Here is a 55,980-nt window from a genome sequence, read left to right as displayed (position 1 = left end):
CGACCCGGCCTGCAGTGGCGGTGAGGCCGGGGAATCGGGCTGCGTCGAGTGCCACGTGCCGGGCTGCCGCGGCTGCGAGCAGCGCCTTGGACGGAACGCAACCGGTGTTCACGCAGGTGCCGCCGATGGTGCCCCGCTCGATCATCGCCACGCGCTTGCCGAGGTTGGTGGCGCGGATGGCCGCGGCAAACGCGCCGCCACCGGATCCGATCACTGCCAAGTCGTACGTGGTGTCCATGGCCTTCATGTGGGCCTCCCTCTCGTCGCGACTATCATTGACCTTCCAGTGCAGTGGAAGGTCAAGGGGAGGATGGTCTGCATGCGGATCGGTGAGGTGGCCCAGGCGACCGGAACCACGACGAAGACCCTGAGGTTCTACGAGCAGGCTGGGCTACTGCCTGGCACGGAACGCACCACCGCCGGGTACCGCGACTATGGCGAAGAGGTGCTCGGTCGCCTCGACTTCATCCGCCGGGGCCAGGCGGCGGGGCTGACCCTTGCCCAGATCGGACAGGTGCTCCAGATCCGCGACGGCGGCCGGGCCCCGTGTTGGCACGTCAACGACCTGCTGGCGACCCGCCTCGAGGACATCGATCGGCAGATCGCCCAGCTGCAGGAGTTGCGCGCGACGGTCGTCCGTCTGCTCGACGACGCCGGCGCTGCAGACCCCGCCACCTGTTCGCCCGGGCAAGTCTGCCGGTACCTGTGAGCCCTTGATGCTGACTCCCAGTCGCGACCCGGCGTCTGATCAGTGGGTCTGTGTCCTCGCTCATGCGGGGATCATCTCTCGGTGTGTCTGGAGTTCGGGTGCTGCGATCTGGGGCAGGGCGACGGCGCGTCCGGCGCGGATACCGTTGCCGATCACGAGTACTTCAGCGACTTCGTGGACGAGCACCACGGCCGCCAGCCCCAGCACTCCGAACAGCCCCAACGGGATCAGGAAGCTGATCAGTGCGAGCGAGAGGATCACGTTTTGAAGCATGATCCGGCGGGTCCGGCGCGCGTGGTCGAGGGCATGCGGCACGAGCCGCAGGTCGTCGCCCATGAGGGCGATGTCAGCGGTCTCGATGGCCACGTCGGTGCCCATCGCCCCCATCGCCACGCCGAGGTCGGCGGTGGCAAGTGCGGGGGCGTCGTTGACGCCGTCGCCGACCATCGCAGTGGACCGCCCGCGCCTGCGGAGTTGGTCGATGATCGCCGACTTGTCCTCGGGGCGCAGGTTTGCATATACCTCGCTGATCCCGGCCTCCCGGGCGATCGCGCGGGCGGTGGCGTCATTGTCCCCGGTGAGCATGACGATTCTGTATCCGGCGGCCTGGAGGTGCGCGATGGCCTCGGGCGCTTCGGGGCGGAGTTCGTCCCGGACGGCGACCACGCCTACTGGGGCGCCATCCACTTCCACGATGACGGCGGTGGCACCCGCTCCCTGCATCCGAGTCACCTCGGGGGCGAGTGGGCCGGCATCGATCCAGCCAGGACGCCCGAGTCGCAGTGTGCGCCCGTCGAGGCTGCCCGCAAGTCCCGATCCCACCTCGGCGGTCACGCCGTCGGCCGGGCGCACGTCGTCGACCTCGGCAAGGATCGCCCTGGCCAGGGGATGTTCGCTGCGGGCCTCCAGCGAGGCAGCCAGGCCGATCACCTCGGCGGCGGAGTATCCGTCGGCGGAGAACACCTCGACCACGGCCGGGCGGTTGCGGGTGAGGGTGCCGGTCTTGTCCACCGCGATGGTGCGGACCTTACCGAGCGTCTCCAACGCGGCGCCCCCCTTGATCAGGATCCCACGACGGCTCGCAGCGCCGATGGACGCCACCGCTGTCACAGGAACTGAGATGGCCAACGCACAGGGTGAGGCCGCGACGACCATCACCAGGGCGCGCTGGAGCCACACAGCGGGCTCACCGAGCAGGAAGCCAACAACGACGGTGAGGGCGGCGACGATGAGGATGCCCGGCACCAGTGGCTTGGCGATGCTGTCTGCCAGTCGTTGGGTGGCACCCTTGCGGGATTGTTCGGCCTCGACGATGTGCACGATGCGGGCAAGGGAGTTGTCTGAGGCCGTCGCGGTCACGGCCACTTCGAGAACGCCTGATCCGTTGATCGAACCGGCGAATACCTGATCGCCTGGTCCGGCCTCGACGGGCATTGATTCGCCGGTGATGGCTGAGGTGTCCAGGGCCGTCCTGCCGGCCACGATGTCACCGTCGGTGGCCACCCGTTCGCCGGGTCGCACCACCATCAGGTCCCCGACCCGCAGGTCATCGGGGCTGAGCACCACATCGCGATCGTCGCGTCGGACGGTCGCCTCTCGCGGCACCAGATCCAGCAGCGCCCGCAACCCGTGACGGGTCCTGGTCAGTGAATAGTCCTCCAGGCCCTCTGCCAGCGAGAACAGGAAGGCCAGCATCGCGGCCTCCTGGATCTGGCCGAGGGCGGTGGCACCGAGGGCACCGATCGTCATGAGTAGACCGACCCCAAGTTTGCCGCGGGCCAGCCGCTTGAGGGCTCCGGGGACGAACGTCGACGCCCCCACGAGGAGCGCGGCGGCGCTGAACACCAGCTCGGTTGCCTCCCACCCCCACAGCCCCGAGACGAAGCCTGCCAGCAACAACCCAGCCGAGGCGAGCCCGAACTGAATGTCGCGGACCTGCCACACGCGCATCACCGCGTTGTCATCCTCGGCGGCCAAGCCCGCTGGTGCTTCGCATCCGCACGCGCTGTCAACGTTCTCGGGTGCTCCGAGGTCGCGTCCGCTCATCGCCGCCGAGCCTTCGTCTGATGTGTCTTCAACTGCTCCGGGCTGGGGTTCGTGGTGGTGCCGATGCCATAGTTCGGACACAGCGCCACCGCCTGCCCTGTCGACTCAAGCAGCCGCTCCACGGCCGCCAGCACAGCCAACAACTCCGGCGCCCCCACCAGCGAGAACACCGACGCGCGGCCTTCAGGCCGCGACTCCACCAGCCCGCACTCACGCAGGCAGGCCAGGTGGGCACTCACCGTCGACTGCGCCAACCCGAGGTGCTCGGTCAGATCACGAACCCTGTGCTCGCCCAACGTCAGGTGCTGGAGGATCGCCAGTCGGGACGGATCGGACAGTCCATGGAAGAAGGCCGCAGCCACCGACAGATCCTCGAGCGAAGTGACATCGCCCAGCGTCTTTGTCATCGTCATGACCCGATGCTAGCAGCCGCCGGGGGGCGCGATGTCGGGATGGGCGTTTCACCGCAGAAGCTGCCGCCGACCACGATGTCGGCGGCAGCGGGACGGGATGAGTCAGTGGCCCTGGCCGGCGCGGCCGGAGTGGTTCATGAACATCATCATCACGGCCATCATGGCCATGCACGCCAGGGCGTAGAGGATGACGCCCCCGCCAGCAGCGCCGGTGACCAGCAAGTACCCCACGATCGCCAGCATCGGCGCACACATCAGCAGATGCATCCACCACTTGTGTCCGGCGTGCGATGCGTGCTGGGTGGCGGGGCCCTTCGGGCCAGGGACAGCGTCGGGTCGCCCCCAGGAGGTGGTCATACCGCGCTCGTCGGGGAAGCTGTCGGTGTCCCGCTGGGTGTGGTCCTGCTGGTGCGTGTGGTGGGTCATGGTTGCTCCCGGGCAGATCGGATGAAGTACTTCAACGATGTCGGCCGGGGATTGATGTCTGGCGTAGTCACGGTCTGGTATTCGTCAAGAATCGTGACCTCAATCGACGTAGTTCAAGGCGATCATCATGCCCGCCTCGGCGTGGTAGATGTTGTGACAATGCACGGCCCAGGACCCAGCGTTGTCTGCGTCCAATTCGATGGGCATCGACTGCATCGGCGCGAGCAGAACCGTGTCCTTCCGCAGGCCAGACGGCAAGGCGAACGTATGGCCGTGCAGGTGCAGCGGATGGGTCATCATCGTCATGTTCGTGACATCGAGCCGCAAGCGTTCGCCGGCCTTGACGGTCACCGGCTCGTTCTCGCCGAAGCGGGCACCGTTGATGCCCCACTGGTAAGGCCTCATCGAACCCTGCAGGGTCAGGTTGGCCTTGGCATCCACCGCGCGGCTGGGCAGGGTGGACGACTCGTGTGGCTTCAGTTCCGACCCGGTCAGCACCTGACCCGCAAGTTCGGACGGGGACACATCCGCGGCAGGAGCGGCGCCGGAGCCGGTCTTGACCAGCGCCATCGCCTGCCCACCCGACGTCTTGCCGAACGGTCGCGCGACCAGCGGGAACACCCCATCACCCAGGGTCACGACCGCGTCGTAACGCTCGCCCATGCCGATGTAGAACGCGCCCACCTCCTGCGGGACGACCGCGAAGCCATCGGTGTGGGTGATGGTCATCCGGTGACCACCCAGAGCCACGGTAAAGATGGTGTCCGAGGCGGCGTTGATGATCCGCAGGCGGATGCGCTGGCCCGGCTTGCCCGCAAAGGCGTGAGGCGCACTGGGCACCCTGCCATTGATGAGGAAGTGGGGGTAGGTCACGTCACCGGCGTCACCCCACGGTTGTTCACCTTGCCCCCCATGGCCGTCGTGGTCCATCCCGCCCATGCCACGGGTGGTTGGTCCGCCGTCGGCAATCAGCTTCGCGAGCACATCGTCCGGCGTGCTTCCGGTGCCGTCAACCCAGTCGTCCAGCACCAGGATCCACTCGTCGTCGTAGGCGCCGGGTTCGGCCGGGTCGTCGATCACCAGTGGGGCGTACAGGCCGCGGTCGAGCTGGACGCCGACGTGCGGATGGAAGAAGTACGTGCCCGGGTCGGGGGCGGTGAATTCGTAGACGTACTTCTGTCCGGTGGCGATCGGGTCCTGCGTCATTCCGGGCACACCATCGGCGCGGTTGTTCAACCGGATGCCGTGCCAGTGGATCGAGGTGTCCGCCGGTAGTTGGTTGTCCAGGGTCACGCGCAGGAAGTCACCCGCAGTGGCGCGCACGACGGGCCCTGGAGCAGAGTCGCCGTACGCCCAGGTCGGCACGGTCGGGCCGCCCAGGTCGAGGCTCACTGGCCGGGCAACGAGACTCTGCTCGACGACTCGTTGGCCCGGGGTGGGCGACGGTGTCGACACGGCGACGCTGGAGCTGGCGGAGGTGGTGGTGTCGCTGCAGGCTGCCAGAATTGCGGCGCCGATCCCGAGGCCTCCGAAGAGGGCGGTGCGGCGGGCTATGCGGGTCATGGTGGCCTTTCATGGGGGTCGTCTACAAGATTTCGAGCCTGCGTCACACTCGTCCGGATGCGGTGTCGAGCGTGTCAGGATGTGGTCAAGAACCGTCCCGCTGCGAGTTGCCAGGTTGATCGTCGCGACTGGTGGGGGCAGCGCTGAACAGGGCAACGATGCCGAGTGTGATGACCACCCAGAAGCTGAGGGTTCCGAGCATCATCAACAGCCACATGGTCCAGTGCACCTGGGCCTCCCCTCCACGGTCCCGTCCTGTGTCCCACCATCCCCGAGCCGGCAGGCACATCCCGTCTCGGGCCGGTTCAGGTTGGGTCAAGAAGCAGTGCCGCCGCTGGTCCGCACGCTCGACGGCCGGACGGAAGAGCCATACTGGCCAGCATGATGACCGATGGTTCGGCGACCACCACCGTGATGGTCGTGGAAGACGAGCGAGCCCTCGCCGGGGTGGTGGCGTCCTACCTGGAGCGGGCGGGTCACCGCGTCAGCACCGTGCACAACGGGCTGGAGGCCGTCGCCCGTGCCCGTGAGGAGGGTCCCGACGTCATCATCCTCGACCTTGGCCTGCCAGAACTGGACGGTATCGAGGTCTGCCGGCGCATCCGCACCTTCTCGGACTGCTACATCCTGATGCTCACCGCGCGCGGTGACGAGGTTGATCGGCTGGTGGGGCTGTCAGTGGGCGCCGACGACTACCTGACCAAGCCCTTCAGCAACCGCGAGCTGGTGGCGCGCGTCCAGGCCGTGCTGCGACGTCCACGCCGACCCGCCGTCCCCGACTCCATCGAGGGGGAGCGGGTCTTCGGCGACCTTCGCATTGACCCGGCCGGGCGAGAGGTCTGGCTGGGCTCGGCCCCGGTCACCCTCACCCGCACCGAATTCGACATCCTCGACGTGGTCTCCTCCCAGCCCAGGCAGGCGCTGAGCAGACGCCAAATTATCGATGTGGTGTGGGACCCCGCCTGGGTCGGGGACGAACACGTGGTGGACGTCCACGTCGCCAACCTGCGCAAGAAGCTGCACGAGGACCCGAACGAACCGCGCTACCTCACCACGATCCGGGGAGTCGGCTACCGGATGGGCAAGGGCTGAGATGTCGCCGGTTGGGATGACCTCGTGGCGCCTCGGTACTCGACTGTTCGTGGCCCAGGCCATCGTCCTGCTGGCCATCGTGGTCACCGCTGGACTGGTCGCGGCGATCGTGGGGCCGCCCCTGTTCCACGACCACCTGGTGCAGGCCGGTTTCCCGGAGCACTCGGTCGAAATCCTCCACATGGAGCGGGCCTTCACCGACGCGAGCACCATTGCGCTCGGGGCGGGCCTACTGGTGGCCCTCGGATGCGCCCTGGTCGTCGTGTGGTTCCTGACCAAGCGGATCGGGCAGCCGGTGCAACGCCTGACCGAAGCCGCCGGACGGATCGCCCGCGGCGATTACAGCACGCGGGTCACCGATGCCCGTGGCGGACCGGAGTTGGTCTTGCTGGGGGAGTCGTTCAACGTGATGTCCGACCGGCTGGGGAATGTCGAGACCACCCGGCGTCGCCTGCTCTCCGACCTCGCGCACGAGATGCGCACACCGATCGCCACGCTGAACGCGCATCTGGAGGGCCTCGCCGACGGTGTCATCGCCTGGGACGAGCAGACGCGCATCATTCTGGAGCAACAGGCCGAGCGGCTGACCAGACTCTCCCGCGACCTCGACGAGGTGTCCCGGGCCGAAGAGGGACGCATGCTCCTGGAGGTGGGCGACCACCGCTTGCCGGACCTGGTCGCAGCCTCAGTGGGCCAGGTACAGCAGGCCTACGCGGCCAAGGGGGTCCAGCTGACTGGCACCGCTGAGGAGGCGATGGTGCGCGCCGACCCGCAGCGGGTGGCGCAGATCCTGGGCAACCTGCTGGCCAATGCGCTGCGGCACACACCGCCCGGTGGATCGGTGACCGTGGCGGGTGCGGCTTCCCCGGACTCGGTGACGATCACCGTGGCCGACACCGGTCAGGGCATCACCGCCGAGCAATTGCACCATGTCTTCGAACGTTTCTATCGCGGGGACGCCGCCCGTGAGGCCGACCAGGGCGGCTCGGGCATCGGGCTGACGGTGGCCCGAGCACTGGCCGAAGCCCATGGTGGTTCGCTCACGGCGACCAGTGCCGGCAGGGGGATGGGCGCCACGTTCGTCCTGCGGCTGCCCCGCCGCGCGTGACCGGGTCGGCACTATGGTGAGCCCAAGACCCCACCCCTCAGGAGCCACCCAGTGACGACGGTCCATGACGTGATCGAGGCGTTCGACGCCGCCCGCTCCCAGTCCGAGCGCGGCACCCGCTTCGAGGAACTGATGGTCAAGTACTTCACCCTTGACCCCACGCTGGCCTCCCGCTACACGAACGTGGCGCGCTGGGGCGACTGGACTCACCGGGGAACCTCCCCCGACGTCGGCATCGACCTGGTCGCCCAGGACCGTGAGACCGGCGACTGGACGGCGATCCAGTGCAAGTTCTACGCACCCACCCACTCGCTGCAGAAGCAGGACATCGACTCGTTCTTCACCGCCTCGGGCCGCAGTTGGAACGGCGTAGGGTTCACCAACAGGGTGATCATCTCGACCACCGACAAGTGGTCGAAGCACGCTGAGAGCGCGCTGGACGACCAGGGCATCCCGGTGCAACGCATCGGTCTGGCCGACATCGCCGAATCGCCCATCGACTGGTCCTTGGCCGACCCCAAGCAGTTGGTGGTCCGCCTGGAGCGTGCGCGCAAGTACTCCACACGCCCCCACCAGGACGAGGCCATCGCCGCGATCCGGGCCGGTCTGCAGGCCCGCGACCGGGGGCAGTGGATCTCGGCGTGCGGCACCGGCAAGACGTTCACCTCGTTGAAGCTGGCCGAGCAGATGGCCGCCACCAACGGCGGGTCGCTGCGGGTGCTGTTCCTGGCCCCCTCGATCCAGCTGGTGGCCCAGACGCTGCGGGAGTGGACTGCCCAGACCCATCTCGACCTGCGGGCGTTCGTGGTCTGTTCGGACTCCAAGGCGTCCCGCGCAGCCGAGGACATCAGCCCCCATGACGTGCCGCTGCCCGCAACCACCGACTCCCAGGAACTCCACGATCGCCTGATTACCGCACGTCGGTCGGCGGGGCTCAGCGTGGTGTTCTCCACCTACCAGTCCATCGATGTGGTGTCCCGGGCACAGCAACTGGGGGCCGGTGAGTTCGACCTGATCCTGTGTGACGAGGCGCACCGGACCACCGGTGTCACCCTGGCCGGTGCCGACGAGTCGTCGTTCGTCCGGGTGCATGACAACAGCTTCCTGGCCGGCACCAGCCGGAGGAGATGGGCAAGAAAGAGAAGCTGTGGTTCGAGGCTCTTGGGGAGGGTGAAGATCAGGCCACGCTCTGGCTCTTCAAACAAGTGCGCGACGAGGGTGGCCTGATTCGAGGTGAGGACTGGGCCGAAGGTCTGGTCCACGTTCTCGCCCAGCTGCTCGGAATCCGTTCCGCGTGCGTGGCATTGGCAGAGCGCGTCGGCGGACGCGGGGTGCTGGTACGCAACATCCTCGACGACGGAGAGTCCCTGGCCCACGGCAATGAGTTGATGGCAGTGGCAGTTGAGGGGTATGACTCCGCGAAGCTTCGGCTGAACAGCCAGTACACGTTGCCGAACATTCGCCAAGGGCTCTCGGGTTATCGAGGTGGCGACGACCGCCGGACAGCTTTCGATGAGCTAGCTGGCTACCTGATGCTTGATGCGCTGGTCGCTGGACGGGACAGGCACCACACGAACTGGGCCGTGAAACTCTCGGTGGACGGGCCTGGACGGCTGGCACCTTCATTCGACCACGGCAACGCGCTGGGGTTCGCGGAGCCCGAGGCGCATGTCGTTGCGTTGCTGACCGATGAAGCCCGTCTCGCGAGCTGGGTGAGGCGCGGCAAGAGTCAGCACATGCCAGCGCGTCCCACGCTTGTCTCTGTGGCGGTCGACGCACTCCGCGCGGCAGGCCCCTCAGCCAGCCTCGATCTCATGGAACGACTCGAGGACGTATCGTTGGAAACGTTCGGCGAAGCGGTTGAGGCAATGCCATTGCACATAATGTCAGAGGCGCACCGTAGGTTCTCGGTCAGGATTGTGGAGACGAACAGGAGGAGGTTGCTCGATGAGTTTGCACGTCGCCCCCAGTAGGCTGCGGTCGCAGAGAAGCGTTCGCCGTCTGCGGCTGATCTGGAAGCATCCGCTGACTCGCGGCTACCACCACGTGGGCAACTTTGACTGGTTGAAGGACAAGAGCTATGCCTTCAGCTACGTCACTGATGCAGACCAGATCGAAGGATTCTCGCCACTCATCCAGTTCCCAGACGTCCATCACGCCTACGCCTCCGACGGTTTGCCAGCGTTCTTTGCGAACCGGGTGATGTCCAGGCAGAGGGAGTCCTACGGCCAGTACCTTGCATGGCTGGGACTCGGCGATCAGGCCCCGCCGATCGAAGTATTGGCGCGTACCGGCGGAGGCCGCGCCACTGACACCTTCCATCTGGTCGAAGACTTCAGTCCCGATCAGGGAGTGGCGTCCGGTCGTTTCTTCGTCTCCGGTATCCAGCACCAGACTCAAGGTGAAGACATCGCGCGATTCCTCAGGCCAGGCACCGAACTCCAGCCGCGGGATGAACCCACCAACCCCTACAACGACCGCGCCATCATTCTGGATGCCGAGGGCAAGCCACTGGGTTGGATTCCGGATTGGCTGGTCAACGATGTCCACCGGCTGCGTGGGGCTGGCACTGTCCGCGTCACCGTCGAGCAGGTGAACCCGGACGCCCCGGCACGGTTGAGGCTGCTATGCCGACTCGAGGCGACCCTTGCTGAATGAGGACTGGGTGGGGATCGCGCCGACGTTTGGTCTGAGTCAGGATGACGTTGAACAAGCGCCGTCGATCGACGTTGCTCCCGCCCCCGAACATTTCGCAACCCCGCAAGACCTGGACGAGCAGGAGTGGCTGGACTGGTTCACCTCCCTCACGGGGCACCAACGAGGCGACCATCGAGACGACATCATCGTCAGCGGCATGCACGCGGGTCTTACCCTGCAAGCCCTCGGTGACTTGTATCGGGTGTCGAGAGAACGCATTCGCCAGATCGCCCAAGCAAAGGGCGTTGAGACCCGTGAGTTGCGAAAGCTCCAAAAGGAACAGCAGGAACGGCGTGCGCGGCGGTTGAACCGCCGGATCTACGGCACCTCGCTGACCTACCCCGAGTTGGACGTCCAGGAAATCGCTGAGTGGTGGGACACCGATGAAGCGACCGTGCGTGCCGCTTTGGAGCACCGTCTGGCCGTCCATGAGGTCAGGCCCTACGAGGGCGGGGGCCGTACCAGTGACGAAGACCTGCTGGCCGCATTGTCCGAGTGGGGACACCAGACATCGCGACCCATCGGCGACGACTTCACCGCCTGGGCCACACAGCGTGGGCTGCCAGGAAAGCAAACCATCCAGATCAGGTTCGGCAGTTGGAACACGGCGTTGGTGCTGGCCGGCCTCAGCCACCTGCTCAAGGACCGGGGCGGCCTGCGTCCGCAGGTGTCCGAAGAAACAATGTGGGCGTCGTTGCTGGAGTTTTTCCGTGACGACCTGCCCTCCTACTCGGCGCAGGCCTACGACGACTACGCACGCGACAAGGATCTTCCCTCGCTGGCGGCTCTGAGGATCCGGCTGGGCACGTGGAACGAGATGAAGCTGCGCACCAAGAAGCTGCTGCGCTACGCCGCGGAGCCGGACGGCTCCTGGGAGTGGGCAGAGCAGGTGCTGGCGATATCACCGCAGGATGAGCCGCGGAACATCGTCACCCAGCAGGAGTGTCTTGATGCTCTGAGGCGCGTGGCAGAAATGTCACGCGGGCCGCTCACCGTCGCGTCGTATGAGGCAGCCAGGGACACCGATGCACCCGGCGCAAACCTCATCCAGTCACGGTGCGGGTCGTGGATCAAGGCCCTGCACCTGGCAGAACTTGATCATCGCATGTCCGGCAAGGCAGTGGGCAGAGTAGCTCGCGGCGAGGTCTCCTTCGACTGACTCCTGGCGTGACGCCACGCCGTGCATCGGGGGCTGTTCACACGTTGTCCACAGGGGTTGTCCACAGGTGGATAACTACACGGGTGTAACTCGCTCCCCACCGGGGTGACCCCCGCGCCCGGTAACGTTCCCACTCGTGCCAACACCCCGCTGACCAGCGCGGGGGTTGCCGGACGACGACGAGAACTGGGAGTGGCCATGACAAGCAACGTGACGCGTCGAGGTGCCATGAGTGCCGCCATCGGGCTGTCGAGCCTGGCCCTGCTGAGCGCCTGTGGACAGGACGAGACCACCACTGAGGCGCCGCCCACCACCGCCACCGAGACCACCGCTGCGGAGGCCACTAGCGCCCAGTCCACTGCCCAGACCACGGCGAGCGAGACCTCGGAGCCTTCGGCCACCCTGTCCGAGGACGACAAGTCCCAGGCCCCAAGCCAGGCCAAGGAGGTCCCGATCAACAAGTTGCTCAAGGACACCGAGGTCGGGGACACGATCACCGTCATCTCGGCCATCCGCGGCGCGTCGTACCCGAGCGTGGCCGACAAGATCGCCGACGGTGCCGAGCTGGTGCTGCTGCAGGTCAAGATCGTCCCCAGCGGTGACTTCGGTGGCCTGGTCGCTCCCGGCAACTTCCGCCTGAGCAAGGCCGATGGCAGCGAGGAGCGCTACAACTCGAAGGTCGAGGACGACATGGCCGCCGACGGCAAGCCCGTCCTGGACGCCCCGCGCCGCGAGGGCGAGGCCACCGGCTGGATCGCCTACCTGCTCGACGAGGACGAGAAGCTCGACACCTACGAGGGCACCTACACCCGCAACGAGGCCAAGGTCATCGGCCAGGACAAGACCCTGGCCGAGTTCAAGGGCACCTTCACGATTCCGGCTGCCTGAGCCCGAGCAGGGGCCGCAACTGGTCGAGGGTCTCGACCGAGTGCTCGGCGTCGTCGTCCACCGGGGCGGCTGCCGACTCGAGGACCGCCGCATCGATGCCGGCTGCATGGGCAGCTTCGGCATCGATCGGCCGGTCACCCACCCCCAGGCAGTCGGCGGGGGACAGGTCGTGGGCCTGCAGCATCGCCAAGTACATGGCCGGGTCCGGTTTGCGGGGGTGGCCGTCGCTGGTTGAGACCAGGTCATCGACCGGTAGGTCCAGGCCACCGATGAGGGCCATCGCGCTGTCCCGGTCGCGGTGGGTGACGACCAGGTTGAGCCCGCCGGCGGCGGCGATGTCGTCCATCAACTCGCGGGCCCCCGGCATCGCCGGGGCCGGGTAGGCCCGCCACAGGTCCTTGAGAGCGGCCTCGGCGGCCTCGAACTCGCCGACCGGGATGCCGAACCGGCGCGCCAGTTCATCGATGGCTGCCCCGGTCGAGCGCCGGGTCCAGGTCGCCACCTCGGCGGTGGTCACCTGCCCCCCGTGTTTGTGGACAACCCCGGCGAGGGTTTCGTCCAGCTGGGGATAGGTGTTGACCAGGGTGCCACCGAGGTCCCAGAACACGTGCCGGTACATGTGATCAGGGTAAACGGCCCGCCCGCTCCGCCGGGCAGCAGGTCGCGACGTCGACGCGACGATTGGCGCACGGTGGCGTGCTAGTGGGTCAGGTCGGTCAGTTCCGGTTCGCGGCCCTCGACCTGGGCATCGAGGACGGCGACGGCGCGGCGTTCGACCAGGATCGGGACGAAAGCAGGTGCCTTGGAGATCGGCAGGATCTCGGCGTGCACGTCGCGCACCACCTTGCGGACCTGTTCGCGGGTCAACCGGCCCTCGTAGCGGCGGGCCAGGTCGTCGGCCAGGTTCAGCATGATGTCGGTGTGCTCGCCCGGCTGGCCGCTGAGCTCGATGGCCAGGGCGAGGACCTGCCGGTTGATGTCGTCGCGGACCAGGCGCATCCGCTCGAGCCCCTCGATGCCGTGCTCGCTGGGTTCGGCGACTTTCCAGCGCTCGATCGGGTGCTTCATGCCCTCGACCGGGATCACCTGGGGGTCCTCGCCCAGCACGATCACACGATCGGCCTCGCGCAGCATGTCGTCGGTGAGCCGCTGGGGCGCATGGCCCTCCATCGAGGCGCCGATCTCGGCGACCGCCTCGGCCGAGAGGGCATTGATCACGGTGCCCGGGACGGTGCCGGCCGAGGTGGCATTCACCCGGTCGTGCAGCAGCTGGCGCAGCAGGGCGGCGGCCATCTGCGACTTGCCGGCGTTCTTCACGCAGACGAACAGGATGTGGGGGGCGTAGGGGCTGTGGGCGTCGGTGTCAGGGGTGTGCGTGTCCATCTCAAGTTCCTTCATGAGTGGGGTCAACCAACACCTCCAGACTGTCACTTTCGAGTGGTCCGTGGGTGCTTTCGTCTCGTCCGAAATTGTTGAATGTTTGACCAATCAGGGATGATGGATCATGGGTGGGGGAACGAAACCGTTTCCCCGCTCGTTCAGACAGGCAGACGACCCCCGGACCGGACCCGTCCGGCAGGAAGGAACCGATGAGCAACAAGCGACGCACGTCCGCGTCCAAGAAGACGTCGACCCCCGCCTCGAGCCGTGCCGCCAAGCTGGCGCAGATGCAGCGTGAGGCAAAGAAGGCTGATCGCCGCAGCTCGTCGATCCTGTGGGTGGTTGCGGCAGTCCTGGCCCTGGCGCTGATCGGTGGTGTGGTCTGGGCCGGTGTGTCGCGCAGCGGCACCCTCGATGCCGCGCTCGGTGAGGTGCAGGTCTACGAGGGGTTGAGCGCCAACCACGTCGAGACCGAGGTCGTCTACGAGCAGACCCCGCCGGTCGGTGGCGACCACCACGGCGTGTGGCAGAACTGCGGCGTGTACTCCGACCCGCTGAAGAACATGCATGCGGTCCATTCCCTCGAGCACGGGGCGGTGTGGATCACCTACAGCCCGTCCCTGCCGGCTGACCAGGTTGACCGGCTGAAGGCCTACGCCGAGAACGTGCCGTTCATGCTGATGTCGCCCTACACCGAAGACATGGGTTCGCCGATCGCGCTGAGCGCCTGGGGCCACCAGCTGAAGCTCGACAGCGTTGACGACACCAAGATCACCGCGTTCATCCGGGAGTACAAGCAGGGTCCGCAGACCCCCGAGCCCGGCGCTGCCTGCAGCGGTGGCACCAGTGAGGTGGCCTGAGATGAGCGAGAATCCTGAGCTTGACACCGTCGAGGGCGAGACGGTCGAGGCCCAGCCCAACGGACGACGCCCTTGGCTGGTGCCCCTGGTGATCGTCTCGGTGCTGGCCCTGGTGCTGGCGGGCTTCGGCGGCTACGCCGCAGGGCTGGCGCGCAATGCACCCCCCGCGGAGGACTCCGCCGATGTCGGCTTCCTGCGTGACATGTACGAGCACCACTCCCAGGCCGTGGAGATGTCGCTGATCTTCCGGGAGAAGTCGGAGAACCCCACCCTGCGGGCCATCGCCTACGACATCGCCACCAGCCAGGGCAACCAGATGGGCCAGATGGAAGGCATGCTGCGGGTCTGGGACTGGCGCCTGACCCGTGACGGTGAGCCCATGCAGTGGATGATGGCCGGTGGCCACGACCACGGCAGCGGTGCCAGCACTCGTCCGATGATCCAGGACAACGGCCTGATGGACGGCATGGCCAGCCCGGAACAGATGCAGCAGCTGCGCGATGCCACCGGGACCGAGGCCGAGCGGCTGTTCCTGACCCTGATGATCACCCACCACAAGGCGGGCATCGAGATGGCCAAGGCCGGTTCCGAGCTGGCCGACACCGACTTCGTCAAGGACCTGGCCACCAAGATGTACAACGGCCAGACCTCCGAGACCGAACTGCTCGAAAGCGAACTCGCCAAGCTCCCCTGAACCGCCGATGCGCAGGTTCCTGCCCGGAATCCCTGCTGGCAGGGATGGGTCCGGTCAGAAACCTGCGCAAACTCGGACGAGGCGCGGGGCGGACGGCCTGGTCAGGCCTCCGAGGCCGCGGGGGCGTCCTGCTTGGCCAGGCTGGCGCCCTCGACGTCGACATTGGGCAGGATCTTGTCCAGCCACTTCGGCAGCCACCAGGCCTTCTCACCCAGCAGGTGCATCAGGGCCGGGGTCAGCGTCATCCGCACCACGAAGGCGTCGATCAGCACACCGATGGCCAGGCCGAAGCCGATCGGACGAATCATCGCCAGCTCGGCGTGGATGAAGCCCGCGAACACGGCGGCCATGATCAACGCGGCGGCCGTGACCACCCGGCGCCCGTGGCGGAAGCCGGTGATCACCGCGGTGCGGGCGTCCTGGCCGTGGGCGTGCGCCTCACGCATGCCTGAGACCAGGAACATCTGGTAGTCCATGGCCAGGCCGAACAGCACACCGATCAGGATGGTCGGCAGGAAGCTCAGCAGGGCAGCGGGCTGGGTGACGCCGAACAGCGACCCGAGCCAGCCGTGCTGGTAGACCTGCACGACCGCCCCCATCGAGGCGCCGATCGACAGCAGGAAGCCGGCGGTCGCGATCAGCGGCACCAGGATCGAGCGGAAGACCAGCAGCAACAGCACCAGCGACAGGCCCACCACGACGACCAAGTACACCGGCAGCGCATCGGCCAGGGTCTGCGAGATGTCGATGTTGGCCACGGTCTGGCCGGTGATGCCCACGTCGACACCGGTCGCCTCCTTGATGGCGGACGCATCGTCGCGGATCGTGTGCACGAGGTCGACCGTCGACTGCGAGTTGGGGCCGTCGGTCGGCACGACCTGCCAGGCCGCGGTGCGACCGTCGTCCGAGATGCCGATCGGCACCACGTGCTGCACGCCCTCGATCGCCTTGAGCTGCTCACTGGTCTCGAGCTGCACCCCGGCCAGCTGCTGCTCGTTGAGGCCCTCGGGCAGCTTGCCGACGGCGACAATGGGGCCGTTCATGCCGGCACCGAACTTGTCGGCGGTGATCTGGTAGCTGCGGTACCCGGTCGAGTCGGCGGGCTCCGAGGCGCCGTCGGGCAGGCCGAGGCGCATGCCGGCGACCGGGATCGACATGACACCGAGCACCAGCAGGCACACCACGGTGGTGACGATGGGGTGGCGGGTGACGGTGCGGATCCAGCCGCGGGGCTCGGTGGGCTCGTCGTGGTCGGTCAGGTGCAGGCTGGTGTCGGTGGGCTCGCCCTGGGCGGTGAACCCGTGCTTGGTCCAGGTCTTGCGGCCGATCACCCGGTGGGCGATCAGCGACAGGATGGCCGGGGTCAGGGTGAGCGAGACCAGCACGGCCGCGAGCACGGTGCCGGCAGCCGCCAGGCCCATGATGCCCAGGAAGGGGATGCCGGTCAGGGTCAGCGCGGCCAGGGCGATGATTACCGTGAGGCCCGCGAACAGCACCGCATTGCCGGCGGTGCCGACGGCGCGCCCGACCGAGGCGCGCAGCTCCATGCCCTGCAGCAGCTGGATGCGGTGGCGGTTCAGGATGAACAGCGCGTAGTCGATGCCCACGGCCAGGCCGAGCATCAGGCCCAGCGCCGGGGTGATCGACTGCATGTCGACCCAGTGGCTGGCGGCCAGCGTGCCGGCGATGCCGACACCCACGCCGACCAGGGCGGTGAGCAGCGGCAGCCCGGCAGCCACCAGGCTGCCCAGCATCACGAGCAGGACGATGCCGGCGATGATCACACCGATCACCTCACCGGGGCCGATGATGCTGGCCACGTCCTGGGTGATGTCCTTGGAGTACTCGACCGTGATGCCCTGGCTGGTGAGCTGGTTGCCCACCTCCTGCAGCTGCTCGCGCTCCTCCAGCGGCACGTTCTGCGCCGGCAGGTCCCAGCGCACCTGGGTGATCGCGGTGGTGCCATCGGACGAGACGAAGCGCAGCCCGTTGATGACCGCAGCCTGCCGCATCAGGAACTGCGCCTGTTCGGGGCTGGAAGGCTGGATCGGCTTGCCGTCGGGGCCGATCCCGTCGAGCGTGGCCTGTGCCACGAACGGGTCCACCGCGTCCTTGACCCCGCTGACGGTGGTGAACTTCTCGATCGTCGCGGCGATCGCAGCCCGCTGGGCATCGGTGAACGGCTGGCCGTCGGAGGTCTGGAAGACGACCGGGGTGGTGCCGCCGGCGGCGTCGGGGAAGTTCTGCTCCAGGTCGTCGAGCACCGCCTGAAACTCGGCACCGGGGATGCTGAACTCGGTGGTGGTGGGCTTCTGCAGCGCGAGTGCGCCACCGGTGGCACCGGCGACGATCAGCACCCAGATGAGGATGACGAGCCAGGGACGCCGGGCGCTGGACGCGCCGAGGCGTTGGAGGAGTCGGGCCATGGATGTGCTCCTGGAGTGGTTGGGAAGGTGGTTCAGTGTGACGGCGGGCGTGACAAGCCCTCGGCGAGGTAGCCGAACGAGCGCGCGACGGTCTCGCGCAGTGAGGCGGACGCGGCCGCGAGAGCCGCGTCGTCCGAAGTGATGTCGTCGACGGGCAGCGACGAGAGCCAGTTCTCGATGGCAGCCTCGGCCACCCCGAGTACCGAGCTCGCCAGCGTGATCGCCCACAGCGGGTCGGCATCGGGCGTGCGGCGCATGAGCGCTGCAGTGACGGGGTCGGCGATCAGGCGCCACTGGGCCAAGTGGCTGCGGGTCAGGCGCTGGCTCGCGCGCACCAGCAGCATCACCCGCACCAGGTAGGGCGTCGTGGCGGGGCTGAAGACCTCGCTGAATGCGTGGGTGGCCAACGTCATGATGGGCACCTCGGCGGGGGAGTCCTCGACGAGGACGAGGGCGTCCTCGAGCGCCTGCTGCAGGGGGTCGGTGATGCACTCCTCGAGGCTGGGGAAGTAGTTGAAGAAGGTGCGCCTCGAGACCCCCGCGCGTTCGGCCACCGCATCGGCGGTGACCGCATCGAAACCGACCTCGTAGGACAGGTCGACCGCCGCCCGGGTGAGGGCGCGCCGGGTGTCCGCCTTCTGGCGGTCCCGCCGGCTGGGGGTGGTGCTGGTCACAAGTTGCACACTATGCATTCATTGCACACCGTGCAAATCGGGGGTCAGGACAGCTCAGGACACCCAGTCCCGCAGGTGCTGCGCGGTCAGTGTGTCCGAGGAGTCGACCATCTGCTGGGGGGTGCCCTCGAAGACGACCTGCCCACCGTCGTGACCTGCTCCCGGGCCGATGTCGATGATCCAGTCGGCCTGGGCGATCACCGCCAGGTTGTGCTCGATCACGATCGTCGAGTGGCCCTGGTCGACCAGCCGGTGCAGCATCGCCACCAGCCGTTCGGTGTCGGCCAGGTGCAGGCCGCTGGTGGGCTCGTCCAGGATGTAGGTGCCGGCGCTCGGCCCCATCGAGGCGGCCAGCTTCAACCGTTGCCGCTCACCGCCCGACAGGGTGGTCAGCGGCTGGCCGAGCTTCAGGTAGCCGAGCCCCACGTCGACCAGCCGGTCGATGATCTTCTTCGGCTTGGTCGCCGTGAACACGTCCTGGGCGCCGGAGACCGACAGTTCCAGCACGTCGGCGATGCTCAGGTCGTGCAGCCGGTACTGCAGCACCTCGGGCTTGAACCGCCGGCCCTCGCACTCCTCGCAGGGGGTGGTCACCCCGGCCATCATGGCCAGATCGGTGTAGATGACCCCCTGCCCGTTGCAGGCCGGGCAGCCACCCTCGGAGTTGGGGCTGAACAGGGCCGGCTTGACCCCGTTGGCCTTCGCGAACTCCGAGCGGATCGGGTCGAGCAGCCCGGTGTAGGTGGCCGGGTTCGATCGCCGTGACCCCTTGATGGCCGACTGGTCGACCACCAGTACCCCCTCGCGGCCGGCCAGCGACCCGTGCACCAGGGACGACTTGCCCGACCCGGCCACACCGGTGATCGCCACCAGCACCCCGGTGGGGATGTCGACGTCGATGTTGCGCAGGTTGTGGCTCGAGGCCCCGCGGACCTCATGGGCGCCGCTCGGTGTGCGGGGCTGGTCACGCAGCGTGACCCGCAGGTCGAGGTAGCGCCCGGTGAGCGTGTCGGAGGCCCGCAACCCGGCCAGGTCGCCGACGAAGGTCACCTGCCCACCGTCGGCACCGGCGCCGGGGCCGAGGTCGACCAGCTGGTCGGCCACCGCCATCACCTCCGGCTTGTGCTCGACCACCAGCACCGAGTTGCCCTTGTCGCGCAGCGCCAGCAGTAGCTGGTTCATCCGGGTCACGTCGTGCGGGTGCAGCCCGACGGTGGGTTCGTCGAAGACATAGGTGACATCGCTCAGCGAGCTGCCCAGGTGGCGGATCATCTTCACCCGCTGCGCCTCACCGCCCGACAGGGTGCCGGCCTCACGGTCGAGCGACAGGTAGCCCAGGCCGACGTCGATCATGGCCTGCAGGATGCCCTGCAGGGTGGCCACGACCGGCGCCACCGAGGCTTCGGTCAGCCCGGCCACCCAGTCGACCAGCTCGTTGACCTGCAGCCCGGACACCTCGGGCAGTGTTCGTCCGTGGACCCTCGCCGTGCGGGCGGTTTCGTTGAGCCGGGTACCGCCGCATTCGGGGCAGTCCTGGAAGCGCCCGGCCCGCTCGACGAAGGCGGCGATGTGGGGCTGCTTGATCTCGGTGTCGCGGTCGAAGAAGACCCGTCGGATCTTCGGGATCAGCCCCTCGTAGGTGGTCTTGATGCCGGTGCGCAGGGTGACCTTGACCGGGTCGGACCACAGGAAGTAGTCGCGTTCCTTCTTGGTGTAGTCCTTGATCTTCTTGTCCGGGTCGAGCTTGTCGGACTCGCCGTAATAGACCCAGTACCAGGTGCCGGTGGAGAAGTTCGGCGCCAGGATCGCACCCTCGTTGAGCGACTTCGACTCGTCCAGCACCTGGTCGAGGTCGATCTCGCTGACCCGGCCCATGCCGTCGCAGTGGGGGCACATGCCGCCCAGCGTCTTGTACTCCACCCGCTTGGCCTGGGCCGAGCCCTTCTGCACGGTCTGGGCACCGTGGCCGCTGGAGGTGGCGATGTTGAACGAGAAGGCGGTGGAAGGCCCGACGTGCGGCTCGGACAACCGACTGAACAGCAGCCGCAGCATCGAGTAGGCATCGGTGGCGGTGCCCACCGTCGAGCGGGGGTTGTTGCCCAGGCGTTCCTGGTCGACCACGATCGCCGCCGACAGGTTCTCGAGCACGTCCACGTCGGGACGGGCCTGGCTGCCCATGAACGACTGGACGAAGGCCGAGTAGGTTTCGTTGATCATCCGCTGGGCCTCGGCGGCGATCGTCCCGAACACCAGGGACGACTTGCCCGAGCCGGAGACCCCGGTGAAGACGATCATCCGTCGTTTGGGCAGGTCGAGGTCGACGTCACGAAGGTTGTTGACCCTCGCCCCGCGAACCTTGATCACGTCGTGACTGTCGGCGATGTGCACCGTCCCAGCCTAGGCTGTCAGCATGACCATGATCCTGATCGCCGGAATGTGGCTCGACGAACGCGCGTGGGGCCGGGTGGCCCCGGAACTGGAGCGCCTCGGCCACGACGTGGTCACCCCAGCGCTCCCCGGGGAGTCGTTCGCCGCCCAGGCCGGGGCCGTCATCGCCGCCGTGGACGCCGTCGACGAGCCGGTGGTCATCGTCGCCCACTCCGCCGCCTGCTCGCTGGGCTGGGTCGCCGCCGATGCCCGGCCGGACGCGGTCAGCCGGGTGGTCATGGTCGGTGGTTTCCCCGTGGACGACGGCGGGACCTACTTCGATGCGCTCGACCCGGTCGACGGCCTGGTGCACTGGCCCGGCTGGGAGGCCTTCGCGGGGCCCGACTCCGACGACATGGACGAGGCGGCCCGCGCGCTCATGGACTCCCACATGGCCCCGGTGTCCTCGGGGGTCACCCACGCGGTGGTGCACTTGTCGGACGAGCGCCGCTACGACGTGCCCGTCACCCTGGTCTGCCCCGAGTTCAGCGTCGAGGACGCCCGGGAGTGGATCGCCTCGGGCCAGTTGCCCGAGTTCGAGAAGGCCCACGCCCTCGACTTCGCCGACATCGACTCGGGGCACTGGCCGATGTACAGCAAGCCTGTCGAGTTCGCGGTTCTGCTGGGCGAGATCAGCGGCCGCTGAGATGGCCCTCAGGCGATCCGGAGGACCGCCTCGGAATCCGGTGCTTGGTTGGAGGTTGTGCTCACCTCAATTCTCAGCTGTTGAGCCAAGCGCTAGCAACCGTAGGCATTTCAAGCGAGCCATCCAATTGGGCGGCGAGGTGCGCAGCCTGTCCGTCTCGCAAGCTCGCAATATAGTCAAGCACGGCTATTGCCATCATTCCCTCGTCCGGGTTCTCAACGCCATCAATTTGCGCTTTGAAGTTGGAGCGGAGGCGGGCGGGGAGCCGTCCACTTGCTTTCCCATCTGCCAGTTTCGTCAACCATTTCGAAGCCAAGTTGAACAGGCCAAAAAAGAGCGAGTGCAGCTTGGTTTCTTGGCCTTCCTGCATGGCGGCAAGATTTACGCTGTCGATGACAAAGTAGCTGTTGATTCCCTTGAAAAACTCTGCAACGAGGACAGCTTCAGGCTTGATGTACAGCTGCACGCGCCCCGTGTTTGGGTCAAACCCCAACGTGGCTGCGCTAGATAGATATCTGATGACTTGGCTCGAGAACCTGCGAAGATCACCGAGCGCCTCTTCGGTCCCGTTGAAGTTGGATGTCCGCTTCAAGACCGGCGCGAACTTGAGAAGCTGTGAGAATGCTGCGTCGAATTCCTCGTCCATCACGTGAGTACGTGAGTCGACGCTCGAGCGTTCCTGGAATGCCTTAAGCTTTGCGCTGATATACTGCAAAGCTTCTTGAATTTCAGAGTCATCGACAAATTTAAAGTCGGTCTTGGACCAACCCTTCTCGGTGTTTCGGAGGTCTCGTGGGCAGCGTTCTAGTGCCAGCATGATCTGCCCGAGTGGGATTAGCCGGGCGCGATAGAAGTCGTCGATGTCGTGCACCGCGTAGCTAATGTCATCTGCCCAGTCCATGATCTCTGTCTCGACCCAGCGGTGGACCTTCACGGTGGTACCCTCGTCGTCGGCGACCGCCAGGACAAATCCCTGCTCAACGAGGCGCTCAAGAATGTAGCTCTCCTCTGGGTAGAAGCTCCATTTGTTGGCCAGTTTTGACAAACTCACAGGGTGGCCACCTTTGAGCCAAGGGTACTTGGCGATGCCGGCCAGGGTTCGCAACGTCAAATTGAGACCGACATTAAATTCGTCGCCTCGAAAACTCAAGCGGCTTACGACCCGCGTGGATTGCGCGTTCCCCTCAAATGACCGATCGGCGAGCCGGTGGCCGTCCGACATCGCCGGCGTGGAGCCCGGGTGATCAGCCTCGTCAGGCTCCCAAAACTCGATGTCGCGGATGGAATCAAGGAGACCTTGAAGGGCCTCTTCGCCGGCGTGCCCGAATGGCGGGTGCCCGATGTCGTGTGCCAATGCTGCTGCGTAACAATGGTCCGGGTCTACCCAATCGTCCAGTGCCACTTGCGAAAATGCGTCATCCTTCTCGGCGTTGAGCACCAGCATGCGCGCTAAAGTTGAGGCGACCTGCGCCACTTTGATCGAATGGCTCAGGCGATCGTGAAAATGGTAGTCGTCCTCGGGTGGAACAACCTGCGTGACTCCGGAGAGTCTGCGAAACTCCGGTGAGTAGAGGATTCGATCAACGTCGATCTGTGCGTCCGTTCGCCAAGCTTCTCGATTCCAATCGGAGATGGCCTTAAGGCGGACGGTTCCGTCCCTGAGTCTATCACTCACGATTCTTCTGGTATCCAGTTCCTGGGAGGCGATCGGAAATAATCGGCGCCTGATCTCCGGTTGTCGGGCTCACGAGAACCCTGATTGCCATTTGCCTCGCCTTGCGCTGTTCCTTCGCCTCGCTCTTCAGAACTGCTATCCCTGCGCGGGCCTTGGTGCGGGACCGGAGTTTCATGGGCGGACGTCGGAGAGTCGTTGTCATCACGCGTTCCTGTTCTGTTGGGGGAGGGACATTGGCATCATGGCACGAGCCTCTGACACTTCTGTGGATCCTGCTCGCGTCCTCTTCCCCAGTCTGGCCTTGGTGAGTCATTTCCCATGACTCATCCTAGCGCGGGGGTGAGCGGTAGGCTTGGTAGTGGGGGGATCCGTGCCTAGAAGTCAGGCTAGTGATCCGGGTGGTCCTGCAAGGGCGCGCGACGGGTTTGGCCAGCAAGGGCTCGCATGTCTTCCCGCCAGGGGTGCCTGCCAGAGCCCGCGGATGAAGGGAAGCCGGTGAAGCCAACTGGTGAACAACCTCCTCGTGAGGACATCGGCGAGTTCGAGGCCCTCGACCCGATCGACTTCCGGTTCACGGGGGAGGTCATCGAGTGGCGCGGCCCGGCGCCCTTCCACTTCGTGGTGCTGCCGCTGGATGCGGCCGAGGAGGTCTTCGAGGAGACCCACCTGTCCTACGGCTGGGGCATGATCCCGGCCACCATCACCGTCGGCGACACCACCTGGTACACCGCTCTGTGGCGCAAACAGGGCACCTACTACATCCCCCTCAAGGACGCGGTGCGCACGGCGGAGGACCTGCACCTCGGTGACGTCATCGAGGTGTACCTGAAACTCGGCCGCGACTGAGCGCCGGTCTCAGTCGGTGGGGCGCTGGAAGGCGGAGTGGTCGCCGGCGCCCGCCGACGGTGAGCGGGGGGAGCCCGCCGCCTCGACCAGGGGTTCGCCGCCCTCGAGTTCGTCCAGCTCGTCCAGCTCGCCGGAACCGGCCTCCCGCGCAGCTGATCGTCCGACCGAGACCGCGAGCACCCCGATGCCGGTGGTCAGCGGTACCGCCAGCACCAGCCCGATCGAGCCGATGATGGTGCGCAGGATCTCACCGGCGAACAGTTCCTCGAAGACCAGGTCGGACAGGCTCTGGTCGTAGATCTGGATCAGCAGCAGCACGCTCAGGGCGGCGCCGGCCGAGGCGAAAGCGATGGTGTAGACCGTCGAGGCGATGTGGTCGCGGCCGATCCGCATGGCGCTGCGGTAGAGCTGCCAGGGGCTCTTGACGGTCTTGGCCAGCTCCCACACCGACGAGGCCTGGGTGATGGTGACGTCGTTCAGCGCACCCAGTGCGGCCACGATCATCGAGCAGATCACCACCGATGTCATCCGCAGGTCGGGCGCCGAGGCCGCCAGGATGAAGTCGTCCTCATGGGTGACCCCGGTCAGGTGCGCCCAGTTCACCGAGATCAACCCCAGGATCGCCGCCAGCAGCAGCCCGAACAGGGTGCCCACCAGGGCGGTGGTGGTGCGCACCGTGAACCCGTGCGACGTGTACAGCACCACGAACATGATCGCCGCGCTGCCGACCACCCCGACGATCACCGGGTCCTTGCCCTGGATCAGGTTGGGCATCATGAACTCGATCAGGATCCAGAACGCGAACCCCAACCCGACCAGCGCCAGGAATCCCCGCAGCCGGGCCACCGCCACCACCAGGGCCGCGAACAGCAGGACGAAGAACATCACCGGGGTCTGGCGTTCGAAGTCGATGAAAGAGTAGACCGCCTCGGTGCCCTCCAGCGGCACCCGGTACATCCGCACCTGTTCACCGACCGAGGCGCCGGACTGGTAGACCGCCGAGGTCAGTCGGAAGCTCTGCAGTGACCCGGCGTCGGGGCCGTCGTCCACCCGCACGGTCAGCGTGGCGCAGATCGTGGTGTCCCCGGGGAAGCTGCCGACCTCACCGTCGCAGGACGACTCGGTCACCTCCGTGATGGTGCCGCGCTGGTAGGTGGTGCCCGGTACCCGGACGATGCCGGTGTCCTCCCGGATGTGGGAGGCGGTGTCCTGGGGCCACATCAGCACCAGCGAGGCGAAGGTGAGCACGGCCAGCGGGACCAGCAGGATGGCCAGGATCCGCGCTGCGAACCGCTGGTGCTCCTTCTGTTCGGGCGTCAGGTCGGCCGTGTCGCCGTGCGAGTGCGAGTGTGCCACGCAGATCAGGTTACTTGTCAGTGCCGACACCTACTCTGGACGACATGCCCAGCAGCACCGTCGTCACCGGCCTGGCCGGTTCGTTGGATGCCGTGATGACGCGCCTGCAGCGCGGTCACGGTGACCCGACGTTGCGCCGGGTCCACGACGGCTGGTGGCGGGCGATGCATCCCGCGCCGGGTCCCGCCCTGGTGCACTTCCGCCGCGAGGGCGACGACGTGGTCGTCCGGGCCTGGGGTGAGGGGACCGCCTGGGCTTTCGAGCATGCCCCGACCCAGCTGGGGGCCGACGACCGGCCTGAACTGTTCCCGCCGGCACCGGTGCGGTTGGGGGCGACGGGATTGCTGGCCGAGGCGCTGGCGGCGGCTGTCATCGAGCAGAAGGTCACCGGGGCCGAGGCCTTCACCTCGCTGCGGCGGCTGGTGCGCCGCTTCGGGGAACCCGCTCCCGGCGCCGAGGACGAGCACCACCCCGCCCATGGGCTGGTCGCCCCACCCACCGCCGAGCAGTGGGCCGCGCTGCCGGGCTGGGAGGCGGTGCAGGTCGGCATCGACGACCGCCGGGCCGCCACCCTGCGCCGGACGATGGCGAAGGTCCCCGCCCTGGAACGGGTGCTCGCCCGCCACGCAGGCCTGGACGTGACCCCCCGGGGGGAGGCCCTGGAACGGGCCCTGACCAGCCTGCCCGGCATCGGGGTCTGGACTGCCGCCAAGGTGCGCCAGCAGGTGCTGGGTGACCCGGACGCCTGGAGCATCGGGGACTACCACGTGCCGGGAGTGGTCGAGTGGCGCCTGGGCGGCCCCGCCGAGGAGGCCTTGGAACCCTTCCGGCCCCATCGCTACCGCCTCGAACTGTCGCTGCTGTCCCAGGGCTTGCCCCCACGACACGGACCCCGCCGCAGCCTGCCCACCCACCTGCCGCTGCGAGCCGACTGGAGAGGGGGCAGCCATGGTCGCCGACCCTGATGCCGACCGGGTCTACCTGTGCGAGGACCGGCTGCAGCGCTGGGCCCGTGCCGGCACCGCCGTGCTGGTCGACGGGCGCCTGGTCAGCGTCGAAGCCGAGCACGACTTCGCCGACCTGGCCGCCGCCGCCCTGTTCTGCACCCTGACCTGCCTCGAGCTCGGCCTGCCGCCGGTGCGGGTGCGGCAGCGGCGCGGTGAGCGGCAGTCCCACTACCAACCCGCCCGCGGCGCCGACCCGGCTGAAATCGCCCTGGCCAGTTGGGGTGCCGCGCGGCTGGTGGTGCTGCACGAGTTGGCCCACCACCTGGCCCACCACACCCCGGGCGGCGTGGAGCAGCCCGCCCACGGGCCGGTCTTCCGCGCGGCGCTGGTGCGGCTGCTGCGCCACGTCGACCTGCCCCGGCAGGCAGCAGAACTCCAACGCCTCTTCGACCAACCCGACCAGGAGGTCACGCCATGAGCCAGAAGGCCGCCGCCGTCATCGGCAAACTGCTGCGCAAGGCCGAGACCACCCACTCCCGGGAGGAGGCCGACGCGCTGGTCACCAAGGCGCAGGAACTGGCCACCCGGTACTCGATCGACCTGGCCCTGGCCCGCCGCGCCGATGAGCTCAGCCAGTCCCGGGAGGTGGTGGAGGAACGCACCGTGGTGATCGGGCGGCCGCGCCAGCGCCACGTCACCGCGTTGCGCCGCCTGTTCACTGTGATCGCCCAGGTCAACGACGTCGAGGTGCTGATGCGCGGTGGCGAGTCGGAGGTCTACCCGATCGGCATGCCCAGCGACCTGAACACCGTCGAGGCGCTGTACCGCTCGCTGGTGGTGCAGCTGGTCGCTGCCGCCGACCGGTGGCTCGCGTCGGGGGCACACCGTGAGCTGTCCGGCTCGGTGCACACCAGCACCGCCCGTGGGGTGTTCTATGACGGGTTCATCCAGCGGATCGCCAGCCGGCTGAGCGCCGCCCAGGCCAGGGCGGTGGAGGAGGCCGTCGCCCGCGAACGCCCGGCCACCGGCAAGGAACTCTCATCGGTGGCCCTGGCCATGCGCGCCAAGTCGGCCGAGGTCGGTGAGTTCATCAGCGCCAAGTACCCGCGGGTCGGGGTGCGGCGCACCCGGGTCTCTCACGCCGGCCAGCAGACCGAGTCCATCCGGGCCGCCGGTCGGCGGGCTGCCGACCAGGCCAGCCTCGCTCAGGCTGACGGACGGCTGGCGCTCTCGTCCGGCAACAACTCGTCGGGGGCGTGAGTGCTGCCGGGCAGGTGCATGGTGAACTCGGCGCCGCCCTCGGCGGCCCGACCGGCGCGCACCCAGCCACCATGGGCCTGCACGGTGTGCGCCACGATCGACAGGCCCAGCCCGGTGCCCGGCGTGCTGCGGGCCCGGTCGGAACGGAAGAACCGGTCGAACACGTGCGGCAGGTCCTCCTCGGCGATGCCGGGTCCCTCGTCCGAGATGCGCAGCACGTCACCCTCGAGGTGCACCCGGATGGTCCCGCCGGGGGGTGAGAACTTCACGGCATTGTCGAGCAGGTTGGTGACCGCGCGTTCCAGGGTGTCGGCCTCACCCATGATGTAGAGCGGGTCGAGTTCGACGTCGAACCGCAGGCCGGGGCCGCGGCGGCGGGCCCGGGTGATCGCCGAGCGCACCACCTCGGCGAAGTCGAGGGCCTCGGGTGCCGCGGTGGCCTTGTCCTCCCGCGACAACTGCACCAGGTCACCGACCAGCGAGGTGAACTCACCGAGCTGGGCCGCGATGTCGTGCAGGATCTCGGCGCGGGCGCCGTCGGGCAGCATGTGCCGGTTCTCGTCGGCCACCAGCAACTCGACATTGGTGCGCATCGAGGTCAACGGGGTGCGCAGCTCATGGCCCGCGTCGGCGATCAGCCGCTTCTGGCGTTCCCGCGACGAGGACAGGGAGTTGAGCATGGTGTTGAACGACTCGGTCAGGTTGCCCAGGTCGTCGGTGCTGGCCGAGGGGATCGGCGTCAGCTGGTCGGTCTCGGTGATCTGGGCGACGGCCTTTGACAACTGCCGGATCGGCGCCAGAGTCTGCCGGCTCACCCACCAGCCGCCCAGGCCGACGGTGATCATGCCGACCAGGCCCACCGCGAGCAGCACCCACCACAGCTGCCGCAGGGTCGCCTCGGTGGCGTCGAGGGGCCGGGCTACCACCAGGGCGTAGTTGTTGCCGTCGCTGGTGAACGGCACCGCGGTCACGCGGAACCGCAGCCCCGAACCGGTGGTCAGGGTGCGCGGGTCGGACGCGGTCTGGGTGCGCGCGGCCGCCAGTTCCTGCGGGCCGGGGGTGATCACCGTGTTCACCCCGGGAATGCCGGTCACGGTGCCGTCGGCCCGCACCACCAGCAGGGTGACATCAGCGGTCGTCGTGGCGTCGGCGGTCAGCCCACCCATGGTGGTCGGCATCTGCTCCACGGTCGGCACCAGGGTGTGGCCGATCCCGATCAGGGTGTTGTCGAGCTGGCGGAACAGTGAGGCCTGGGTCGCGAAGTAGGCCGTGGCCCCCACCGCCAGCACCACGCCGGTCAGGCTGAGCAGCGTCATCGTGGCCAGACGCCGACCCAGGGGCAGTCCCGATTGGAGGCGCGGCAGGATCCGACGCCAGGCAGTCAACCAGCGCACGCGGCCTACGGGGGGGTCTCGCGCAGCACGTAACCGACGCCACGGACGGTGTGCAGCAGACGGGACTCACCTTCTCCCTCGGTCTTGCGCCGCAGGTAGCCGATGTAGACCTCGAGGGAGTTGGCGGTGGTCGGGAAGTCGAAGCCCCAGACCTCGTTCAGCAGCCAGCCCCGCTCCAGCACGCGGCGGGGGTGGTCCATGAACACGTTCAGCAGGGCGAACTCGGTGCGGGTCAGGCTGATCCGGCGCCCGTTGCGGGTCACCTCACGGGTCTGCGGGTCGAGCACCAGGTCTTCGAACTGCTTGACCTCGGGGTTGTGCTCCGGCTCCGGACGAGCACGCCGGGTCAACGCCCGCAGCCGCGCGAGCAGCTCGTCCAAGGCGTAGGGCTTGACCATGTAGTCGTCGGCACCCACGTCGAGGCCGTCGACCCGGTCGTTGACCGCGTCGCGGGCGGTGAGGATCAGGATCGGCACGTCATTGCCGGTCGAGCGCAGCATCCTGGTCGCCTCGAGCCCGTCGAGGCGGGGCATCATCACGTCCATCACCACGGCATCGGGACGAATCGCCGACAGCTGCGCCAGCGCTTCCAGCCCGTCGGCCGCGGTGGTGACCTCGTAGCCGTTGTAGGACAACGAACGCTTCAGGGAGTCACGCACCGCCTGGTCGTCATCAACCACCAAGATCTGCATGGCCCTACCTTAGCGTCAGGCATCCGGGTACTGGGTGGTCACCATCACCCCGAGCGGTTCGCGGCTGAACCAGCGCACCCGGCCCAGGCCGTAGTGGGCCGTGCGGCCGCTGACCGGGTCGACCACCAGGCAGGTGTCCTCGTCGATGCCGACGGCGGTGCGGGTCACCGCAGACTCCACGATGCCGGTCAGCAGCCCGTCGTGCAGGGCCACGTCGCTGTGGGTGGCGACCGTCGGGGTGATCAGCGCCAGCCCGTCGACGACGCTCACCTCGTCCAACCCCTCGGACCACTCCTGGGAACCCACCGGACGACCCTCGCGGCGCCAGCCGCCGACCAGCGCGTGGCGTGAGGCCACCTGGGCGCCGGCCGAGTAGCCCAGGTAGTGCACGTCGTCGCGCACCAGCCGGGCGAGCTGGTCGCGGTGCGGCGCCAGGTGCTCGAGGTAGGTGGGGGTGTGGCCGCCCGCCACGATGATGGCGTCCACCCCGTCGAAGTCCTCGGGCCACTCGGGCAGGTACACCTCGGTGACCTCGACCTCGGGCAGCCGGGAGCGCACCGGGTCCAGGTAGGCGGCGGTGTACTGCTGGGCCTGCTCGGCCGGCCCCGCGCTGACGTAGGCCACCCGCGGACGACGACTCGCGGCCCCCCGCAGCCGGGCGGCGACACTCGCGGCGAAGACGTCATGCACGTCGGAGAGCTGGTCGGAGGGGGCACCGCCCACGAGGAACAAGGTCATGGGGCAAGACTAGTGGTCGAGCTCGCGCAGCCTGTCGAGCAGCCGCGGCATCGAGCGTTCCAGCGCCGCCAGCGTCTCCTCGAAGTCCGCCTGGTCCCCGTACCAGGGGTCGGGCAGCGGGTCACCCGGGGCGGCTGCGGGGTCGAAGTCGCTGACCAGCCGGAGTTCGGGCAGGTCGGTGCCGAGGCGGCGCAGCCGCTCCAGGTGGTACTGCTCGGCGGCGACCACCAGGTCGACGTCGGCGAGCATGGCCCTGGTCACCTGCCGCGCCCGGTGCAGCTCCGGACGGTACCCGTGCTCGACGAGTACCCGCACCGCCCGCGGGTCCATCGTGTTGCCGTGCTCCTCGTCACTGATGCCGGCACTGCTGAACCGGGCCGCCACCCCCGCCTGGTCGGCGGCCTCGGTGGCGACCACCTCACCCATCGGGCTGCGGCAGATGTTGCCCCAGCAGAGGAACAGCACGTGTGGGTTCGTCATGGGCACCATCCTGCCGTGTCGGGGGTGACCGCTAACGTGGGCCCATGACATCGCTCACCGGACGCAGCTTCCTCAAGGAACTTGATTTCACCCCTGACGAATGGCGCAGCCTGCTCGACCTGGCCGCCCAGCTGAAGCAGGAGCGCCGCGACGGTGTCGAGCAGCAGCGCTTGCTGGGGCGCACCATCGCCCTGATCTTCGAGAAGTCCAGCTCGCGGACCCGTTCTGCCTTCGAGGTGGCCGCCGCCCACCAGGGTGCGCACACCACCTACTTCGACCCGACGGGCAGCCACATCCGCGGCAAGGAGTCGATCGTCGACACCGCGCTGCTGTTCGGCCGGATGTTCGATGCCATCGAGTACCGCGGCTTCGGCCAGGACACCGTGGAGCAGCTGGCCGAGCATTCCGGGGTGCCGGTGTGGAACGGCCTGACCGACGAATGGCACCCGACCCAGACCCTGGCCGACCAGCTCACCATCCGCGAGTGGGTCGACAAGCCGCTGGACGAGGTGACCATCGCCTACCTGGGTGATGCCCGCAACAATGTCGGCAACTCGGTGCTGGCCGCTGGTGCGCTGATGGGCATGGACGTGCGGATGGTCGCACCGACCCAGCTGCACAACACCGACGAGGTGGTGGCCCAGGCCCGCGCGGTCGCCGAGCAGACCGGCGCCCGGATCACCCTGACCGACGACGTCGCCGCCGGTGTCGCCGGGGCCGACGTCATCTACACCGACGTCTGGGTCTCGATGGGTGAACCCAAGGAGGTCTGGACCGAGCGGATCAACCTGCTCACGCCCTACCAGGTCAACGCCGCCGTGATGGATGCCACCGGCAACCCCGACGTGATCGCCATGCACTGCCTGCCCGCCTACCACGACCGCAACACCACCGTCGGCGAGGAGGTCTACCAGCTCACCGGCATGGAGGCCCTCGAGATCACCGACGAGGTCTTCCAGGCCCAGCGTGAGGTCATCTTCGACCAGGCCGAGAACCGCATGCACACCATCAAGGCGGTCATGGTCGCCACGCTCGCCCGGAACTGACCCCGCCCGCGGCCTACGCTGGCCCGGTGAGCACGCCCCGACCCGACCTGCCCGCCGAGGCGCGACTGCGCGAGGCCGCCCGCTCCTACCGCCTGGCCGCCGCCCGGCTGCGCCGCGCCAACCCCGGACGACGGGCCACCAGCAGGCACGCCGAGGTCGACCTCGCCCCCGACGGGCGGCTGCAGGCGCTGCGGGTGCTCGCCACCGGCCTGGCCGGCACCGCCCTGGCCGCCGACTTCACCGCGCTGCACGAGGTGGCCACCGGTGGGCGCCCGGCCGGCGACGGCATCGGGGTCGCCGACCTGCCCCAGGACCCGGACCAGCCCTCACCCGGCCTGGGCGGGCGACGTTTCCAGCTGCCCGCCGGCGTCGACCCGCAAGCCCCACCGGCGGTGATGATGCAGCAGCTGTGTGACCACCTGCGCCACCGGATGGCGGCGGCCGAACAGGCCTCCGCGCAGGCGGCGGGCGTGGTCGGCGAGGGCCGCTCGTCCGGGGGGCATGTCACCCTCAGCCTCAACCAGGCCGGCCAACTGCACGGCATCACCGTGACCAGCTGGTCGGCCGAGCTGCCGCTGCCCGCCCTGAACGATGCGCTCGCCGAGGCCCTCGCGCAGGCCGAACAAGACCTGGGAGCCCCACGATGAGCACCAGCACCTGGAGTGTGCCCGAACTGCAGGCGATGGCTTCCGCGGTGGACGAGCAGGCCGCCGGCCTGGCCGGGGCACCCCGCCCCCACGGCCCTGCGGTCGGGGCCTTCGGCCACCTGCTGGAACCGCCGGCCACCCACACCTTCCCCGCCACCAATGAGGACATCACCGCCTTCCTCGAGGCGGCCACCGCCGCGGTGACCAGCATCAGTGGGGGCCTGGGCGCCACCGCCGAGGCCTACCGGCTCACCGAGGAACAGGCACTCGACCTGATCACCACCATCTTCTCCGCCGGCGCCCCGGCGCCCGGCCCCGCACCGGCGGCCGTCGAGGTCACCCCGCGGGCCCACTGGGCGCTGGCTGGGGACATCCTCGAGCAGGGCGCCGCCGCCGGGGCGGACGCCTTCAGCGCCGGGAACCCGCTGCGGATGCTGCTGCCCACCGCCCTGGACTGGCTCGACTTCCCGGCCGCGGTCCACGAACTGGTCAGCACCGCCCTGACCTGGCTGGCGGCCACCGTGATCAGCTACTTCGGCCCCTTCGACGATGCGCTCACCGAACTCACCGGCGACGCGGGGGCCATCCGTGCTGCCAGGGCCACCCTCGACGAACTGGCCGAGGCGCTGGGGGAGCACGCGGCCGGCATGCAGGCCGCCACCGGGTCGGCGCAGCAGTGGGCCGGGACCTCGGCCGACGTGTTCGCCGCCTACGCGCGGGTGCAGTCGGACTCCATGGCAGCCGCCCAGGGACTGGTGGGCGTCATCGGCCCCAGCATCGAGGGCATCGCGCAGAACACCGCCACCGCCCGGCAGATGATCATGGCGATGGTGGCCAACATCCTTGACGAGGTCATCCGCTACGTCACCCCCAACATCTTCTGGTTCAAGGTGGCCCTCGGGCTCGCCTTCGTCCCGGGTGGGATCATCGTCTCGGGGGCGATCCTGGCGAAGATGGTGGCCGACTTCATCGCCTGGCTGCTGGAGTTCCTGGCCACCGAGATGCAGGTGATGGCCGAGGTCATGCGTGACGTCGCCGAGCAGGGCAATGCCTACCTCGGCCAGGTCCGCCAGCTCGGTGAGTCGATGGCCCGCGCCGGGACGGCGCTGCAGACCGGGCAGGACCCCGGCATCGGTTACGGCGTCGACGCCGACAGCATGGCCGGCTCCATGTTCGGCACCGACCCCGACCCGCGGGACGGGCTGGTCATCGACATGATGGCCGGTGACATCCCACCCGGGTTCAGCGAGGTCAGCGACCCCGACACCCTGGCCGAGCTGGGGCTCACCCCCGACATGCTCAGCAATGACGAGAACGGGTTCGCCGCCCACGTCTACCAGGACGAGGACGGCAATGTGGTGATCATCTTCGAGGGCACCGACTTCAGCGACCCCGCCCAGACCGACCTGCTCAAGGAGAACGTGCCCGGCGGCACCGGCATGGGCCCGCAGTCGGAGATGGCGATCGCGATCGCGCAGGCGATCGGCGACAGCGACCGCCAGGGTGACGTCATCTACGGCGGTCACTCCCTGGGTGGGCGGCTGGCCGCCATCGCCGCGATGACCAGCGGTAACCCGGCGGTCACCGCGAATGCGGCCGGCGTCAGCGATGCCACCATGGACTACATCGCCCAGCAGAACGGCATGACCCGCGAACAGCTGCTCGCCGACACCTTTGGTGGCCTGGTCCGCGCCTACCGCACCGACGACGACATCCTGACCAACCTGCAGGAGGACTGGCCGATCACCTCAGGGCTGATGCCCGACCACCACGGCACCCAGTTCGACCTGGGTGGGTCCCAGAACCCGGTCGCGGGCCACGGTTCGGACAACGTGCAGCACGAGTACAACCAGCAGTACGGGGCCAACCGACCAAATGGTCTGTAAAGCTGTTACAGAACAATGTCAGAAATGCTGTCCGCAGCATGCGTTTGCAGGCGGAGCAGATTCGCCGACAACACCCGGCCCACCGGGTCTCCAGCCAGCACGCCAAGGTGGACATCGCCCCGAACCGCCGGCTCATGGCATTGCGCTGCCTGAGCACCAGCGGCATCAGCATCGGCCAGTTGGCCCAGCAGCTGCTGGCCCAGTACCGGACCTTCGACGGCACCAGCAGCCCCGGCAGCCGCGGCCTGGCCCGCGCCCTGCCCATGCTGGCCAAGGTGGTCGGTGAGGGCATCTCCGGTGTCCTGCTGGACGAGGTGCGCAAGAACTTCGTCCCGATCGCCCGGGCGCTGGCCGACCTGGCGGGCAGCATGAGCGGCTACCGCGAGTCGGTGGACCGGTTGAACAGGATCGCTGCCGGGCTCGATGAGCATGTCTACGTGATGGACGACATCGCCGGCTCGGCCCCGAACTGGACCGGTGAGAGCAAGTGGGCCTTCCAGCACTACGCGGCGGCCCAATGGAAGTGCATGCGCTCCACGACGAAGGTGACCCGGGCCTTCATCCCCAACCTGGACGCGCTGGCCCGCAACAGTGCCAGCGCACGGCTGCGCATCTACGAGATCGCCATGGTCGTCCTGGCCGAGCTGGCGATCTTCTGCGCACGGGTGGCGATCGGGCTGATCGGTGCCACTGCCATGGCCGGTTTCACGATGGGCCTCAGCCTGCTCGGGTTTGTCATTGCCACGCTGGCCGACCTGGCGCTGTGGTGGAACTTCACCATCGTGCCCATGCTGGCCAAGGTTGTCGAGGGACGATCGTGGTGGCCTTCTCGGGTACGCACTTCGATGACCCGAACCAGATCGACCTGCTGAAGGAGAACATCTTCGGCGGCATCGGGTTGGGGCCCCAGAGTGCGATGGTCATCGCGATCGCCGAGGCCATCAACAAGTCCTCGTTGAAGGGTGACGTGCTCTACGCCGGGCACTCCCTGGGCGGACGGCTGGCGTCGGTGGCCGCAATGGTCAGTGGCAACCCCGTCATCACGGCGAATGCGGCCGGGGTCAGCGAGGCGACCATGACCTACATCGCCGAGACCCGCGGCATCAGCATGGCCAATCTGCTTGCCGAGGTCAATGGTGGCCTGGTGCGGGCCTACCGCACCAGCGACGACATCCTGACCCAACTCCAGGAGAATCCCAACCCGACCACGGACTTCATGCCCGACGCCGTGGGGACGAAGTTCACCCTGGGTGGCACCCATGGGGTGACCGACCCCGTCGGTGGGCATGACCACGTCAATGTGTGGGAGGAGTACCAGAAGCGCTACGGCTCCTCGCTCCCGGACGGTTTCGTCAGTGCCCAGCAGCTGGGGCAGGTGCCCGACCAGAGTGGCGAGCTGCCTCCTCCGGATCCCAGCGGCCCGGTGGTGAGCCTCTACGACTACAAGAAACCGGAGTACTGCTTGGCCGCGCCGACCGACGAGGGGGTCTACCAGCGACTGCAGGAGATGCTGCTGCCGCAGCCTCCTCCGACCGGAACCTGAGCATCTACGACTACCAGGACCTTGAGTACTCCGTGGTGGAGGACGACCGGTTGGACAGGGCTTTCGACGCCACGCGAAGACCCAAGGGCAGGTGAGCAGGGAACGCGCGAGGGCCCGCCGGCAGTGCCGACGGGCCCTCGTGGTGTCCTGGGGGTCAGATCACAGGTGATCAGGCGAAGAGGGTGAAACCGTTCCAGCCGTGACCGATCTGCTTGGCAACGCCCCACTTGCCGTTGCCGTCGTTGGTGTACAGGAAGAGCACACCGTTGGCCTTGCGACCGACCAGGTCGACGCGGCCGTCATTGTTCAGGTCACCGGGGGCGAAGAAGGCGGTGAAGCCTGCCCAGCCCTGACCGGTCTTCGCGGCCTGGATGATGGTGCCACCCGGGCCGGTGTAGTAGGTGAACAGGTCCCCGGCGGCGTTGGTGGCCAGGATGTCGGCGGTGCCGTCACCGTTGAAGTCGCCCACGCTGGTGATCTGGGTGATCGACTGCCAGTTCTTGCCGATGTGGCGGGCATCCTTCAGGCCACCGGTGGTCAGCGTGTAGCGGTAGAGGTTGCCGTTGGTGCCGATGCCGACCACCTCGGGTGAACCGTCGCCGGTCATGTCACCCACGACCGCCAGCTTGGCCAGGTTGTTCCACCCGGTGCCGACCAGGCGCGGCGAGCTGAACTGGCCCATGGTGGCGCCGAAGTACAGCAGCAGTTCGCCGTTGGCCTTGCGGGCCAGCAGGTCGTCGATCCCATCGCCGTTGACGTCGGGGGTGTGGGAGATCCAGGTGAAGTTGTTCCAGCCGCCGCCGGCCTTGGTGACCAGCGAGCTCAGGCCGCCGCTGCGGCCGTAGTAGGTGTTCAGCACACCGTTGGCGTCGACGGCGATGATGTCGCCGATCTTGTCGCCGGACTGGTCACCCCAGGCGAAGGTCGGGCCGGCGGCCACGATGTTGACCGCCCACTGGACCGTGGTGCCACCGGGGGTGGCCTCGATCAGCAGGGTGGCCCCGCCGCTGTTCAGGCCCGACTTCACCGGGACCTGGACCTGCAGGTTGGTGACCCGGCCGTCGACGACGGCGGCCGAACCGACCTGGAGCTTGGTCGAGCCCTGGACGATGTAGGCCGTCGCGGTGGTGTTCTTGGTGGCGTTCAGGCCGGTGCTGTCCAGGGTCTCCCGGGCCAGGCCTGCGCCCTGCGGGACGCCCACCTGGAAGGTGGCCGACTGGCCCTCGACGAGCTGGGTGGCGCCCTTGACGGAGGCGCCGACGTTGCCGTACGGGGCCGAGATGGTGCCCTGGTCGCCGACCCACTCGGTGAAGGCGGTCAGGTCGACCAGGCCGGTGTCACGGGTGTTGGCGCCGTTGGCGAACTCGTAGAACTGGTCGCCGCCCTCGATCAGGAAGTTGCCCGAGACCAGGGTGAACACGTCGGTGTCGCTGATCGGCTGGCCCTCGAAGTAGATGCCGGTGATGCGCGAACCCTCGGGCAGCGACTCGTCGTAGGTGTAGCTGGTGTTGGGCGACAGGCCCAGGCGCAGGTAGGCACGGCTGGGCACGGTGCCGTTTGGCAGGCGCTGCCACTGCTGCTCGAGCACCTTCTTGAACTGGGCGCCGGTCAGCTCGGTGGTCTTGATGGTGTTGGCGAAGGGCAGGGCCAGCGCGGCGTCCTTGTAGGTGACATCACCGGCGGGCAGGCCGGCGCGGGTGCCACCGGGGTTCTGGACACCGATGATTTTCTTGCCCCGGTACTGGTCGTTGTTGCTCAGCACGTCACCGAAGAACTCGGCGACCAGGTTGGTGATCGGCGACTCGAGGTCGCGGACGTCGGGGACGTTCAGCCCGTTGGGCAGGCTCAGCGGCCCGTCGGTGGTGGCGACCTTGACGGCACCGACCACGTCGGACTCGGCGATCGCGTCCTGGGTGATCTCGACGATCTCCTGGATCGCCGGGAGGGTGACGTCGGGGGCGGCGGCGGGATCGACCAGCGCCGCGGTGGTGTCACCGCAGATGGTGCCGTTGTCCTCGACGTTGACGGTCACCTTGGCCAGCTTGGTGGCGTAGGAGGCCGCCTGCAGCAGCGGACGACCATCAGAGGTGGTCCAGTTGTAGAGCTGGTGGGTGTGGCCGGTGAACACGACGTTGACATCGGTGCTGATGTTCTCGTGGATCGACTTGAACGCGGGGCTGGCGGCGGCGTTCGACGCGGCGGTGCCCGACCCGTTGGCGGCACCCTCGTGGATCTGGGCGACGATGATGTCGGTCTCATCGGCGATGTCGGCGGCGACGTCGTTGACGGCCTGCACCGGGTCACCCACGGTCAGCCCGGCGATGCCACCGGGGCTGACCAGCCCGGGCAGGTCGCCGGTCACGGCGCCGATGACACCGATGCGGATGGCCGGGGTGTTGGCGTCGTCGTCGTGGTCGACCTCGATGATCTCGTAGGCCTTCAGCGGGGCCGGCACGTTGCCGGCAGCGTTGCGCACGTTGGAGACGAGCATCGGGAACTGCGGCACCACGTTGTCGTTGGTGCCCGCGTAGCGTGACTGCAGGTCAGACATGCCCTTGTCGTACTCGTGGTTGCCGGTGGCCGAGGCCTGCAGCCCGATCGCGTTGAGGATCGCGATGGTCGGGTTGTCGTTCTGCGAGGCCGACTCGAAGGTCGACCCACCGATGCTGTCACCGTTGGACAGCAGCACCACGTTGTTGCCGGCGGCGCGAGACTGCTCGACGGGGGTGAACAGCTTGGCAGCCAGATAGTTGTAGGTGCTACCACTCAGGCTGCCGATCCGGCCGTGGAAGTCGTTGAAGCTGTAGATCTCGATGGGGGTGCCGGCCACGCAGGCTGCGTTCGGCAGCAGTCTGGACGGGGTCTTCGCCTCGGCGAACGCGGGGGCAACGAGCCCGCCGGCGACTAGCGCGGCACTGACGCCGACGGCGGTCACCGCGCGGCGAACCCCGGTGAGAGGGCTGAGAGCCATGATTCTCCTTGAAGGTGTGACGAGTACGAACTCCCCCGCAACTCTGGTCGACGGCGACCTGATGGGGCAATGCTGGCATGACAACTTTTGCGAGTTGTTCACCAGAAGTTGGTCCGACTTACCGTAGGTGAATCGTTCGGCGTTGGGAAGCATTTCACCCCGCCGGATTTCCGACGGGGTGAAATGCTGGGCCAGGTCGTGACCGGGTCAGCCGAACAGGCGGAACCCGTTCCAGCCGGTGCCGGCCTGGCGGGCGGCGCCGAAGGAGCCGCGCTGGTTGGTGTAGCTGTACAACGTGCCGGCGGCGTTTCGTCCGACCAGGTCGGGGTGCCCGTCGCCGCTGAGGTCACCGGGGGAGAACATCGCGGTGAAGCTGTTCCAGCCGCGCCCGATCTGGGCGGCCTGGATGATGCGGCCACCGCCGGTGTAGTACACGTACAGGTTCCCGTTGGTGCCCACCGCGATGATGTCGCCGGTGGAGTCGTTCGTGTTGAACGAGCCCAGGCTGGTCATGTACTTGATGCTGTTCCAGCCCGTCCCGATCTCGGCGGCACCGGTGAAGCCGTTGGTGGTCAGGGTGTAGCGGAACAGCTTGCCCTGGTTGGCGCCGTTGTTGCCGATGCCGACCACCTCGGGCAGGCGGTCGCCGTTCATGTCACCGACGACGGTGATGTTGTCCAGCCCGTTCCAGTTGCGGCCCACCAGTCGGGCCGCACCGTAGGAGCCCATGCCCTGCCCGAAGTACAGGTACAGGTTACCGTCGCTGCGGCGACCGATCAGCTCGTCACGGCCGTCACCGTTGATGTCGGGGGTGTGGCTGAACCAGGTGAAGCTGCCCCAGCCGCCACCGACGACCCAGCTGGTGCCGAAGGTGCCGGGGGTGCGCCCCTTGTAGATGCGCAGGTTGCCGCTGTTGTCGATGCCGAGCAGGTCACCGATGTTGTCGCCGGTCTGGTCACCCCAGACCCGGGTCTGCGCCGAGGTGGTGAAGCTGATGGTGGCGCTGACCGACTCGCTGCCGCCGGCCTTGCGGGCCGCGGTCCCGGTCACGGTGCCGGTGTAGTACGAACCGGGCACCAGCGGTGCGGTGGGCATCAGCACGACCAGCGCGTCCATGTCGAGGTGGTCGCGGTTGTTCAGCAGGCAGAACGGCACCGGCACCCCGTCGCGGTAGAGCATGGCCTGCACATTGCTCACGGCCCCGAGAGTCTGGTGGTCCCACTGGACGGTGACCGGGAAGCCCCAGGCGGCCGGCTTCTGGGTGCACTGGCTGGCGTAGTAGCTGGCCGCGGTCGAGTTGAACACCACATCGTTCTGGTTCTGCGCATTCGGGAAGACCTGCGGCCAGGCCTGTTGGGTGGCGTTGTTGAAGTTCACCGCCGCCACCAGGAAGGTGGCGGTCTGGGCGAACGCGATGCCGTTGGTCAGCGGGTGCAGCAGGCGCGCGCTGCGCTCCCAGGGGTCCATCATCCACAGGCGCAGCGCCAACTGGTTGGCGTTGACCCCCGAGGCCGCCAGCGTGAACTGTGCGATGGCAGCGCCCTGGGCGGTGTAGCCCGGCTTGCCGGGCTCCTCCTTGGCCGGGTTCAGGTTGGGGTCGTTCTTGTTCAACTCGAGGTAGTTGGCGTGGGCCTGGAGGGCCGAGAGCATGCTCGAGTCATAGACCACCGGCGCAGCGCCCACCTTGGAGCGGTACAGGTTCAACTCGTTGATCGTGGACACGATCGCGTCCTGCGGCGCCAGGCCCGGGTCACTCGACGCCAGCGGCGTCACCGGGGTGTGGATCTTGCGCTGCGGCGAGTTGCTGGCGTCAGCCTCTGTCGGGTCGCTGGTCGGGTCGGCGGCAGCCGTTCCGGCCAGCATGGTCAGGGCCGTCGCAGTCGCGGCGATGACCGCGACGGCCTTGGTGAAGAACCTGTGAGCACGCACGGTGCGCCTCCTCGGGGTCGGCGGGAAAACTCTGAGCCAGTGTAAGCGCGTCTGGCCCGATTCTGCTCACCCGAACAGGCGGATGCCGTTCCAGCCGGTGCCGGCCTGCCGGGCAGGTCCCCACGACCCCAGGTTGTTCTGGTAGCTGTACAGCACCCCGGCGGTGTTGCGCCCGACCAGGTCGGGGCGTGCGTCACCGTTCAGGTCGCCGGAGGAAAACAGGGCGGTGAAACCGGTCCAACCGCGTCCGATCTGGGCGGCCTGGATGATGGTGCCACCCGGTCCGGAGTAGTAGGCGTACAGGTTGCCGTTGGTGCCCACCGCGATCAGGTCGGCGAACTTGTCACCGGTGTTGAACGAGCCGACCGAGGTGGTCAGGGCGATGCCGTTCCAGTTCTTGCCGATCAGTGAGGCGTTGATGAAGCCGTTGGTGGTCAGGGTGTAGCGGTAGAGGTTGCCCTCGGGGCCGATGCCGATGACCTCGGGGGTGCCGTCGCCGTTCATGTCACCCACCACGGTGAGGTTGCGCAGGCCGTTCCAGTTCTGCCCCACCCGTCGGCCGGCGGTGTAGGAGCCCATGCCCTGGCCGAGGTAGAGGTACAGGTGGCCGTCGCCGCGGCGCCCGACCAGGTCTTCACGGCCATCACCGTTGACGTCGGGGGTGTGGCTGAACCAGGTGAACTCGTTCCACCCGCGCCCGACCTGGAAGCCGTAGCCGATGGTGCCGGGGCGCCGCCCCTTGTACAGCATGAGCTCACCGCTGGTGGTGACCGCCAGCACGTCGGCGGTGTTGTCCCCGGTCTGGTCGCCGGGCGTGCTGGTGGCCTGGGCCTGCACCGAGAACTCGGTGCTCGAGGTCACCACGCTCGAGCCGCTGCCGTCACGGTGGAACGCGGTGGCGGTGACCGAGGCGGTCACATGGGCCCCGCGGGGCAGCACCACGGCCGGCACCAGGGTGACCAGCCCCGTGGTGGACACGTCCATCACGTTGTTCACCGGGCAGACCGCGATCCGGGAACCGTCGATGCGCACGTCGACCTGGTTGACCCACATCTCGCCGTACAGCCGCGGGTCGAACTGGAAGGTGATCGGGAAGCCCCAGGCCGAACCTTCACAGCCCTGGGTGTAGTAGGCCGCCGGGTCGGCCGGCATGGTGGTGAGCCCGAAGTTCTGGCCGGCCGGGAAGTTCACCGGGTAGGTCGCGTTGTCGACGCCCCGGGGCGCCCAGATCAGGACGATGTCGCCCTGGCGGGTGAAGGCCACCGTGCTGATGCTCGGGTCGAGCAGCGAGTAGTACTGCCCCTCGGGGTCGGCCAGCCACCAGTCGATCAGCTGCGACAGCGTCCCCATGCTGGACGGGCCCGGCCAGGTCTGGTTGGCGACCGCGTCGCCGGCCGCCGTGTAGCCCGGCAGCGAGGGGTCCTCGGACCAGAAATCGAGCCCGGTCACCCACAGGTTCATGTCGAGGTACTTGGCGTGGTTGACCACGGCGCCGGGCACCCCGACCAGGCTGACCGCCGGCAGCCCGGCCCTGGCCCGGTAGCTGTTCAGCCGGGCCACGGCGTTGGTCTCCTCGGCCGTGGCCGAGGGGCCGAGGGTCGTCGGGGTGGGGGCGGTGTTGGCGGCGGCGGAGGCCACGCGCTGCCCGATGGTGGGGCGCTGGTCGGTGCTGCGGGCGGAGGTGTCGGCGTCCTCATCGGCACGGGCGGGTTGGGCGAGGGTGGTCAGCATGGCCAGGGCCAGCCCGATTCCGGTCACGAGCCGGAGCAGACGTGGGAACATTTCAGGTCCTCTTCTCGGGCCGCAGCATGCGGCAGCCAGAGACTATCGGAGACGTCCAACGCGGCAGCCACGGCACGGTGGGAATCCCACAACCCCCTGCCGGGAAACCTACGGTAGCGTAGGAAGCGTGGAGTTCCCGATGGGGAGGATCAACGAATGAGTGCTCTGGTCGGGGTGACTGACCCGGAAGCGCGGATGCGTTCACGCGAACCGCAGGACATGGTGCAGCTGCTCACCCCCGAGGGTGAACGGGTTGACCATGAGGACTTCAGCTGGCACGGCACGGCCGACCAGCTGCGGGGAATGCTGCGCCAGATGGTGATGGCCCGCCGCTTCGACGCTGAGGGCACCGCCCTGCAGCGCCACGGCGAACTCGGGCTGTGGCCCCCGCTGCTCGGGCAGGAGGCCGCCCAGGTGGGCGCCGCCTCTGCGCTGGCTGGCCAGGACTTCGTCTTCCCGAGCTACCGCGAACACGCCGTGGCGCTGGCCATGGGCGTCCCGGTGGCCGACATGCTGAAGCTGTGGCGGGGCACCGGCCAGGGCGACTGGGACCCGTTCACCTTCCGGTTCAACCTGTACACGCTGGTCATCGGCTCGCAGACCCTGCACGCCACCGGCTACGCCATGGGCCTGCAGCTCGACGGCATGGTCGGCAACCCCGAACCCGAGCGCAACGCCGCCGTGCTCGCCTTCCACGGTGACGGCGCCTCGAGCCAGGGCGATGTCAACGAGGCCTACGTCTTCGCCGCCTCCTACAACGCGCCGGTGGTCTTCTTCTGCCAGAACAACCAGTGGGCGATCAGCGAACCGACCGACCGGCAGTCCCGCATCCCGCTCTACCAGCGGGCCCGCGGCTTCGGGTTCCCCGGCATCCGCGTCGACGGCAATGACGTGCTGGCCGTCCAGGCAGTCACCGAGTGGGCCATGAAGCGTGCCCGCGACGGCCAGGGCCCCGCCTTCATCGAGGCCTTCACCTACCGCCGGGGCGCGCACACCACCTCGGACGACCCCACCAAGTACCGCCTGGCCGAAGAGGACGAACACTGGCGCGGCCGTGACCCGATCGAACGGGTCAAGGCCCACCTGCTCGCCCAGGACGAGCTCGACGACGCCTGGCTGGCCGACCTCGACCAGCAGCTGGACGACTTCGGTGCCGACGTCCGCCGGGCCTGCCACGACCTGGAGGTGCGGCCCATGGAGGTCATCTTCGACCACGTCCACGCCGAAACCACCGCCGAACTGCGCGGCCAGCGCGAGGAATACCTCGCCTGGGTCGACTCCTTCGGCCCGAACGGGAACGGTGAGTGATGAACCAGGCCACCACCATGACCCTGGGCAAGGCCCTCAACGCCGGCCTGCGCCGAGCCCTCGAGGCCGACCCCAAGGTGCTGCTCGCCGGTGAGGACATCGGCAAGCTGGGCGGCGTGTTCCGCATCACGGAGGGCCTGCAGAAGGACTTCGGTGAGGACCGGGTGATCGACTCCCCGCTGGCCGAATCGGGCATCGTCGGCACCGCCATCGGCCTGGCCATGCGCGGCTACCGCACCGTCGTCGAGATCCAGTTCGACGGCTTCGTCTACCCGGCCTACGACCAGATCGTCACCCAGCTGGCCAAGTTCCACTTCCGCAGCTCGGGGCGCATCCAGATGCCCATCGTGATCCGCATCCCCTACGGCGGCGGCATCGGGGCGATCGAGCACCACTCCGAGTCCCCCGAGGCGTACTTCGCGCACACCCCGGGGCTGAAGGTGGTCACCTGCTCGAACCCGAACGACGCCTACTGGATGATCCAGCAGGCGGTGGCCTCCAACGACCCGGTCATCTTCCTGGAGCCCAAGCGGCGCTACCACGAGAAGGGTGAGGTCGACGAGCAGGACAAGGAACCCTGGCCGCTGCACCAGGCCAAGGTGGTGCGCCGCGGTACCGATGTGACCCTGCTCGCCTACGGCCCGCAGGTGAAGACCTGCCTGGAGGCCGCCAGCATCGCCGAGGAGGAGGGCCGCTCCATCGAGGTGGTCGACCTGCGCACCCTGTCCCCGATCGACATGGTGACCCTGGTCGAGTCGGTCAAGCGCACCAAGCGCGCGATCGTCGTCCACGAGGCACACCGCAACCTCGGCCTGGGCGCCGAAATCTCGGCGCGGCTGGGTGAAGAACTGTTCTACCTGATGGAAGCACCCGTGCTGCGGGTAACCGGCTACGACACCCCCTACCCGTTCAGCCGGGTGGAGGAGGACTGGCTGCCCGGCGTGGACCGGATCCTGGATGCCGTCGACGAGTCAATGGGGTACTGATGAAGGAATTCAACCTGCCCGACCCCGGTGAGGGCCTGGTCGAGGCCGAGATCGTGGCCTGGCACGTCCAGGAGGGCGACGAGGTCAAGGTCAACGACATCGTCCTCGAGATCGAGACCAGCAAGTCGATCGTCGAACTGCCGATCCCCTGGTCGGGACGCGTCGATCAGATTCTGGTGCCGGTGGGCCAGGTGGTCGCCATCGGCACCCCCGTCATCGTCATCGACGACGCCGGCTCGGGGGCCGACCCCGGGCCCGAGGCCGAGGCACCCGAACCGATGCTGGTCGGCTACGGCCCCAAGGCCACCAGCGGACGACGCCGCCGCGGCGCCCGCCCCGGCTGCGCCGCCGCCGACGACACCCCCAGCGCGGCCCAGGCCCTGGCGAACTCCTTCGTCCAGAACGAACCCTCGCGCCGGCCCGACGACATCGCCGAACCGCACCCGGTGGTCGCCCAGGCCACCGGTGACCCGCTGCCGCCCCCCGGCGAACCGGTCCGCAGCCACGAGCTGGTGCTGGCCGGCGGGGTCGACTCCATCAAGGCCAAGCCCCCGGTGCGCAAACTTGCCCGCATGCTCGGTGTCGACCTGTCCGAGGTCTCCGGCACCGGCCCCCACGGCAGCATCACCCGCGCCGACGTCGAGGCCGCCGCGGCGATGGCCAGCCTCGCCTCCCAGGCGCGGGTCACCGGTCCCGGCACCGAACCCAACTTCGGGCCGGCCGACCACGACACCTCCAGCTTCGTCTCCGACCCGCCCCACGGCCGCTACCAGACCGCCGGGGAGCGCAGGATCCCGATCCGCGGGGTGCGCAAGGTGACCGCCGAGGCCATGGTGAACTCGGTCAACACCCATGTGCACGTCACCGAATGGGTCACCATCGACGTCACCGCGACCATGAACATGGTCGAGCGGCTGCGCAGCCGCCGCGAGTTCGCCAACCTGCGGGTCAGCCCGCTGCTGATCTACGCCAAGGCGGTCTGCCTGGCGATGGCGAACAACCCCGACATCAACTCCTCCTGGGACGAGGAGAACTACGAGATCGTCCAGCACGGTGAGCTGAACCTCGGCATCGCCGCGGCCACCCCGCGCGGGCTGATGGTGCCCAACATCAAGAGCGCCCAGCGGATGAGCATGCTCGACCTGTGCCGGGCGGTGAACTCCCTGGTGCAGGTCGCCAAGGAGGGCAAGCTGCAGCCGGCCGACTACCACGGAGGCACCTTCACCATCACCAACGTGGGGGTCTTCGGCATCGAGTCGGGCACCCCGGTCATCAACGGCAACGAGTCGGCGATCCTGGCGATGGGTGCGATCGAGCGCAAGCCGTGGGTGGTCGGTGAGGGCGTCGAAGAACGGATCGAACCGCGCTGGGTGACCACCGTGTCGATCAGCTTCGACCACCGCCTCATCGACGGTGAGCAGGGGTCACGCTTCCTGCGGGAAGTCGCCTCCCTGCTGGAGGACCCGGAACTGGCCATGCTGTACTGAGCCCATGACACAGCTACCCGTCCTCGAGGTGGGTGGCACCCATGTCACCACCGCCTGGGCCAGTGAGTCCGGCGATGTCGAGGTGGTTGACAGGGTCGGCCTCAACAACGCTGCCCCGGCCGACGAACTGCTGGCGCTGCTGGTCGAGGCCGGACGAGGGCTGCTCGCCCCACCCGGGTCGGTCTGGGGGGCTGCGGTTCCCGGTCCGTTCGACTACCCGTCCGGCATCGGGGACTACACCGGCGTGGACAAGTTCCAGTCGCTGCACGGGGTCGACGTCGGCGCCCACCTGCGCAGGGGGCTGTCGGCGGCATCGGTGCACTTCATCAACGACGCCGATGCCTTCGGGGTGGGGGAGTGGCTGGCCGGTGCGCTGCGGGGCTGCCGCCGCGGGGTGGCCATGACGCTCGGCACCGGCATCGGCTCGGCCTTCATCGCCGACGGCCTGCCGGTGACCTCCGGGGACGAGGTGCCGCACTTGGGTGAGGTGCACACCATCCGCATCAACGGGGTCCCGCTGGAGGAGATCGTCTCCCGCGCTGCGATCCGGGCGACCTACCGCGACCTGACCGGCGAATGGCTCGACGTGAAAGAGATCGCCGAGCGGGCCTATGCCGTCGAACCGGCGGCGCTGGAGGTCTTCGACGACGCCTTCGCGGCGCTGGCCGAGGCGATGGTCCCGGTGCTGGATCGCTTCGGTGCCGAGGCGCTGGTCATCGGTGGCTCGATCGCCCAGTCGCGTGAGCTGGTGAGCGAATACCTGGCCGGACGACTGACGCTGCCCGTCTCGATCTCACCGGACCCCACCCGCAGTGCCCTGGTCGGTACCGCCCACTGGGCCCTTCAGGGCGGCGGCTACTCGACGTAGCGGCGGCTGACCCGGGCCGCGAGCAGGCTGGTCACCTCGTAGGTGATGGTGCCCATCAACTCGGCCAGCTCGTCGGTGCCGATGAACTGGTCAACCTGGCCGCCGAGCAGCACCACCTCGTCACCGACCCGGTCGACCGAGTCCGGACCGAGGTCGATCATGGTCTGGTCCATGCAGACCCGGCCCACCACCGGCACCCTCCGGCCGTTGATGATCATGGAACCGCGGTTGGAGTTCAACCGGCTGAAACCGTCGGCGTAGCCGACCGGCACCGTCCCGACCCAGGTGTCGACCGGCGCCACCCAGGTGCGTCCGTAGCCGATGCTGGTGCCCGCACTGACCCGCTTGCGGAAGAACAGCCGCGAGGTCCACCGCAGCGCCTGGCGCAACGACACCGACCGGGGCGTGGTGGCATCGGGGTAGTAGCCGTACATCGCGATGCCCGGCCTGGCCAGGGTGAAGCCGGTCAGGTCATGGCCCAGCACCCCCCCAGAGTTCGCCGCATGCACCCACGCCACGTCGAACCGGTCCCGCACCCGGCGGGCCACCGCGGCGAACGCGTCCAACTGCTGCCTGGTGAAGCCCTCGTCATCGGCCAGGTCGCTGACCGGCAGGTGGGTGAACAAGCCCTCCAGCCGCAGCCCGGGCAGTTCGGCCACCAGCCCGGCCAGGGCTTCGGCTTCCTCGAGCGGGGCGCCGATTCGTCCCATGCCGGAGTCGAGCTTCAGGTGCACCGCCACCGGGTCGGCGCCGGCCGCGACCACGGCCGCCGAGGCAGCGCGGACGGTGTCCTCGTCCACGACCGTCAGCGCAATGCCAGCTGCCAGGGCGGCGGCCAGTTCGTCGGGCAGGCAGTGGGACAACTTCAGAATCGGCAGGCTGATGCCGGCGTCGCGCAGTTCCTGGGCTTCGGGGACCGTGGCCACCCCGAGCAGCTGGGCGTGGCCGGTGCGTTCCAGGTAGCGGCTGACCTCGACGGCCCCATGACCGTAGGCATTCGCCTTGACCGGGGCCAGCAGGGCAGTGGCGGGGTCGACCCGCGTGCGCAGGGCGGTGAGGTTCTCACTGATCGCGGACAGGTCGATCGTGGCGGTGACGGGGCCCGGCATCACTGGGCCCGGTGCCGACGATCCACGAACTCGGCGCGCGCGTAGCTGGCCACCTGGAAGGTGGCCCAGCCGTCGGTGGCCGCCCCCACACCACCGCCCACGACGGGGATGCGGCGGGCCAGCAGCACCCCGATCCGCTTGCCGCCCAACTGCTGCAGCAACTGGCCCAGCACGTGGTTGGACACGGTCAGGTCGAGGTCACGGTCGAAGACCGGGGCGGTGGCGATCGCCATCGGCGTCGAGGGCAGGTCGCCGGCGGTGATCAGTTCGGTGGCGCTGGACTCACCCAGCAGGCACATCAGGATCGCACTGCGGACCCGGTTGTCGTCCAGGTCGTAGCCACGCAGGTGCGCGATGGCGGCGACCATGCGGCACTGGATGACGGCCACCCCGGCCAGGTTCGCCGGCAGGGTGACGGCCATGGTGACCAGGCCGCCGAGGTTCGTGGCGAAGCCCTGGGCGCCGGCCAGTGCGATGTGCTGGGTGACCAGAGCGTCAATCGCCTGGTCCCGATCGGACTTCTTGCCCAGGTGGGAGGACGCAGCCTCCTTGGCCGAGGGCACCCCGGCCGCCCCGTCGATGGCGACCTCGAGCACCTTGCGCATCGCGCCGCCGGCGGTGGGCTTGAGTTTCTGGCCGGTGGCAATGAGCGCCTTGCCGAAGTTGTTGCCGCTGGCCATGGGGTGCCTCCTGGGTGTTCGCGGGTACAGCCCCTCCAGCCTATGCGGCCGATGGCGCAGGCACCTCCGGCGCGACCCGGATTGAACCCCCACTCGCGCGGGCAGTGACACACTGGACGAGTGCTGCACCTGTTCGGCCCCGAAAGTGAATGGCCGCACCAGGACCTGGTTGCCTTCTCCGAGGAGTTCGACGCCTACCTGGCGCTGGCCGGCTATCGCAGCGGCGTCTTCCCGATGCCGCTGCTCGAGGGAGACCACCCCACCGACATGGGGTGGTGGTCACCGGTGCGCCGAGGAATCCTGCCCCCCGACCACCTGGTGGTCAGCCGCAGCCTGCGCAAGACGGCCCGCCGTTACACCACCACCGTCGACCTCGCCTTCGACGAGGTGATCACCCGCTGCGCCAACCCCGACCGCGACGGCGGCTGGATCACCGGTGACGTGATCGAGGTCTACCGCTACTTCCACGAACACGGGGTGGCCCACTCGGTGGAGACCTGGGACGACGAGGGCCGGCTGGTCGGTGGGCTCTACGGCGTCAACATCGCTGGGCTGTTCTCGGGGGAGTCGATGTTCCACGACCCCGAGCTGGGCCGCGACGCGTCCAAGGTGGCGCTGATGCGGCTCGTCCACGAACTGATGCGCGGACTCGACGCCGACCAGGTCGCCCAGCGACGGCTGCTCGACGTGCAATGGCTCACCCCGCACCTGGCCTCGCTGGGGGCGATCGAGGTGCCCCGCCGCAACTACCTGGCCCGGCTGGAGCGGGTCCTGGCCGCCGAACCACCCCGCTTCCACTCCGGTGAACAGCACCGGCGTGGCGGGGCGGCCCAGTGAGAAGGAGAGGACGACCATGCCCGAGATGCCCGAGGTGGAGGCCCTGCGCCGCTACCTGAGTGCGGCCTGCGTCGGACAGGCCATCGTGCGCACCCAACTGGTGGCCTTCAGCGCCCTGAAGACGGTCCAACCGCCACTCGAGGCCCTCAACGGGCTCGAGATCAGCGCGGTCAACAGGTTCGGCAAGTTCCTCGACATCGACGCCCAGGGCGTGCACCTGGTCTTCCACCTGGCCCGCGCGGGGTGGCTGCACTGGCGCACCGAGGTGCCCGACAAGCTGCTTCGTCCCGGCCGTGGGCCGATGGCGCTGCGGGTGCACCTGTCCAACGGGCAGGGTTTCGACCTCACCGAGGCCGGCACCCAGAAACACCTGGCCGTCCACGTGGTGCACGACCCGGCCGACATCGAGCTGGTGCGCACCCTGGGCCCCGACCCGACCGAGGAGTCCTTCAGCGCCGATGACTTCGACCGGGTGCTCACCGCCGCGGGCCGCGCCCAGCTCAAGGGCGTCCTCAAGGACCAGCGGCTGCTCGCCGGCATCGGCAATGCCTACTCCGACGAGATCCTGCACGTGGCAAGGCTGAGCCCGTTCCACCCCTGCAGTTCGCTGACCCGGGAGCAGCGCGACGAACTGCTGGGCACCATCCGCAGCGTCCTGGCCGAGGCGGTGGAAGCCACCCACGGGCTGGGCGCGGAGAAACTGAAGGACTCCAAGCGCGCCACCATGCGGGTGCACGGCCGCACTGGGGAACCGTGCCCCGTCTGCGGCACCACGATCGCCCAGGTCTCCTTCGCCGACAGTTCCCTGCAGTACTGCCCCGGCTGCCAGACCGGCGGCAAACCGTTGGCCGACCGCCGGCTGTCCAAGCTGCTCAAGTAGACCGGGACAACGGCACAGGCCCCGGTCCGAAGACCGGGGCCTGCATCAGGTCGCTGTGGTGCGTGCGGGTCAGCTCCAGCGCGACTGGATGTTCTTCTCGTTGGCGTCGTAGCCCTCGGAGATCGAGGTCATGACCACGCCCATCTTGTTGACGATGTCGCTCATCTTGAGAGCCGACTGGTCCCACTGGCGCTGGACCTCGGAGTAGGCGGCGCGGGCGGCGCCGTCCCACTCGGACAGGTTCTGGTTCAGCTGGCCCTTGAGGGTGTCCAGGGTGGTGTTGAGGTTGGTGTGAGCCTTCTTGAGGCTACCGATGCCCTGCTGCATAGCCGCAGAGTTGACAAGAGTGAAGTCGCCCATGATGTTCTCCTAAGTCCTAGTAGTTGTCTGCGGCTCAGAGCATGCCGAGGATCGGGTTCGAGGCAGCCTTCTGCTCCTCTTCGGTCTGGGTGTAGGAGACCTGCGAGCCGACGAGCTTGGTGTGGATGTCGTCGAGGCCGGCCTTGACCTTCTCGAACTCACCGTCGAACTGGGTGTAGGCGCTGTAGAAAGCGTCCGAAGCCTGGCCGCGCCATCCGCTGCGCAGCTGGGTGACGTCACCGGAGAGGGTGGTCTGGATTCCGTGGATGGTGCCGTGGGCATCCTCGATCTGCCCAGCAGCCACCTGCATTTTGGCGCGATCAACCTGACTCTGTCCCGACATGGCAGTACCTTTCCTGATTTGGGGGGTGACCGGGTGGTCCCGGCTCCTGTCGCTCCCCCACCGTTCGGAGGAACTCGATCCTTCTGACAAGAACATTAGGGCGCGACAGGGTCACTTCACCGCCCGCGTCGCAGCAGAACTCAAATGCTGGTGATCGACGCGCGTGACAGGTCGACCCCGGCGGGCAGCCCGGGCTCGAACAGGTTCAGCACTCCCTCGGGCACTCGCCCGACCGGGGTCGAGGCGTTGTAGCCCAGCGCCAACCGGGACTCCTGGTCGGGAATCCCGAAGATCCGGCCGTTGGTGACCAGGAAGGTGGCGGTCTGCTCACCACGCAGGGTGTGGTTCTGCAGGATGGCGCCGGCCAGCGGGTCCATCTCGACCAGGTCGGCCTTGTTGCCGACCGGGTTCACCAGCGTCGCCGGACGAGTCGGGGTCGGCGCCCCGATGGTGATGTTGGGCCAGGTCTGGTCACCGCTCATGTAGGTGGCGCACAGCGACAACTGGTCGACATTGCCGAGGTTGGTCGGGCCCTGCGGGCGCCCGAACGGCAGCCCCTCGGTGCCGAAGGTGGTCGAGTTGTCGGCGAACTGGGAGTAGTCGTTCTCCGAGATCGGGGTGGCCTCGGGGGTGCCGGTGGCCACCATCAGCCGCATGTCGAGGTACGACAGGCGCACCAGCCCGTCGTTCAGCTGCACGTAGTAGCGGGTGTCGGCGTCGTTGGCGGCACCGATGCGGGTCAGCGTCCCGATCGTCCAGTTGCCCTTGGCGGGGGTGCCGCCGGCGCCGGGGATCTCCTGGCGGTCGATCGGGTGGCCGAAGGGCAGTGAGGCCAGCCAGGCCTCGTTGACCCGGAACAGCGGCAGGTTCTCGATCAGCGGTGAGACCGAACCCTGGTTCAGCAGCTTGTGGGCGGTGCCGTTCATCACGATGTACTGCTGGCCGTCGGGGGTTTCCACGGCGATGTCGACCGAACTGGTCGCCGCCGGTGCCTTGTTGCCGATCTGGACGGTCAGGAAGCGGGCGCCGGTGGGGTTCGGTTCGGTGGCGCACACCCGGAGCGGGAAGGGGGTGATGTCGGCCTGCAGGGGCAGCTGGTAGGGCGCACCGGGGATGCCCTGCCGGGGACGCTGGTTGATGCCGACCAGGTCGGCGCTCTTCACGGTCACCATCTCGGGGGCACCACCGTTGCCGGCGCTCAACCGGGCCGAGACGATGTCGTTCATCGGCACCAGCGACGCGGTGCCGTCGTCCCAGACGAACAGTTCGCCCGAGCCGGCATCGTGGATCACCACACCCGACTTCTGCCACTGCTCGGTGGTGACCTGCTTGCGGATCAGGCCGAAGACTGCGAACCCGGCCAGCAGCACGATGCCGATCAGCAGCGAGACGAAGGTCGCGGTGCCGACCCGGCGCAGCGGGGGAGTCTGGTCGTCCGGGTTGCGGGTGACCAGGGCCGAGACCAGGCGTTGGGTCGTGAACGTGTGGGCCTTCAACAGGTCCTTGCGTGTGGCCATTCCACCCTCCTCACCGGCTCGGACGACTGAGTACCGCATGGGTGCAGGTACTCAGACACCCCCATTCTGGTCCCTCAGGGGGCCAGTTCGGACAGGTCAGCGCGCCCGACCCCGCCACCCTAAACCGTTCGGGCCCTAGAGTGGGCCCGGAGCAAGCCGCGCCGGACACAGGAGGAACGATGGCACGAGCCGCGCAGTTGGCAGTGCGCACGCCCCGGCGCCTGACCGGCCGGTTCTGGGTGCGCTCGCTCGGCTGGGAGATCGTCATCATCGCCGTCGTGCTGTTCGCCCTGACCGGGACGATGCGTGGCTACATCATCGCCGGCGTCATCGCCGGGGTGGCGCTGCTGGTGGGGGTTCCGGTGAAGGGCCGCAGCCTGATCGGTTGGGCCGCGAACCTGGCCGGCTACCTCAAGCGCGGCCGCGAGCAGGTCAGCGAACCGGCCGACATGCCCGTCGACCTCGTCCCGCTGGCGCAGTGGGTACCCGGGCTCACCGTGAACCAGACCCGCTCGGCCCAGGGCGCCGAGGTCGGGGTGGTCACCGATGGCCGCAGCTGGACCGGTGTGCTCGCGCTGAACTCTGACGACGTGCTGGTGGCCGACTCGGGCGAGAAGATCGACCTCGACGCGCTGTCGGGCCTGACCCGCCAGGACGACATCGTCTTCGCCGGCCTGCAGGTGGTCACCTACACCGTGCCCGCGCCGGTGCAGGTGCTGTTCCCGGTCGGCTCACCGGCGCCGGGTGCCTACTCCGAGGTGTCCGGGGGCGACGCCCCACCGGCGGTGAGGATGACCTGGCTGTGTGTGCGGCTCGACCCGCGCCTGTGCCTGGAGGCGGTGGCCCGCCGCGGCGCCTCGACCGACGGCATCTACGCCACCCTGCGTTTCGGCATGCACCGCGTGCAGGCCGCCCTCAAGCGTCAGGGCATCGTCACCCGCACCCTGACCCCCCTGGAGATCTACGACGTGCTCTCGCTGACCAGCGGTTCGACGCCCGACCACGGCGCCGAACGCTCCAGTGAGGGCTGGTCGACCTGGCAGTGCGACGGGCTCACCCACACCGGACGACACGTCCGCAGCTGGGGCAAGAACCGTTCCATCGGCTACCAGTCGTTGCTGCAGGCCCTCAACCATGCGCCGGTGCTGTTCGCGGTCACCTCGTTCACCCTCGATGCGGCCTCCCGGGCGACCGGGGCGGTGCGCCTGGCCGCCCCCACCGCCGAACTGGCCCAGGCCGCGGTCAGCGACCTGGCCGAGGCACTGCCGTCGTCGGTGAAGCTGTCCTTCGGTGGCGGCGCGCAGGTGCCGACGATGCTGGCCACCGTCCCGCTGGGCAAGCAGGTGGAACGATGAGCAACCCCACGACGACCAGCACCGGCAGCGAATGGCGACTGCCCGCGGTGGAGGCCACCGGGAAGTCGGCGGTGGTGCGCACCGGCCCCAGCGGGCTGGTGATCGGCAAGACCAACCGGGCCGACATCTCGCTGCGGCTGTTCCGCCCGCAGGGCACCCGCATCTTTCTGGCTGCTCCCGAGTATGCGACCTGGCTGTTGATCTTCCGCGCCGCCTGCCTCGGCGCGCACATCACGATCGTGTCCGGCAACCAGCGCAACTGGAAGGCGCTGGCCGACTCCATCCAGCGCGTCGGCGGCACCGTCGACCTCCTCACCCGCGCCGACAAGGTGCCCGGCCAGGGCCGGCCCTATCGTCCGAGCCTGGTCGTCGACGACGCGGACGGGTTCGACTCCACCCAGGTGGCCGTCGGCGCCTGGCAGGCGATCGCGGTGATCGCGGATGTGTCGACTGGCTCGGCCGTCCACTCCCTGCGCAATTGTGACCTGGCCCTGCTCGGCCCCATCGACGCCAAGGGCCTGGACAATGTGCGCCGCGCCTACGTGCTCAGCCAGGCCCAGCTGCGCCAGGCCACCAACCTCGGCCAGAGCGATGTCGTGCTGGCCATGCCCCGGCGCACCACGCGGGTGTCCATGCCCCCCGGCGCGCAGGAATACCGGTTGCTCTTCAACTAGGTGTCAGCCGACAGGCAGGGTGGGGACTCCGTCTTCCTCGACGACGGTGACGGGGACACCGAGCAGGTTGCTGATCTGTTCTGCGGTCCAGGTTCGTGGTCCGGGCTTCACGCCGAGTTCGACCGAGCCGGTGGTGAAGTTGGCTCCGACTCGTACAAGGTCGGCGACGACGAGGTTGCGGGCGCTCTCAGGCCAGGTGGCGGTGTCGATCCACTTCTCAAGTTCGGCCAGGGGTCGTTTGGCCGGCCAAGTTGCAGTCCATCGCTGCGCCCGAGTAGTCCAAGTACTCCTGCGAGGGGTCGCTTAGGAACTCGTAAGGCCGCGGAAGCGGGCGTACAGGTTCAGCATGGCGAGCAGCAGGGGGATGATCGCGATGATCGAGAGCCATTCGAGGATGTCGCCGACCCGGCCCCACACGGGGCTGGGGACCTTGTTGTAGATCGCGGTGGCGAACAGGGTCAGCACCAGGATCATCAGCACGGCCGCGCTGAAGCCGGCGACCACCTGGATGAGCAGCGAGTAGCGGCTGATGCCGATCGCGAAGGCCAGCAGCAGCATCGCGGTGCCGGTGCCCAGCAGGGCCAGCCGCTGCTGCAGCCCGACGAAAGCGTTCGAGCGCAGGGTCAGGGCGATGCCGATCGCGGTGACCAGCAGCAGTTCCCACATCCCGCGGGTGAGCAGCACCGGCAGGCTCAGGAACAGCGCCGCCAGGCTGGTCGAGGTCAGGAAGGCCGACAGCAGCCGGTCGGCCAACAGTGCGCGGGAGACGATGTCGCTCTGCACCGGGGTCTCGTCGGCCAGCATGGTCTCGGCGTCGGGCGGCAGCACCGGCAGCGCGATCTGGGCCAGCTTGTAGCTCCACGTCGGCAGCATCGCGGTGATCGCCACCAACAGGCACAGTCCCACCGCGCAGATGGTCAGGAACTGGTCGGGCAGCACGGTCATGACCGAACCGGCCACCAGCACCAGCAGCGCCGTCATCGCCGCGGTGAACAGGGGCATCACACTGACCTGGGCGGCGATCGCGAGAGCGGCGGCGAAGACCAGCACGAAGGCGGCACCCACCGTCAACCGCAGCGGTACCGAGGCGACACCGGGCAGCAGGTTGTAGCCGCACAGGAAGGCCAGCGCCACCGAACCCCAGGCCAGGGCTGAGGCGACGCGGTACTCCCCGAC

At 68.2% G+C, this 55,980-nt stretch carries 53 protein-coding genes and 1 pseudogene (2 of these 54 only partly in view); 28 read left to right on the top strand and 26 right to left on the bottom strand.

Translation table 11 applies throughout. The features are described from left to right. On the bottom strand, window positions 1-247 hold the beginning of the coding sequence (gene merA, locus ACQE3C_RS09830) for a mercury(II) reductase (RefSeq protein ID WP_434539005.1). The gene continues 1,193 nt to the left of window position 1, outside the view; 247 of the gene's 1,440 nt are visible here — the first part of the coding sequence; its start codon is at window positions 245-247; its stop codon lies off the left edge, out of view. Window positions 248-319: 72 nt separating this feature from the next. Here merA and ACQE3C_RS09825 point away from each other — a divergent pair, with 72 nt between their 5' ends. Next, a complete protein-coding gene (locus ACQE3C_RS09825) occupies window positions 320-709 on the top strand; it encodes a heavy metal-responsive transcriptional regulator (protein ID WP_434539004.1) in 390 nt (129 codons plus the stop codon). A 60-nt stretch (window positions 710-769) separates the two neighbouring features. Here the strand turns inward: ACQE3C_RS09825 and ACQE3C_RS09820 are convergent, their stop codons facing one another. From ACQE3C_RS09820 to ACQE3C_RS09800, 5 genes are all read right to left on the bottom strand, one after another. Then, window positions 770-2,686 carry a heavy metal translocating P-type ATPase gene (locus ACQE3C_RS09820; RefSeq protein ID WP_434539003.1) on the bottom strand — a complete coding sequence of 639 codons (1,917 nt, stop codon included), beginning with the start codon at window positions 2,684-2,686 and terminating at the stop codon, window positions 770-772. Between the two features lie 65 nt (window positions 2,687-2,751). After that, the gene (locus tag ACQE3C_RS09815; protein WP_434539002.1) at window positions 2,752-3,168 is read right to left on the bottom strand and encodes an ArsR/SmtB family transcription factor; all 417 of its coding nucleotides are present in this window, start codon (window positions 3,166-3,168) and stop codon (window positions 2,752-2,754) included. 102 nt (window positions 3,169-3,270) lie between these two features. Continuing rightward, entirely contained in the window at window positions 3,271-3,594 is a 324-nt protein-coding gene (locus ACQE3C_RS09810) for a hypothetical protein (protein ID WP_434539001.1), read from the bottom strand. 99 nt (window positions 3,595-3,693) lie between these two features. Next, window positions 3,694-5,157, bottom strand: coding sequence for a multicopper oxidase family protein (locus ACQE3C_RS09805; RefSeq protein ID WP_434539000.1), 1,464 nt, complete (start codon window positions 5,155-5,157; stop codon window positions 3,694-3,696). Between the two features lie 85 nt (window positions 5,158-5,242). After that, complete coding sequence (locus ACQE3C_RS09800; protein WP_434538999.1) at window positions 5,243-5,386, bottom strand: hypothetical protein; 144 nt, start codon at window positions 5,384-5,386, stop codon at window positions 5,243-5,245. Between the two features lie 152 nt (window positions 5,387-5,538). On the opposite strand from ACQE3C_RS09800, the gene ACQE3C_RS09795 reads away from it, so the two are divergent. From ACQE3C_RS09795 to ACQE3C_RS09765, 7 genes are all read left to right on the top strand, one after another. Next, window positions 5,539-6,249, top strand: coding sequence for a response regulator transcription factor (locus ACQE3C_RS09795; protein WP_370590192.1), 711 nt, complete (start codon window positions 5,539-5,541; stop codon window positions 6,247-6,249). A gap of 16 nt (window positions 6,250-6,265) precedes the next feature. Beyond that, window positions 6,266-7,357: a sensor histidine kinase gene (locus ACQE3C_RS09790; RefSeq protein ID WP_434538998.1), complete on the top strand. Its 1,092-nt coding sequence runs from the start codon at window positions 6,266-6,268 to the stop codon at window positions 7,355-7,357. A 51-nt stretch (window positions 7,358-7,408) separates the two neighbouring features. Further along, window positions 7,409-8,584 (top strand): DEAD/DEAH box helicase family protein, encoded by a 1,176-nt coding sequence (locus tag ACQE3C_RS09785; RefSeq protein ID WP_434538997.1) that lies wholly within the window; start codon window positions 7,409-7,411, stop codon window positions 8,582-8,584. Continuing rightward, window positions 8,485-9,330: a hypothetical protein gene (locus tag ACQE3C_RS09780; protein ID WP_207473537.1), complete on the top strand. Its 846-nt coding sequence runs from the start codon at window positions 8,485-8,487 to the stop codon at window positions 9,328-9,330. Before ACQE3C_RS09785 ends, ACQE3C_RS09780 begins: the two co-directional genes overlap by 100 nt. After that, window positions 9,305-10,015: a hypothetical protein gene (locus ACQE3C_RS09775; protein WP_434538996.1), complete on the top strand. Its 711-nt coding sequence runs from the start codon at window positions 9,305-9,307 to the stop codon at window positions 10,013-10,015. The genes ACQE3C_RS09780 and ACQE3C_RS09775 overlap by 26 nt, the downstream gene beginning before the upstream one ends. Continuing rightward, the gene (locus ACQE3C_RS09770; RefSeq protein ID WP_207473541.1) at window positions 10,005-11,213 is read left to right on the top strand and encodes a homing endonuclease associated repeat-containing protein; all 1,209 of its coding nucleotides are present in this window, start codon (window positions 10,005-10,007) and stop codon (window positions 11,211-11,213) included. The genes ACQE3C_RS09775 and ACQE3C_RS09770 overlap by 11 nt, the downstream gene beginning before the upstream one ends. A 228-nt stretch (window positions 11,214-11,441) precedes the next feature. Further along, entirely contained in the window at window positions 11,442-12,101 is a 660-nt protein-coding gene (locus tag ACQE3C_RS09765) for a transcriptional regulator (protein WP_434538995.1), read from the top strand. Here ACQE3C_RS09765 and ACQE3C_RS09760 read toward each other — a convergent pair. Beyond that, window positions 12,082-12,720 (bottom strand): HAD family hydrolase, encoded by a 639-nt coding sequence (locus tag ACQE3C_RS09760; RefSeq protein WP_434538994.1) that lies wholly within the window; start codon window positions 12,718-12,720, stop codon window positions 12,082-12,084. The two genes, ACQE3C_RS09765 and ACQE3C_RS09760, sit on opposite strands and share 20 nt — an antisense overlap. Window positions 12,721-12,800: 80 nt before the next feature. Continuing rightward, window positions 12,801-13,484 (bottom strand): low molecular weight phosphatase family protein, encoded by a 684-nt coding sequence (locus ACQE3C_RS09755; protein ID WP_434538993.1) that lies wholly within the window; start codon window positions 13,482-13,484, stop codon window positions 12,801-12,803. Between the two features lie 206 nt (window positions 13,485-13,690). On the opposite strand from ACQE3C_RS09755, the gene ACQE3C_RS09750 reads away from it, so the two are divergent. After that, window positions 13,691-14,341, top strand: coding sequence for a DUF3105 domain-containing protein (locus ACQE3C_RS09750; protein WP_434538992.1), 651 nt, complete (start codon window positions 13,691-13,693; stop codon window positions 14,339-14,341). 1 nt (window position 14,342) lies between these two features. Beyond that, window positions 14,343-15,035, top strand: coding sequence for a DUF305 domain-containing protein (locus ACQE3C_RS09745; RefSeq protein ID WP_434538991.1), 693 nt, complete (start codon window positions 14,343-14,345; stop codon window positions 15,033-15,035). Window positions 15,036-15,136: 101 nt separating this feature from the next. Here the strand turns inward: ACQE3C_RS09745 and ACQE3C_RS09740 are convergent, their stop codons facing one another. Genes ACQE3C_RS09740 through ACQE3C_RS09730 form a run of 3 tightly spaced genes read right to left on the bottom strand, consistent with a single transcriptional unit; the run spans window position 15,137 to window position 20,523 of the window. Beyond that, the gene (locus ACQE3C_RS09740; protein ID WP_434538990.1) at window positions 15,137-17,461 is read right to left on the bottom strand and encodes an MMPL family transporter; all 2,325 of its coding nucleotides are present in this window, start codon (window positions 17,459-17,461) and stop codon (window positions 15,137-15,139) included. A 32-nt stretch (window positions 17,462-17,493) separates the two neighbouring features. Beyond that, window positions 17,494-18,135 (bottom strand): TetR family transcriptional regulator, encoded by a 642-nt coding sequence (locus ACQE3C_RS09735; RefSeq protein WP_434538989.1) that lies wholly within the window; start codon window positions 18,133-18,135, stop codon window positions 17,494-17,496. Window positions 18,136-18,189: 54 nt separating this feature from the next. After that, window positions 18,190-20,523: an excinuclease ABC subunit UvrA gene (locus tag ACQE3C_RS09730; protein WP_434538988.1), complete on the bottom strand. Its 2,334-nt coding sequence runs from the start codon at window positions 20,521-20,523 to the stop codon at window positions 18,190-18,192. 22 nt (window positions 20,524-20,545) lie between these two features. Here ACQE3C_RS09730 and ACQE3C_RS09725 point away from each other — a divergent pair, with 22 nt between their 5' ends. After that, window positions 20,546-21,208 carry an alpha/beta fold hydrolase gene (locus tag ACQE3C_RS09725; RefSeq protein ID WP_434538987.1) on the top strand — a complete coding sequence of 221 codons (663 nt, stop codon included), beginning with the start codon at window positions 20,546-20,548 and terminating at the stop codon, window positions 21,206-21,208. Between the two features lie 73 nt (window positions 21,209-21,281). Here ACQE3C_RS09725 and ACQE3C_RS09720 read toward each other — a convergent pair whose 3' ends face one another. Beyond that, window positions 21,282-22,883, bottom strand: coding sequence for a deoxyguanosinetriphosphate triphosphohydrolase family protein (locus ACQE3C_RS09720; RefSeq protein WP_434538986.1), 1,602 nt, complete (start codon window positions 22,881-22,883; stop codon window positions 21,282-21,284). A 495-nt stretch (window positions 22,884-23,378) separates the two neighbouring features. Here ACQE3C_RS09720 and ACQE3C_RS09715 point away from each other — a divergent pair, with 495 nt between their 5' ends. Then, a complete protein-coding gene (locus ACQE3C_RS09715; RefSeq protein ID WP_434538985.1) occupies window positions 23,379-23,729 on the top strand; it encodes a DUF1905 domain-containing protein in 351 nt (116 codons plus the stop codon). A gap of 9 nt (window positions 23,730-23,738) precedes the next feature. Here ACQE3C_RS09715 and ACQE3C_RS09710 read toward each other — a convergent pair whose 3' ends face one another. After that, the gene (locus tag ACQE3C_RS09710) at window positions 23,739-25,085 is read right to left on the bottom strand and encodes a YibE/F family protein (RefSeq protein ID WP_434538984.1); all 1,347 of its coding nucleotides are present in this window, start codon (window positions 25,083-25,085) and stop codon (window positions 23,739-23,741) included. A gap of 44 nt (window positions 25,086-25,129) precedes the next feature. Here ACQE3C_RS09710 and ACQE3C_RS09705 point away from each other — a divergent pair, with 44 nt between their 5' ends. From ACQE3C_RS09705 to ACQE3C_RS09695, 3 genes are read left to right on the top strand one after another with little or no spacing between them, the layout of a single operon-like run. Then, window positions 25,130-26,050: a DNA-3-methyladenine glycosylase family protein gene (locus ACQE3C_RS09705; protein ID WP_434538983.1), complete on the top strand. Its 921-nt coding sequence runs from the start codon at window positions 25,130-25,132 to the stop codon at window positions 26,048-26,050. Beyond that, the gene (locus ACQE3C_RS09700; protein ID WP_434538982.1) at window positions 26,034-26,510 is read left to right on the top strand and encodes a hypothetical protein; all 477 of its coding nucleotides are present in this window, start codon (window positions 26,034-26,036) and stop codon (window positions 26,508-26,510) included. Before ACQE3C_RS09705 ends, ACQE3C_RS09700 begins: the two co-directional genes overlap by 17 nt. After that, window positions 26,507-27,292: a DUF2786 domain-containing protein gene (locus tag ACQE3C_RS09695; protein ID WP_434538981.1), complete on the top strand. Its 786-nt coding sequence runs from the start codon at window positions 26,507-26,509 to the stop codon at window positions 27,290-27,292. The genes ACQE3C_RS09700 and ACQE3C_RS09695 overlap by 4 nt, the downstream gene beginning before the upstream one ends. Here the strand turns inward: ACQE3C_RS09695 and ACQE3C_RS09690 are convergent. The 4 genes from ACQE3C_RS09690 to ACQE3C_RS09675 are packed head-to-tail and all read right to left on the bottom strand — an operon-like array spanning window position 27,238 to window position 30,596. Continuing rightward, a complete protein-coding gene (locus tag ACQE3C_RS09690) occupies window positions 27,238-28,635 on the bottom strand; it encodes an ATP-binding protein (RefSeq protein WP_434539055.1) in 1,398 nt (465 codons plus the stop codon). The genes ACQE3C_RS09695 and ACQE3C_RS09690 overlap by 55 nt on opposite strands. Window positions 28,636-28,691: 56 nt before the next feature. Next, window positions 28,692-29,378, bottom strand: coding sequence for a response regulator transcription factor (locus ACQE3C_RS09685; RefSeq protein WP_434538980.1), 687 nt, complete (start codon window positions 29,376-29,378; stop codon window positions 28,692-28,694). Between the two features lie 15 nt (window positions 29,379-29,393). Beyond that, on the bottom strand, window positions 29,394-30,116 hold the full coding sequence (locus ACQE3C_RS09680) for a Type 1 glutamine amidotransferase-like domain-containing protein (protein ID WP_434538979.1): 723 nt from the start codon (window positions 30,114-30,116) through the stop codon (window positions 29,394-29,396). A gap of 9 nt (window positions 30,117-30,125) precedes the next feature. After that, entirely contained in the window at window positions 30,126-30,596 is a 471-nt protein-coding gene (locus ACQE3C_RS09675; RefSeq protein WP_434538978.1) for a low molecular weight protein-tyrosine-phosphatase, read from the bottom strand. A gap of 44 nt (window positions 30,597-30,640) precedes the next feature. Here ACQE3C_RS09675 and argF point away from each other — a divergent pair, with 44 nt between their 5' ends. From argF to ACQE3C_RS09650, 5 genes are read left to right on the top strand one after another with little or no spacing between them, the layout of a single operon-like run. Then, window positions 30,641-31,642, top strand: a complete 1,002-nt coding sequence (argF, locus tag ACQE3C_RS09670; protein ID WP_434538977.1) for an ornithine carbamoyltransferase — start codon at window positions 30,641-30,643, stop codon at window positions 31,640-31,642. A gap of 26 nt (window positions 31,643-31,668) precedes the next feature. After that, window positions 31,669-32,289 carry a hypothetical protein gene (locus tag ACQE3C_RS09665; RefSeq protein WP_434538976.1) on the top strand — a complete coding sequence of 207 codons (621 nt, stop codon included), beginning with the start codon at window positions 31,669-31,671 and terminating at the stop codon, window positions 32,287-32,289. Next, window positions 32,286-34,175: a hypothetical protein gene (locus ACQE3C_RS09660; protein ID WP_434538975.1), complete on the top strand. Its 1,890-nt coding sequence runs from the start codon at window positions 32,286-32,288 to the stop codon at window positions 34,173-34,175. The genes ACQE3C_RS09665 and ACQE3C_RS09660 overlap by 4 nt, the downstream gene beginning before the upstream one ends. Before the next feature lie 38 nt (window positions 34,176-34,213). Next, on the top strand, window positions 34,214-35,047 hold the full coding sequence (locus ACQE3C_RS09655) for a hypothetical protein (protein ID WP_434538974.1): 834 nt from the start codon (window positions 34,214-34,216) through the stop codon (window positions 35,045-35,047). Continuing rightward, on the top strand, window positions 34,996-35,718 hold the full coding sequence (locus ACQE3C_RS09650) for a hypothetical protein (protein WP_434538973.1): 723 nt from the start codon (window positions 34,996-34,998) through the stop codon (window positions 35,716-35,718). The genes ACQE3C_RS09655 and ACQE3C_RS09650 overlap by 52 nt, the downstream gene beginning before the upstream one ends. Before the next feature lie 169 nt (window positions 35,719-35,887). On the opposite strand, the gene ACQE3C_RS09645 is transcribed toward ACQE3C_RS09650, so the two are convergent. From ACQE3C_RS09645 to ACQE3C_RS09635, 3 genes are all read right to left on the bottom strand, one after another. Further along, a complete protein-coding gene (locus ACQE3C_RS09645; RefSeq protein ID WP_434538972.1) occupies window positions 35,888-38,689 on the bottom strand; it encodes a 5'-nucleotidase C-terminal domain-containing protein in 2,802 nt (933 codons plus the stop codon). 207 nt (window positions 38,690-38,896) lie between these two features. Continuing rightward, window positions 38,897-40,618, bottom strand: coding sequence for an FG-GAP-like repeat-containing protein (locus ACQE3C_RS09640; protein ID WP_434538971.1), 1,722 nt, complete (start codon window positions 40,616-40,618; stop codon window positions 38,897-38,899). A 66-nt stretch (window positions 40,619-40,684) separates the two neighbouring features. Continuing rightward, the gene (locus ACQE3C_RS09635) at window positions 40,685-42,376 is read right to left on the bottom strand and encodes an FG-GAP repeat domain-containing protein (protein WP_434538970.1); all 1,692 of its coding nucleotides are present in this window, start codon (window positions 42,374-42,376) and stop codon (window positions 40,685-40,687) included. A gap of 180 nt (window positions 42,377-42,556) precedes the next feature. On the opposite strand from ACQE3C_RS09635, the gene pdhA reads away from it, so the two are divergent. From pdhA to ACQE3C_RS09615, 4 genes are read left to right on the top strand one after another with little or no spacing between them, the layout of a single operon-like run. Continuing rightward, window positions 42,557-43,708, top strand: a complete 1,152-nt coding sequence (pdhA, locus tag ACQE3C_RS09630) for a pyruvate dehydrogenase (acetyl-transferring) E1 component subunit alpha (RefSeq protein ID WP_434538969.1) — start codon at window positions 42,557-42,559, stop codon at window positions 43,706-43,708. Further along, a complete protein-coding gene (locus tag ACQE3C_RS09625; RefSeq protein WP_434538968.1) occupies window positions 43,708-44,694 on the top strand; it encodes an alpha-ketoacid dehydrogenase subunit beta in 987 nt (328 codons plus the stop codon). Before pdhA ends, ACQE3C_RS09625 begins: the two co-directional genes overlap by 1 nt. Beyond that, the gene (locus ACQE3C_RS09620; protein WP_434538967.1) at window positions 44,694-46,181 is read left to right on the top strand and encodes a dihydrolipoamide acetyltransferase family protein; all 1,488 of its coding nucleotides are present in this window, start codon (window positions 44,694-44,696) and stop codon (window positions 46,179-46,181) included. The genes ACQE3C_RS09625 and ACQE3C_RS09620 overlap by 1 nt, the downstream gene beginning before the upstream one ends. Before the next feature lie 4 nt (window positions 46,182-46,185). Continuing rightward, window positions 46,186-47,049, top strand: coding sequence for an ROK family protein (locus ACQE3C_RS09615; RefSeq protein ID WP_434538966.1), 864 nt, complete (start codon window positions 46,186-46,188; stop codon window positions 47,047-47,049). Here the strand turns inward: ACQE3C_RS09615 and alr are convergent. After that, the gene (alr, locus tag ACQE3C_RS09610) at window positions 47,037-48,158 is read right to left on the bottom strand and encodes an alanine racemase (protein ID WP_434538965.1); all 1,122 of its coding nucleotides are present in this window, start codon (window positions 48,156-48,158) and stop codon (window positions 47,037-47,039) included. The two genes, ACQE3C_RS09615 and alr, sit on opposite strands and share 13 nt — an antisense overlap. After that, entirely contained in the window at window positions 48,158-48,838 is a 681-nt protein-coding gene (locus ACQE3C_RS09605) for an EcsC family protein (protein ID WP_434538964.1), read from the bottom strand. Before ACQE3C_RS09605 ends, alr begins: the two co-directional genes overlap by 1 nt. Before the next feature lie 120 nt (window positions 48,839-48,958). Here ACQE3C_RS09605 and aat point away from each other — a divergent pair. Next, a pseudogene (gene aat / locus ACQE3C_RS09600) lies at window positions 48,959-49,734 on the top strand (leucyl/phenylalanyl-tRNA--protein transferase). Next, window positions 49,692-50,555 (top strand): Fpg/Nei family DNA glycosylase, encoded by an 864-nt coding sequence (locus tag ACQE3C_RS09595; RefSeq protein WP_434538963.1) that lies wholly within the window; start codon window positions 49,692-49,694, stop codon window positions 50,553-50,555. The pseudogene aat and the gene ACQE3C_RS09595 overlap by 43 nt, the downstream one beginning before the upstream one ends. A gap of 69 nt (window positions 50,556-50,624) precedes the next feature. Here the strand turns inward: ACQE3C_RS09595 and ACQE3C_RS09590 are convergent, their stop codons facing one another. The 3 genes from ACQE3C_RS09590 to eccB all read right to left on the bottom strand — a co-directional run bounded on the left by ACQE3C_RS09590 (window position 50,625) and on the right by eccB (window position 52,775). Next, window positions 50,625-50,915 (bottom strand): WXG100 family type VII secretion target, encoded by a 291-nt coding sequence (locus ACQE3C_RS09590; protein WP_434538962.1) that lies wholly within the window; start codon window positions 50,913-50,915, stop codon window positions 50,625-50,627. 34 nt (window positions 50,916-50,949) lie between these two features. Continuing rightward, a complete protein-coding gene (locus tag ACQE3C_RS09585) occupies window positions 50,950-51,258 on the bottom strand; it encodes a WXG100 family type VII secretion target (protein ID WP_434538961.1) in 309 nt (102 codons plus the stop codon). A gap of 140 nt (window positions 51,259-51,398) precedes the next feature. Further along, window positions 51,399-52,775 (bottom strand): type VII secretion protein EccB, encoded by a 1,377-nt coding sequence (eccB, locus tag ACQE3C_RS09580; protein ID WP_434538960.1) that lies wholly within the window; start codon window positions 52,773-52,775, stop codon window positions 51,399-51,401. Between the two features lie 179 nt (window positions 52,776-52,954). On the opposite strand from eccB, the gene eccE reads away from it, so the two are divergent. Next, window positions 52,955-54,130 carry a type VII secretion protein EccE gene (gene eccE / locus ACQE3C_RS09575; protein WP_434538959.1) on the top strand — a complete coding sequence of 392 codons (1,176 nt, stop codon included), beginning with the start codon at window positions 52,955-52,957 and terminating at the stop codon, window positions 54,128-54,130. After that, window positions 54,127-54,804, top strand: a complete 678-nt coding sequence (locus ACQE3C_RS09570) for a hypothetical protein (RefSeq protein ID WP_434538958.1) — start codon at window positions 54,127-54,129, stop codon at window positions 54,802-54,804. Before eccE ends, ACQE3C_RS09570 begins: the two co-directional genes overlap by 4 nt. 303 nt (window positions 54,805-55,107) lie before the next feature. On the opposite strand, the gene eccD is transcribed toward ACQE3C_RS09570, so the two are convergent. Further along, a protein-coding gene (gene eccD, locus ACQE3C_RS09565) for a type VII secretion integral membrane protein EccD (protein ID WP_434538957.1) crosses the window boundary here: on the bottom strand, window positions 55,108-55,980 show its 3' portion. 558 nt of this gene lie beyond the right edge of the window; 873 of the gene's 1,431 nt are visible here — the last part of the coding sequence; its start codon lies off the right edge, out of view; it ends in the stop codon at window positions 55,108-55,110.

It is taken from the genome of Aestuariimicrobium sp. Y1814 (genome assembly GCF_050113895.1).
In the GTDB taxonomy this organism is placed as follows: domain Bacteria; phylum Actinomycetota; class Actinomycetes; order Propionibacteriales; family Propionibacteriaceae; genus Aestuariimicrobium.
Note: the sequence above shows the minus strand (reverse complement) of the source record. Positions and strands in the feature narration are given on the sequence as shown.

What these genes read in the sequence shown, in the direction of transcription:
- ACQE3C_RS09825 (WP_434539004.1), top strand. Translation starts at nt 320, where the DNA reads ATGCGGATCGGTGAGGTGGCCCAGGCGACCGGAACCACGACGAAGACC.
- ACQE3C_RS09815 (WP_434539002.1), bottom strand. Translation starts at nt 3,168, where the DNA reads ATGACGATGACAAAGACGCTGGGCGATGTCACTTCGCTCGAGGATCTG.
- ACQE3C_RS09810 (WP_434539001.1), bottom strand. Translation starts at nt 3,594, where the DNA reads ATGACCCACCACACGCACCAGCAGGACCACACCCAGCGGGACACCGAC.
- ACQE3C_RS09805 (WP_434539000.1), bottom strand. Translation starts at nt 5,157, where the DNA reads ATGACCCGCATAGCCCGCCGCACCGCCCTCTTCGGAGGCCTCGGGATC.
- ACQE3C_RS09795 (WP_370590192.1), top strand. Translation starts at nt 5,539, where the DNA reads ATGATGACCGATGGTTCGGCGACCACCACCGTGATGGTCGTGGAAGAC.
- ACQE3C_RS09790 (WP_434538998.1), top strand. Translation starts at nt 6,266, where the DNA reads ATGACCTCGTGGCGCCTCGGTACTCGACTGTTCGTGGCCCAGGCCATC.
- ACQE3C_RS09780 (WP_207473537.1), top strand. Translation starts at nt 8,485, where the DNA reads ATGGGCAAGAAAGAGAAGCTGTGGTTCGAGGCTCTTGGGGAGGGTGAA.
- ACQE3C_RS09775 (WP_434538996.1), top strand. Translation starts at nt 9,305, where the DNA reads ATGAGTTTGCACGTCGCCCCCAGTAGGCTGCGGTCGCAGAGAAGCGTT.
- ACQE3C_RS09765 (WP_434538995.1), top strand. Translation starts at nt 11,442, where the DNA reads ATGAGTGCCGCCATCGGGCTGTCGAGCCTGGCCCTGCTGAGCGCCTGT.
- ACQE3C_RS09760 (WP_434538994.1), bottom strand. Translation starts at nt 12,720, where the DNA reads ATGTACCGGCACGTGTTCTGGGACCTCGGTGGCACCCTGGTCAACACC.
- ACQE3C_RS09755 (WP_434538993.1), bottom strand. Translation starts at nt 13,484, where the DNA reads ATGGACACGCACACCCCTGACACCGACGCCCACAGCCCCTACGCCCCC.
- ACQE3C_RS09750 (WP_434538992.1), top strand. Translation starts at nt 13,691, where the DNA reads ATGAGCAACAAGCGACGCACGTCCGCGTCCAAGAAGACGTCGACCCCC.
- ACQE3C_RS09745 (WP_434538991.1), top strand. Translation starts at nt 14,343, where the DNA reads ATGAGCGAGAATCCTGAGCTTGACACCGTCGAGGGCGAGACGGTCGAG.
- ACQE3C_RS09740 (WP_434538990.1), bottom strand. Translation starts at nt 17,461, where the DNA reads ATGGCCCGACTCCTCCAACGCCTCGGCGCGTCCAGCGCCCGGCGTCCC.
- ACQE3C_RS09725 (WP_434538987.1), top strand. Translation starts at nt 20,546, where the DNA reads ATGACCATGATCCTGATCGCCGGAATGTGGCTCGACGAACGCGCGTGG.
- ACQE3C_RS09705 (WP_434538983.1), top strand. Translation starts at nt 25,130, where the DNA reads ATGCCCAGCAGCACCGTCGTCACCGGCCTGGCCGGTTCGTTGGATGCC.
- ACQE3C_RS09700 (WP_434538982.1), top strand. Translation starts at nt 26,034, where the DNA reads ATGGTCGCCGACCCTGATGCCGACCGGGTCTACCTGTGCGAGGACCGG.
- ACQE3C_RS09695 (WP_434538981.1), top strand. Translation starts at nt 26,507, where the DNA reads ATGAGCCAGAAGGCCGCCGCCGTCATCGGCAAACTGCTGCGCAAGGCC.
- ACQE3C_RS09685 (WP_434538980.1), bottom strand. Translation starts at nt 29,378, where the DNA reads ATGCAGATCTTGGTGGTTGATGACGACCAGGCGGTGCGTGACTCCCTG.
- ACQE3C_RS09680 (WP_434538979.1), bottom strand. Translation starts at nt 30,116, where the DNA reads ATGACCTTGTTCCTCGTGGGCGGTGCCCCCTCCGACCAGCTCTCCGAC.
- ACQE3C_RS09675 (WP_434538978.1), bottom strand. Translation starts at nt 30,596, where the DNA reads ATGACGAACCCACACGTGCTGTTCCTCTGCTGGGGCAACATCTGCCGC.
- argF (WP_434538977.1), top strand. Translation starts at nt 30,641, where the DNA reads ATGACATCGCTCACCGGACGCAGCTTCCTCAAGGAACTTGATTTCACC.
- ACQE3C_RS09660 (WP_434538975.1), top strand. Translation starts at nt 32,286, where the DNA reads ATGAGCACCAGCACCTGGAGTGTGCCCGAACTGCAGGCGATGGCTTCC.
- ACQE3C_RS09655 (WP_434538974.1), top strand. Translation starts at nt 34,214, where the DNA reads ATGCGTTTGCAGGCGGAGCAGATTCGCCGACAACACCCGGCCCACCGG.
- ACQE3C_RS09645 (WP_434538972.1), bottom strand. Translation starts at nt 38,689, where the DNA reads ATGGCTCTCAGCCCTCTCACCGGGGTTCGCCGCGCGGTGACCGCCGTC.
- pdhA (WP_434538969.1), top strand. Translation starts at nt 42,557, where the DNA reads ATGAGTGCTCTGGTCGGGGTGACTGACCCGGAAGCGCGGATGCGTTCA.
- ACQE3C_RS09625 (WP_434538968.1), top strand. Translation starts at nt 43,708, where the DNA reads ATGAACCAGGCCACCACCATGACCCTGGGCAAGGCCCTCAACGCCGGC.
- ACQE3C_RS09620 (WP_434538967.1), top strand. Translation starts at nt 44,694, where the DNA reads ATGAAGGAATTCAACCTGCCCGACCCCGGTGAGGGCCTGGTCGAGGCC.
- ACQE3C_RS09615 (WP_434538966.1), top strand. Translation starts at nt 46,186, where the DNA reads ATGACACAGCTACCCGTCCTCGAGGTGGGTGGCACCCATGTCACCACC.
- alr (WP_434538965.1), bottom strand. Translation starts at nt 48,158, where the DNA reads ATGCCGGGCCCCGTCACCGCCACGATCGACCTGTCCGCGATCAGTGAG.
- ACQE3C_RS09605 (WP_434538964.1), bottom strand. Translation starts at nt 48,838, where the DNA reads ATGGCCAGCGGCAACAACTTCGGCAAGGCGCTCATTGCCACCGGCCAG.
- ACQE3C_RS09595 (WP_434538963.1), top strand. Translation starts at nt 49,692, where the DNA reads ATGCCCGAGATGCCCGAGGTGGAGGCCCTGCGCCGCTACCTGAGTGCG.
- ACQE3C_RS09590 (WP_434538962.1), bottom strand. Translation starts at nt 50,915, where the DNA reads ATGGGCGACTTCACTCTTGTCAACTCTGCGGCTATGCAGCAGGGCATC.
- ACQE3C_RS09585 (WP_434538961.1), bottom strand. Translation starts at nt 51,258, where the DNA reads ATGTCGGGACAGAGTCAGGTTGATCGCGCCAAAATGCAGGTGGCTGCT.
- eccB (WP_434538960.1), bottom strand. Translation starts at nt 52,775, where the DNA reads ATGGCCACACGCAAGGACCTGTTGAAGGCCCACACGTTCACGACCCAA.
- eccE (WP_434538959.1), top strand. Translation starts at nt 52,955, where the DNA reads ATGGCACGAGCCGCGCAGTTGGCAGTGCGCACGCCCCGGCGCCTGACC.
- ACQE3C_RS09570 (WP_434538958.1), top strand. Translation starts at nt 54,127, where the DNA reads ATGAGCAACCCCACGACGACCAGCACCGGCAGCGAATGGCGACTGCCC.